This is a genomic window from Secundilactobacillus silagei JCM 19001, assembly GCF_002217945.1.
Taxonomy (GTDB): Bacteria; Bacillota; Bacilli; order Lactobacillales; family Lactobacillaceae; genus Secundilactobacillus; species Secundilactobacillus silagei.
The window spans coordinates 57,672-115,342 of record NZ_BCMG01000002.1 but is presented as its reverse complement, the minus strand read 5'-3'; the positions used below and the strand labels follow the sequence as shown (position 1 = coordinate 115,342).

43 protein-coding genes, 1 tRNA gene and 1 pseudogene (1 of these 45 only partly in view) are annotated in these 57,671 nt (G+C 45.4%); 8 read left to right on the top strand and 37 right to left on the bottom strand.

All coding sequences use genetic code 11. The annotated features are described in order from the left end of the window. Positions 1–327: 327 nt before the first annotated feature. The 19 genes from CES79_RS02220 to CES79_RS02130 form a co-directional block, all read right to left on the bottom strand. Positions 328–1,626: a D-alanyl-D-alanine carboxypeptidase family protein gene (locus CES79_RS02220; RefSeq protein WP_089136182.1), complete on the bottom strand. Its 1,299-nt coding sequence runs from the start codon at positions 1,624–1,626 to the stop codon at positions 328–330. 150 nt (positions 1,627–1,776) lie between these two features. Beyond that, positions 1,777–2,955 carry an RNA-guided endonuclease InsQ/TnpB family protein gene (locus CES79_RS02215; protein ID WP_054654907.1) on the bottom strand — a complete coding sequence of 393 codons (1,179 nt, stop codon included), beginning with the start codon at positions 2,953–2,955 and terminating at the stop codon, positions 1,777–1,779. 229 nt (positions 2,956–3,184) lie between these two features. After that, a complete protein-coding gene (locus CES79_RS02210; RefSeq protein WP_089136278.1) occupies positions 3,185–4,339 on the bottom strand; it encodes a sensor histidine kinase in 1,155 nt (384 codons plus the stop codon). Positions 4,340–4,368: 29 nt separating this feature from the next. Beyond that, the gene (gene croR / locus CES79_RS02205; RefSeq protein WP_054654905.1) at positions 4,369–5,058 is read right to left on the bottom strand and encodes a response regulator transcription factor CroR; all 690 of its coding nucleotides are present in this window, start codon (positions 5,056–5,058) and stop codon (positions 4,369–4,371) included. Between the two features lie 285 nt (positions 5,059–5,343). Further along, complete coding sequence (gene guaB / locus CES79_RS02200) at positions 5,344–6,483, bottom strand: IMP dehydrogenase (RefSeq protein WP_089136181.1); 1,140 nt, start codon at positions 6,481–6,483, stop codon at positions 5,344–5,346. A gap of 276 nt (positions 6,484–6,759) precedes the next feature. Beyond that, positions 6,760–7,530 (bottom strand): DUF1129 family protein, encoded by a 771-nt coding sequence (locus CES79_RS02195; protein WP_089136180.1) that lies wholly within the window; start codon positions 7,528–7,530, stop codon positions 6,760–6,762. Between the two features lie 304 nt (positions 7,531–7,834). Next, on the bottom strand, positions 7,835–8,935 hold the full coding sequence (gene ychF / locus CES79_RS02190; protein WP_089136179.1) for a redox-regulated ATPase YchF: 1,101 nt from the start codon (positions 8,933–8,935) through the stop codon (positions 7,835–7,837). A gap of 24 nt (positions 8,936–8,959) precedes the next feature. Beyond that, complete coding sequence (locus CES79_RS02185) at positions 8,960–9,151, bottom strand: DUF951 domain-containing protein (RefSeq protein WP_054654901.1); 192 nt, start codon at positions 9,149–9,151, stop codon at positions 8,960–8,962. 10 nt (positions 9,152–9,161) lie between these two features. Beyond that, complete coding sequence (locus CES79_RS02180) at positions 9,162–10,043, bottom strand: ParB/RepB/Spo0J family partition protein (RefSeq protein ID WP_089136178.1); 882 nt, start codon at positions 10,041–10,043, stop codon at positions 9,162–9,164. Next, entirely contained in the window at positions 10,027–10,800 is a 774-nt protein-coding gene (locus CES79_RS02175) for a ParA family protein (RefSeq protein WP_054654899.1), read from the bottom strand. The genes CES79_RS02180 and CES79_RS02175 overlap by 17 nt, the downstream gene beginning before the upstream one ends. Before the next feature lie 17 nt (positions 10,801–10,817). Beyond that, positions 10,818–11,642 (bottom strand): nucleoid occlusion protein, encoded by an 825-nt coding sequence (gene noc, locus CES79_RS02170; RefSeq protein WP_089136177.1) that lies wholly within the window; start codon positions 11,640–11,642, stop codon positions 10,818–10,820. A 21-nt stretch (positions 11,643–11,663) separates the two neighbouring features. Further along, the gene (gene rsmG / locus CES79_RS02165; RefSeq protein ID WP_054654895.1) at positions 11,664–12,392 is read right to left on the bottom strand and encodes a 16S rRNA (guanine(527)-N(7))-methyltransferase RsmG; all 729 of its coding nucleotides are present in this window, start codon (positions 12,390–12,392) and stop codon (positions 11,664–11,666) included. 760 nt (positions 12,393–13,152) lie between these two features. Continuing rightward, entirely contained in the window at positions 13,153–14,064 is a 912-nt protein-coding gene (gene rihC / locus CES79_RS02160) for a ribonucleoside hydrolase RihC (protein ID WP_054654894.1), read from the bottom strand. 28 nt (positions 14,065–14,092) lie between these two features. Next, on the bottom strand, positions 14,093–15,403 hold the full coding sequence (locus CES79_RS02155; RefSeq protein ID WP_089136176.1) for an NCS2 family permease: 1,311 nt from the start codon (positions 15,401–15,403) through the stop codon (positions 14,093–14,095). 192 nt (positions 15,404–15,595) lie between these two features. Continuing rightward, the gene (locus tag CES79_RS02150) at positions 15,596–16,849 is read right to left on the bottom strand and encodes a NupC/NupG family nucleoside CNT transporter (RefSeq protein WP_054654929.1); all 1,254 of its coding nucleotides are present in this window, start codon (positions 16,847–16,849) and stop codon (positions 15,596–15,598) included. A gap of 1,360 nt (positions 16,850–18,209) precedes the next feature. After that, a complete protein-coding gene (gene rpiA / locus CES79_RS02145) occupies positions 18,210–18,890 on the bottom strand; it encodes a ribose-5-phosphate isomerase RpiA (RefSeq protein WP_089136175.1) in 681 nt (226 codons plus the stop codon). Positions 18,891–19,113: 223 nt separating this feature from the next. Next, positions 19,114–28,347, bottom strand: coding sequence for a DUF7601 domain-containing protein (locus CES79_RS02140; protein ID WP_089136174.1), 9,234 nt, complete (start codon positions 28,345–28,347; stop codon positions 19,114–19,116). Positions 28,348–28,488: 141 nt separating this feature from the next. Beyond that, positions 28,489–29,001 (bottom strand): sigma-70 family RNA polymerase sigma factor, encoded by a 513-nt coding sequence (locus CES79_RS02135; RefSeq protein WP_054654884.1) that lies wholly within the window; start codon positions 28,999–29,001, stop codon positions 28,489–28,491. A 260-nt stretch (positions 29,002–29,261) separates the two neighbouring features. After that, complete coding sequence (locus CES79_RS02130; RefSeq protein WP_054654882.1) at positions 29,262–29,951, bottom strand: hypothetical protein; 690 nt, start codon at positions 29,949–29,951, stop codon at positions 29,262–29,264. A gap of 213 nt (positions 29,952–30,164) precedes the next feature. Here CES79_RS02130 and CES79_RS02125 point away from each other — a divergent pair, with 213 nt between their 5' ends. Beyond that, positions 30,165–30,620 (top strand): hypothetical protein, encoded by a 456-nt coding sequence (locus CES79_RS02125; RefSeq protein WP_143456341.1) that lies wholly within the window; start codon positions 30,165–30,167, stop codon positions 30,618–30,620. 118 nt (positions 30,621–30,738) lie between these two features. Here CES79_RS02125 and CES79_RS02120 read toward each other — a convergent pair whose 3' ends face one another. The 8 genes and pseudogenes from CES79_RS02120 to CES79_RS02085 form a co-directional block, all read right to left on the bottom strand. Continuing rightward, positions 30,739–31,014 (bottom strand): hypothetical protein, encoded by a 276-nt coding sequence (locus CES79_RS02120; protein ID WP_054654878.1) that lies wholly within the window; start codon positions 31,012–31,014, stop codon positions 30,739–30,741. A gap of 167 nt (positions 31,015–31,181) precedes the next feature. Then, positions 31,182–32,339, bottom strand: a complete 1,158-nt coding sequence (locus CES79_RS02115; RefSeq protein ID WP_089136173.1) for a matrixin family metalloprotease — start codon at positions 32,337–32,339, stop codon at positions 31,182–31,184. A 113-nt stretch (positions 32,340–32,452) separates the two neighbouring features. After that, positions 32,453–32,713, bottom strand: coding sequence for a helix-turn-helix domain-containing protein (locus CES79_RS02110; RefSeq protein ID WP_054654874.1), 261 nt, complete (start codon positions 32,711–32,713; stop codon positions 32,453–32,455). 573 nt (positions 32,714–33,286) lie between these two features. Continuing rightward, a pseudogene (locus CES79_RS02105) lies at positions 33,287–34,036 on the bottom strand (NlpC/P60 family protein); the annotation flags it as partial. A 103-nt stretch (positions 34,037–34,139) separates the two neighbouring features. Next, positions 34,140–34,994, bottom strand: coding sequence for a C39 family peptidase (locus CES79_RS02100; protein ID WP_328590706.1), 855 nt, complete (start codon positions 34,992–34,994; stop codon positions 34,140–34,142). A gap of 269 nt (positions 34,995–35,263) precedes the next feature. Next, positions 35,264–35,323, bottom strand: a complete 60-nt coding sequence (locus CES79_RS13175; RefSeq protein WP_369403944.1) for a putative holin-like toxin — start codon at positions 35,321–35,323, stop codon at positions 35,264–35,266. A gap of 246 nt (positions 35,324–35,569) precedes the next feature. Next, on the bottom strand, positions 35,570–36,793 hold the full coding sequence (locus CES79_RS02090) for a hypothetical protein (RefSeq protein ID WP_054654872.1): 1,224 nt from the start codon (positions 36,791–36,793) through the stop codon (positions 35,570–35,572). Between the two features lie 189 nt (positions 36,794–36,982). Further along, positions 36,983–38,872 (bottom strand): coiled-coil domain-containing protein, encoded by a 1,890-nt coding sequence (locus CES79_RS02085; RefSeq protein WP_089136171.1) that lies wholly within the window; start codon positions 38,870–38,872, stop codon positions 36,983–36,985. A 220-nt stretch (positions 38,873–39,092) separates the two neighbouring features. On the opposite strand from CES79_RS02085, the gene CES79_RS02080 reads away from it, so the two are divergent. Then, positions 39,093–39,500, top strand: coding sequence for a hypothetical protein (locus tag CES79_RS02080; protein ID WP_054654866.1), 408 nt, complete (start codon positions 39,093–39,095; stop codon positions 39,498–39,500). A 190-nt stretch (positions 39,501–39,690) separates the two neighbouring features. Here CES79_RS02080 and CES79_RS02075 read toward each other — a convergent pair whose 3' ends face one another. From CES79_RS02075 to CES79_RS02065, 3 genes are all read right to left on the bottom strand, one after another. After that, positions 39,691–41,142 carry an S-layer protein gene (locus CES79_RS02075; RefSeq protein WP_089136170.1) on the bottom strand — a complete coding sequence of 484 codons (1,452 nt, stop codon included), beginning with the start codon at positions 41,140–41,142 and terminating at the stop codon, positions 39,691–39,693. A 721-nt stretch (positions 41,143–41,863) separates the two neighbouring features. Then, positions 41,864–43,273, bottom strand: coding sequence for a hypothetical protein (locus CES79_RS02070; protein WP_054654862.1), 1,410 nt, complete (start codon positions 43,271–43,273; stop codon positions 41,864–41,866). Positions 43,274–43,733: 460 nt separating this feature from the next. Continuing rightward, on the bottom strand, positions 43,734–44,939 hold the full coding sequence (locus CES79_RS02065; RefSeq protein WP_191983064.1) for an aminotransferase-like domain-containing protein: 1,206 nt from the start codon (positions 44,937–44,939) through the stop codon (positions 43,734–43,736). Positions 44,940–45,110: 171 nt separating this feature from the next. On the opposite strand from CES79_RS02065, the gene CES79_RS02060 reads away from it, so the two are divergent. Both CES79_RS02060 and CES79_RS02055 read left to right on the top strand, forming a co-directional pair. Continuing rightward, the gene (locus CES79_RS02060; protein ID WP_089136169.1) at positions 45,111–46,010 is read left to right on the top strand and encodes a LysR family transcriptional regulator; all 900 of its coding nucleotides are present in this window, start codon (positions 45,111–45,113) and stop codon (positions 46,008–46,010) included. Between the two features lie 213 nt (positions 46,011–46,223). Continuing rightward, complete coding sequence (locus CES79_RS02055; protein ID WP_089136168.1) at positions 46,224–47,930, top strand: DUF5776 domain-containing protein; 1,707 nt, start codon at positions 46,224–46,226, stop codon at positions 47,928–47,930. Positions 47,931–48,814: 884 nt separating this feature from the next. Here CES79_RS02055 and CES79_RS02045 read toward each other — a convergent pair. From CES79_RS02045 to CES79_RS02030, 4 genes are all read right to left on the bottom strand, one after another. After that, the gene (locus CES79_RS02045) at positions 48,815–49,333 is read right to left on the bottom strand and encodes a hypothetical protein (protein ID WP_089136166.1); all 519 of its coding nucleotides are present in this window, start codon (positions 49,331–49,333) and stop codon (positions 48,815–48,817) included. Between the two features lie 64 nt (positions 49,334–49,397). Continuing rightward, positions 49,398–49,745, bottom strand: a complete 348-nt coding sequence (locus CES79_RS02040) for a hypothetical protein (protein ID WP_089136165.1) — start codon at positions 49,743–49,745, stop codon at positions 49,398–49,400. Between the two features lie 718 nt (positions 49,746–50,463). Further along, positions 50,464–50,697 carry a DUF2922 domain-containing protein gene (locus CES79_RS02035; RefSeq protein ID WP_054654848.1) on the bottom strand — a complete coding sequence of 78 codons (234 nt, stop codon included), beginning with the start codon at positions 50,695–50,697 and terminating at the stop codon, positions 50,464–50,466. 39 nt (positions 50,698–50,736) lie between these two features. After that, positions 50,737–50,943 (bottom strand): DUF1659 domain-containing protein, encoded by a 207-nt coding sequence (locus CES79_RS02030; RefSeq protein ID WP_054654846.1) that lies wholly within the window; start codon positions 50,941–50,943, stop codon positions 50,737–50,739. 176 nt (positions 50,944–51,119) lie between these two features. On the opposite strand from CES79_RS02030, the gene CES79_RS02025 reads away from it, so the two are divergent. After that, positions 51,120–51,383, top strand: a complete 264-nt coding sequence (locus tag CES79_RS02025; RefSeq protein ID WP_054654844.1) for a type II toxin-antitoxin system HicB family antitoxin — start codon at positions 51,120–51,122, stop codon at positions 51,381–51,383. A gap of 211 nt (positions 51,384–51,594) precedes the next feature. On the opposite strand, the gene guaD is transcribed toward CES79_RS02025, so the two are convergent. Together guaD and CES79_RS12805 are read right to left on the bottom strand one after the other, a co-directional pair. Continuing rightward, positions 51,595–52,932: a guanine deaminase gene (gene guaD / locus CES79_RS02020; RefSeq protein WP_089136164.1), complete on the bottom strand. Its 1,338-nt coding sequence runs from the start codon at positions 52,930–52,932 to the stop codon at positions 51,595–51,597. Positions 52,933–53,091: 159 nt separating this feature from the next. Next, positions 53,092–53,268, bottom strand: coding sequence for a hypothetical protein (locus CES79_RS12805; protein ID WP_159459443.1), 177 nt, complete (start codon positions 53,266–53,268; stop codon positions 53,092–53,094). 446 nt (positions 53,269–53,714) lie between these two features. Between CES79_RS12805 and CES79_RS02015 the strand changes: the two genes are divergently transcribed. From CES79_RS02015 to CES79_RS02005, 3 genes are all read left to right on the top strand, one after another. After that, positions 53,715–53,984 carry an AbrB/MazE/SpoVT family DNA-binding domain-containing protein gene (locus tag CES79_RS02015; protein ID WP_089136163.1) on the top strand — a complete coding sequence of 90 codons (270 nt, stop codon included), beginning with the start codon at positions 53,715–53,717 and terminating at the stop codon, positions 53,982–53,984. Positions 53,985–54,041: 57 nt separating this feature from the next. After that, positions 54,042–54,116: transfer RNA gene (locus CES79_RS02010), tRNA-His, on the top strand. Between the two features lie 218 nt (positions 54,117–54,334). Beyond that, positions 54,335–55,270 (top strand): L-lactate dehydrogenase, encoded by a 936-nt coding sequence (locus CES79_RS02005; protein ID WP_089136162.1) that lies wholly within the window; start codon positions 54,335–54,337, stop codon positions 55,268–55,270. 337 nt (positions 55,271–55,607) lie between these two features. Here CES79_RS02005 and CES79_RS02000 read toward each other — a convergent pair whose 3' ends face one another. Then, a protein-coding gene (locus CES79_RS02000; protein ID WP_159459442.1) for a YhgE/Pip domain-containing protein crosses the window boundary here: on the bottom strand, positions 55,608–57,671 show its 3' portion. 102 nt of this gene lie beyond the right edge of the window; only the last 2,064 of its 2,166 coding nucleotides appear in the window; its start codon lies beyond the right edge, outside the window; it ends in the stop codon at positions 55,608–55,610.

Here is a 57,671-nt window from a genome sequence, read left to right as displayed (position 1 = left end):
AAAAGGTAGAGTGGCGGAACAGACGATTAGGAGTCAGTCGCTAAGCGGTGACCCCCTGCCTGTTGGCACACGTTTTGGTCAGGAAAATGAGGCCACACTAAATGGCCCTCCTAATCGCAATCATGCATCCGCTCCATAAATCGACATTACACAATACAAGGTCATTTTAACATGTTTTATTCTGTTTTCCTACGTTGTTTTCACAAGTTAACGCGTCAAGAAAGCGGTATCTTTTAATTTAGTGATTACCCTGAGCAATGAATCACGAACACTATTTATCGTGTGTTTTTAGATAATTCGTAGTTTATATATTATTCACGATTTTGTTTAAAATAACGACCAGAAATATCGCCAAGTACGAACTAACCAATTTGCTTGATTTATATCATTTATCGTCTTAATTGGCAGTTTTAAAGTCCCGGTCTGGTCAATTTGTGAAATTGGTTTTCCAGCCAGCGACAATTGCACTTGACCCACTGTGGTGTTCGCAGCGACTGGCGCTTTTAAGCCGTTTTCTTCCCGGTGGTTTTTGGCAATCAGGACTTTTGACCGGAACTGATTGCGGTTTTGATGCCGGCCGATCCAGACCGTGGTTGGTTTCGCCACCGTGGTTTCGGCTGTTAGGCTCTTCCCCATTGGCACTTTAATATTACTCAACTGGAAAGTCTGCGCCGTTAATCTCACCGGCTGATAGCTGGCATAGACCCAGTTCATTAAATGCCGCGTCTGGATGAACCGGGCTGGGTCACCGGTCTTTTTATTGCGCGCGTGCATCACAACGGTAATGATTCGATCACCATTATTGCGCTTAACGGTACCGACGAAGTTACCACCGGCTGCGGTAGACGTCCCGGTTTTCAGGCCATCCACCGGTAAGGCTGGATCGTACTGACTTTCGCCTTTAAGCATCATATTCCAACTATTCATCAGCGTCTGGTCGTGGCCGCCCTTATCAAACCAGGCTTTAGACTGACTGGTGGTCTGCAGGATTTCTGGATACTGCTTTAATAGCAGCTGGGATAATCGCGCAACGTCAGTAGCTGACATCGTGTTTTCGTCATTTTTAGCCACGGATGAATAGCCAAGCTTGCCGGCCTGACCGTTCGTGATGCCCGAAGCCGTCACGATGTGAGCGCTGTTTAAATGCAGCTGCCGGGCAGTTGACCGCATCTTGTTGATAAATTGATGTGGACTGCCAGAAACCGCGTTCCCCAGTGCCGAAACGGCCGCGTTAGCTGAAGTGATCAACGCCGCTTGGTAGAGTTCCCGCACGGTATAGGTGCGGTTAGCGCTCAACGGCACGTTCGTCAGTTTAGGGTTCCGGCTCATTTTCGCGATTTCTGGACTAATTGCAACTTGTTGATTCCAATGCAGCCGCCCTGACTTAATGTTCTCTAGCACGATATAAATTGACAGTAATTTAGTCATGGACGCAATCGGCAGTTTTTGCTGGTCATTTTTTTGATACAGGATCTGACCAGATTGCGCGTCAATCGCAATTGCTGACTTAACTTGTAACGCTGGTGCAGCCGCCTTAGCTGACAGCCCGCCAGCCATTAACGCAATAATAAACAGACAAAAAAATAACCCCGTTTTCAGGCTATTTTTAAGTGTTTTAACTAACATAGTTCCCTGCTACTGATAACTTATAAAAAGTTAACGATTATTCTTGCTTCATCCTATCCTGTCTCGCGTAATGCTCGCTACTGCAGTTTATATGATAGTCCACAAGCGTCAATTTCCGGCTAGCCACCGGTACATGCTTTGCGCCTTGGTTTAGTAGGCTAAGGCAAAGTTTTTAGTATCCCTAATATTCAGGGCAGCATTCAAATCACGATCATTGGTGTAATTGCAATTAGGACAGTGATAAGTGCGCTCACTCAGTTTCAAGCTAACTTTCTTAGTTCCGCAGTTATGGCAGAGTTTAGAAGTTGGTTCAAAACGCCAAATTAAATGTACTGGAATCCCTAACTGCTGACACTTAGCAATCAGCTTCACTCTAAAATTGTAAAAACCTTGTTGAGCGATAGCTTTAGCCAAATGGCGATTCTTTAACATACCACCAACATTCAAATCTTCTAAAGCGACCCACTGTGGCTTGGCTCTCACCACAGTGGCAACAATCTTATTTTGATAATCGATTTGAATATTAGTTAACCGTTGATAGAGCCGTTGCACTTTCAGCTGAGTTTTGGCTAGGTTTAAATCAGTAGCAGATCTGCCTTCCTTCTGTTTTCTAGCTTTCAGTGCACGATACTGGCGTGATAATTTTCTTTGCAGCCGTCGGAGCCGTTTTCTAATTCGTTGCAGGCGACTACTTTTGTTCTGATTACTATAGGATGAACCATTACTTAAGATGGCAAAATTTTTCAAACCCAAGTCAATACCGATAGGGTTACCATCTAATATAGGTTGAATCGAACCAGCTTGTTCCACAACACAGGTCAGATAATACCGACCAGCTTTAACTTTCACCCGCCCGTGTTTAATGACAAAGTGTTCAGCATCTGTAGGAATATAGCTGAATTCTTTCAACCGTATCCAGCCCAGTTTAGGTAATTTAATCCGGTGCCGTTCACAAGCAATAATTCGTTTCTGACCGTTTTTAACGAAGTAGTAACTGCCTTGACCGCGTTTAAACGAGCGCCAATGCGGATAACCATTTAGCTTCTTAAAGAACCGTTTCATAGCTGTATCCGCATCAATAAACGCTTGTTTAATAGACTTGGCAGATAATTCTTTGATCCACTGATCATCTGGATTAGTCTCCAAATAATCATGATTAAACCACTTAGAAAACTCATAGGCACTCATATAGTGATAACCACACTCATAACGTTGACGATTAATATCTAAAAAGAGGTTGTAGGCCCAGCGACTACCGGATATTTGCTGATTGATCCGCCAAGCCTGCTGGTTAGTTGGCTTAAGCTCAACTTTGTAGGTAATTAACATCTCGTTTTTCCCGTCTACTTAAATTTAGTAACCCACTTTATCCGCTGGGTTCGTGATTATTATACCGGATAAAGACATTTAAAAGTTATTTTAAGGGAATTATGAGGGAAACTATTTTCAAAATCAGTCAGTTCATTTAAGACTAAAAGAACAGCACGATGTTGTTTCCCTTTAATAAGTTTTTAGAGACTTTTATAACAAAATAATAACTACTCATTCTTCCACGAGATTATTTTTCATGCGTATCTTTTAATTGAATCCCATTTTTAATCGGTAAGTGAATCACGAACCGGGTCCAGTCATCAGTTGAGGTCACGTAAATGTACCCACCGTGGCGCTTAACGATACTTTGAGCAATGGCCAACCCAAGTCCAGTACCGCCCGTCGCCTTAGAACGGGAGCCTTCGACCCGGTAAAAACGTTCGAACACTTGTGATAACGAGGCTTCCGGAATTTTCTTACCGTCATTTTCAACGCTGATGACCACTTCTTTATCGTCCGGCTGTTTGGCGCGCAGATTAATATGCTTGCCGCCTTCACCGTACTTTAACGCGTTGGTGATCAAATTATTGAAGACCCGACCCAGCTTTTCACCATCCGCCTCAATGCGCATGGGTTTATCAGGCATATCAATGTTAATGGCCATGCCCTTTTCCCCAGCCTCCAGTTCAAAACTGGCAGCCAGCTGTTCCAGCATTTGCCCGATATCTAAGGTCGCTAACGACAAGGGGGTATCAGTCTGGCGCATCTTGGTGTAGACGAACAGATCATCTACCAAGGACTTCATCTGCTTAGCCTTATTGAACGCCGTATTGGTGTATTTTAACAGTTCATCTTCTGAATGATACTGCCGGTCTTCCACCAGCCCGAGATAGCCAATGATCGAGGTCAATGGTGTCCGTAGATCGTGGCTGACGTTGGTGATCAGTTCATCCTTTGATTTTTCGATCTTACGTTCCTCATCCATTGAAGCGATGACGGAATCGACTAGCGCGTTCACCGATGTGATGACCCGCTGCGTGTCCCCCTTGATCGTAAAGGGGATTCGGTGGTCAAAATGACCGTTAGCAATGTAGTGCAGTTCACCGATAATGTGGCGTAACTGCATCTGCCGGTACCGGCGGATCAGCCGCCAGTAAACCACGCCAGCATCAAAGACGAGCATCAGGACAATAAAAATATTCTCCCAGCTCCAAAGCTGATAGTGGTCGGGACCGATAAAGACGGACCGTTTAATGATGAAGATCCCATCTTGCAGCCCCGGATTGGTCTGAATCATTTCATTTAAAAGCACGATCACCGAAAGATTAAGCAACAGCAAAAGCACGACAGTCACGATACCTTCCATGATTAGCGCGCTTTTTTCTCTTGCTGTCAGTTTCATACTAGTACTATCTGTATTCATACTTACCCCTAGTGTGTTTCAATCTTGTAACCGACACCCCAAACAGTCTGAATAACCTTCTCGCCGCCAGTCGCGTCTTCGATCTTGTCACGTAAATGAGAAACGTGAACCATCACCGTTTTGGCTGAAACGATGGATTCCTGCCGCCAGACCCGTTCGAAAATCTCATCAGCTGAAAAGACCCGGTTCGGATGACTGGCCAAGAGGTAGAGAATGCCGAATTCCAGCGCGGTCAGGTTCACCAACTTGCCAGACAGCGTCTTGACTTCGTGAGAATCCTTGTTGATCGTTAATGAGCCAATGTCTAAAACGTCTGGCTTTTCGTCGGTCACGTGATCGGATGCCCGCCGTAACAGTGATTTGACCCGGGCCATGACTTCCAGTGGGTTAAACGGCTTAGTGACATAGTCATCACCGCCGCTGACCAGGCCTTGAATCTTATCCATATCATCCGTTTTGGCTGATAAGATCAAGATCGGCAGCTCAGAATCTTTCCGAACTTCCTTGATCACTTCGATACCGCTCATTTCCGGCATCATAATATCGAGGATCATCAAACCGATATCGGGTGTGGTATGGAGCTTCGTCAGGGCTTCTTTCCCATTATAAGCTGAAATGGGTTCGTAACCTTCATTTTTAATGTAGATTTCCAGTAATTGCGCAATTTCTTTGTCGTCATCAACAACTAAAATTTTCATGGTTTTAAGTTCTCCTTATAGTCACTCGTTAAGCGTGTGCAATAGCCTATATGCTATTGTTTCGTGAGCGATCCGTGGGCATCAATTCCACACCCCCGTTCGCTTAGGTCTATCTTACCAAAAGATGTGCCATCATTCATTATTAATCAATTAACTTAAGGTTCTCATTAAATATTACCGCAAACCGCCAACAAAAAACAAAAGAAGCCTCAGAGCAGTCTTGGTGATGACCTCTCTTAGGCTTCTGAAGGCTTTAAAACTGATTAAAAATCAGTCTGCCGTTACTTATTTGTAGTTAGGTGCTGCCTTAGTTAACTGAACATCGTGGGGATGTGATTCAACTAAACCGGCGTTAGAGATGCGGACAAACTGGGCATCGTTGATCAAATCTTGAACGGTGGCACAGCCCGTATAGCCCATGCCGGAACGCAGACCGCCGACCATTTGGAAAATGATGTCATCGACGCTGCCCTTGTATTCAACGCGAGCTTCGATTCCTTCTGGCACCAGCTTGTTGGCTTCGTTCACGCCACCTTGGAAGTAACGGTCAGCTGAACCGTGTTCCATGGCTGCTAAGGAACCCATGCCACGGTATGACTTGAACTTCTTGCCGTTATCTTCAAAGACTTCGCCAGGGGCTTCATCAGTTCCTGAAAGCATTGAGCCAAGCATGACGGCGTTGCCACCAGCGGCCAAGGCTTTCACGATATCGCCTGAGTACTTGATCCCGCCATCAGCAATGATTGGCTTGTGGAATTCTTGGGCCACTTCTGCGGCATCGTAAATGGCTGTCAATTGTGGAACACCAACACCGGCAACGACCCGAGTGGTGCAGATAGAACCGGGACCGATACCCACTTTAACAACGTCTACGCCGGCTTCGAACAGTGCCCGGGTACCTGAACCTGTGGCAACGTTACCTGCAATCAGAGTGGCATCTGGGAAGTGATCACGAATCTGAGCGACTTTCCGCAAAACACCGGCTGAATGACCGTGCGCAGTGTCGATAATAATTGCATCGGCACCGGCAGCCAATAAGCCTTCAGCCCGTTCAAAGGTATCTGAGGTAACCCCAACAGCGGCAGCAACTAATAGCCGACCTTGATCATCAACGGCGGCGTGCTTGCCGAACTGATCGCTGGTAACGGCCTTAACCTTAGCCACTTCACCGGCTTGAGCTTCTTTAGACATATTCTTGTGGATGACACCCAGGCCACCATTGTTGGCCATGGCAATTGCCATCTTCGATTCTGTAACAGTGTCCATGCTGGCACTGAGGAACGGTACGTTTAATTTCAAATTATCAGCTAACTGGACCCTTAAATCTACGTCATTTGGCAGCACGTGACTTGCTGCGGGTATGAGTAACACGTCATCAAAAGTAATCCCTTGTTTTGCAAACTTTGTATCCCAATTAGTAGTCATTGAAATGAACGCTCCCTTGATTATTTTTTTAGTATTGTTTGGTAATATACCAGCGACTTTCACAAAATGCAAGGATTCTCATCAACTTGTAAGCTTTTAGTTCGAATTCTCATCAAAGTAGCCTTAAAAAGCCCATTTTATCCTTGTTTTTCAAACAAATTGGGAACGATTTATTTACTTGTCACGGGTTTGTTCGGGACGTTCAATACAATCAAAAATGGTCTGATGTTCAGTCATCACTGGCTGAATATCAGACCATTTTAATTTATTAACGCATTAACGTCTGCGACGATTTTGCGGGGTACTCCCGAAGAATCCCTGTGTCAGCTTATATTGACGTTTAACCCAAATTGAAGCTAACGCGCCTAGAACACCAAGCACGATCATGACCCATGCGTTTAAAGCTGGGTTCAAATAGCCTGGTAAGGCTGACGTAAGGGTGAACAATAATAGCCAAAAAATCAGGAAGACTACCGCACCGATAATTCGAATCCAAAGCGCGTAACGGTGTTCGCGTTTCGAATCGAATATCCGTGGTACCAGCGGCAACGCAAATCCAGCAATAACCGATGACACAATAATTGAAATTAAGCCAACGGTTTGACCAGACTTTTGCGAAGCTGGTGAAATGAGAAACATGATCCCAAACATAATACTAAAAATCGTGAAGAAGTTCAGTCCGTTATACAGTACACTGGGCCAGTATGGATCCATGGCACCGGCTGGTCGGACTGGTCCTTCAACAATTTCCTTAACGTGGGCATCCACGTCATTACCGTACAAATTACGGGCCGTTTTACCCGTCTTCTGTCCTGCTAAAAGTTCAGCCGTAATTTTTTTAACCGTTTCGGCCTTTTTATCAGGATTGAGCTTAGTTGCTTGTAAGGCCTGATTAAAACGAAACATATAATCCGCGTTCCGCTTGGTCAAACCAATATTATCAAACACAGCGTGCTCATTTTTGACTGTATTATTGCGATCCTGGTGAACGGCAGCGTTACGATTATGCTGCTGGGCACCGGCATTGCGCTTTTCATTTTCGGTCAATTTTGGGTCTCCTTTTTTACTGTTTTATTGGGGGATTTTTTCCGTCGATTCGGCAGGTAGGAAGTTGTGTAAACGCCTTTTCCCTGCCACATTGCCGAAACGTGCTCCAGCAAGCAAGGAGCTATGTGTAAGGTAACTTTGCCATAAATCCAAACCCAGGATTTCTCCTTCTCCCTACTACATAGCTGAAACCTGCTCCACAAGGCAGAGAGTTGCATATAAGTCACTAAGACCATAAACCCAAGTTCGGGGTTTTTGGCCTTAGCGCCTTATACTCCACTCTCTTAACGTCTCGTTCCGCACTCTAGACATTGAACCTAAACTCCACAATATCCCCATCCTGCATCACATAATCTTTACCTTCAACCCGCAGCTTACCAGCATCCTTAACGGCGTTTTCAGTCTTTAACTTATCCAGATCATCAAATGCCATTACTTCTGCTCGAATAAAGCCACGCTCGAAGTCTGAGTGAATGATTCCGGCCGCTTGTGGTGCCTTTGTGCCCTTTCTGAAGGTCCAAGCCTTAGTTTCCTTACCACCAGCCGTGAAGAAAGTTTCTAGTCCTAACAGCTTGTATGAGGCCCGGATCAACCGGTTCAAACCGGGTTCCTTAACCCCTTCAGCTTCCAGGAAGTCTGCCTTTTCGTCATCGTCTAATTCGGCGATCTCTTCTTCTGGTTCAGCAGCGACGGCAATCGCTTCAGCGCCTTCCTTAGCAGCGTAATCCTGAATTGACTTGAAGTACTTCGAGTTTTCAGGATCCGCCATATCATCTTCAGCAATGTTAGCCACATAAAGGACTGGCTTGCTGGTCAGCAGGAATAAACCCTTCACGATTGGCGTTTCATCTTCATCGAAGTCCATCGTCCGGACACTCTTGCCGGCTTCCAGCACTGGTTTGATGCGGTTCAAAACAGCCAGTTCAGCCTTAGCTACCTTGTCACTGCCCTTAGCAGCCCGTTGAACCTTACCCAAACGCTTATCAACAGCTTCCAGATCGGACAGGCCTAATTCCAAATTAATGGTTTCGATATCATCGATTGGGTCGATCTTACCCGCAACGTGGGTAATGTTATCGTCGTCAAATGCCCGTACAACGTGCACGATGGCATCCACCTGACGGATGTTTTCCAAGAACTTGTTACCTAATCCTTCACCTTTGCTGGCACCCTTAACGATGCCGGCAATATCGGTAAATTCAAAGGTGGTTGGGACAACTTTTTTGGCTGGAATCAATTCCTGGATCCGGTCTAGCCGTGAATCAGGGACTTCAACCATGCCAACATTGGGGTCGATAGTGGCAAATGGATAGTTGGCCATCTCGGCGCCTGCTTTGGTAATCGCGTTAAATAAGGTTGACTTACCAACGTTTGGTAAGCCGACAATTCCTGCTGTTAATGACATAGTAAAGTTTCACTCTTCCTTTTTTTAGTCAGTTTGTGATTTCTTTTCTAAAACCTTTTTCAACTTCTTTTCAAACTCGCGACGGCTCAGCATCACGATGTGGCCGCAGCCGGTACACTTGATCTTAATATCAGCGCCCATCCGAATGATCTCCCAGCGGTTAACGCCACATGGGTGCGGCTTTTTCATTTCAACTAAATCACCTAAATCGTACATCAAATCACTCCTAGTCTAAATGCACGTCGAGAATGTCCAGAATCCGACTGAGGTCATCATCTGATAAATACTCGATTTCAATTTTACCCTGACCGGCATCTTTAGCTTCATTGATAGTTACCTGCGTGCCAAATTTCTCCTGGAGGACGTTTTCGCCCGCCCGCAAGTACGGTGACTTTTGCTTCAGCCGTTTCTTCGGCTTAGCGGCCGCCTGACCGTTCATCTTGTTAACGACGCCTTCCAAAGCACGTACCGTCATTTTACCATCAGCGGCACGGTTAGCCAAACTGACCATTTGCGTGCGGTCCTTCAATGACAGCAACGTTCTGGCCTGGCCCATAGAAAGCCGCTTTTTTTGCAGCAGTTCTTTGACCTGTTTAGGTAAACCAAGTAACCGTAAATAGTTGGCGATGTATGGCCGACTCTTGCCTAAACGACTGGAAACTTGCGCCTGCGTCAGATTTAAGTTGCTCATCAGCATTTCGTAGGCTTCCGCTTCTTCTAGCGGTGTCAGATCTTCACGCTGTAAATTTTCCATCACGGCAATCTCCATCATCTGAGGCTCGGTGACTTCCCGGACGATTGCTGGGATCGTGTCGTTACCAGCTAATTTAGAAGCCCGTACCCGCCGTTCACCAGCCAGGATCTCGTAACGGGAAACCTCCGGATCAGGCTGCCGAACGATAATCGGTTGGAAAACCCCCGATTTTTTAATCGATCGCGCCAGATCTTTCAACGCTGCCTGGTCGAATTTTTGCCGCGGCTGATACGGGTTCGGCCGAATCGAGTCGAGCTTAATATCAATCACTGTTTCTACATCTGGGTCAACGCTATTATCCGCAAACAATGCTTCAATGCCGCGTCCGAGCCCCTTATTATTTTTGCTTGCCATGAGCAGCTGCCACTTCCTTTGCGAGTTGCGAATAAACTTTTGCGCCAGTTGACTTGGGATCATAATCCATAATTGGTAAGCCGTGGCTTGGTGCCTCGGACAGCCGAACGTTACGTGGAATGATCGTCTTATAGACGTTATCTTTAAAGTACTTTTTGACTTCTTCATTGACTTGCTTGCCTAAATTGGTACGGGCATCGTACATAGTCAGCAAAACGCCTTCGATCTTCAAATTAGGATTAAAGTGTTTGCGAACCAGCTGAATCGTGTTCAGCAATTGGCTGAGCCCTTCCAGCGCGTAGTACTCGGATTGAACCGGGATCAAGATGGAGTTGCTGGCAGTAAAGGCATTGATCGTCAGCAATCCAAGTGACGGCGGACAGTCCACTAAAATGAAATCGTACTGATCTTGAATGGTTTTAATGGCATCCAATAAACGAGTCTCCCGGGCAATTTGAGCCGTTAACTCAATTTCAGCGCCTGACAGTTGAATGGTTGCCGGCGCGATGTCTAGCTTTTTATGACTCGTATGTAAGATCACATCGGCAATCGGCTCTTCATTGACCAGCACGTCGTAAATGTCTTTTGAGATGGAGGACTTGGCAATCCCAACCCCACTGGTTGCGTTGCCTTGTGCATCAATATCAACCAGCAGCACACGGTTGCCTAGGTTGGCCAGTCCGGCGCCTAGGTTCACTGCGGTCGTGGTTTTACCGACACCACCCTTTTGGTTTGCAAGCGCAATTATATCTGCCATCGAATTTCATTCCTCCCTTATGATTTTTTCATGATGTCGATAGTAATGCGGTAGCTATCGGCGTGATCTTCTTCTGTGGTTTTCACTTTCAGGCCAGCATTGCTGACCATCTTGAGCGACCGTTTAATGGTATTCACCGCAACCCGCGTATCTGCCGAAACCGCGCGAATCGTTGGCTTTGACTTGGCTTTGGCACGGTGTCTTTGAATCAGCCGTTCCGCATCCCGAACGGTCAAATGATCCGCAATGATCCGCTTCAGCAGTTTTTCTTGCTGCTTTTCCGTGACCGCCAATAACGCGCGGCCATGCCGTTCACTGATCTCTTCATTCATGATCGCCGTTTGGACGGGTTCGCTCAGCTTCAATAACCGCAATTTATTCGCGATAAAGGATTGGCTCTTCCCAACATCCTTAGCTAATTGACTTTGCGTCAGCTTATTTAACTTCATCAATGAGCGATAGGCTTGGGCTTCCTCAATGGGGGTCAGCCCTTCTCGCTGCAAGTTTTCAATCAGTGCCAGCGAAGCCGTTTCATCGTCAGACAGCGATTGAATGATGGCGGGAACTTCGCGCCATTTTAGTGACTTCACTGCCCGGTAGCGGCGTTCCCCAGCAATGATTTCATACTTATGCGTCTCATACTCCCGTAAAACGATTGGCTGCAGTAAGCCATGGTCAGCGATGGTTTGCGCCAGTTCGTCAATGCTGCGCTGGTTAAAAACGTGCCGCGGCTGAAACCGGTTGGGCACAATTGCGTCGACTGGTACCATCACTACTTTTTGTTTGATACTTTCATTATTTTGCTGGTTGCTTTTATCGCGACCAAATAACGAAAACGCCATCCTATCGTCCCCCCTTTCTAACTAATCGCCAAGTGGCTCCTTGTTAGGCGTGCCAGCCTTTCGTGGGTAACGCTTGGGCGTTGGTTTGACCTTATCGATCACCACGATGTGCCGTTCGTCCCCAGATTCAGGCAGGGTAAATGACTGGTCGAACTGCAGCTTACCGCCTAAAGTGGCAATGGCTGACTGCGAATGCGCCAGTTCCGTTTCGGTCTGCAGTGCTTTCAAAGCGATAAATTGACCGTGCAGCTTCACTAATGGCAGGCACAGCTCGCTTAAAACGCTCATCCGGGCCACCGCACGAGCAGTGACTACATCGTAGGCTTCCCGGTGTTCAGAACGTTTGCCGCCAAATTCCTCGGCCCGTGCATGGTACACACTAACACCTTCGAGGCCTAAATCAGCAATCAAATCCTTCAAGAAATTGATCCGCTTGTTGAGTGAATCAACGATGGTCACCTGCAGCTTGGGAAACAAAATCTTCAGTGGCAGTGACGGGAAACCGGCACCGGCACCAACGTCACAAAGCGTCAGTGTCTCAGTGCGTAATTCAGGCACATAAAAAGCGGGCGTCACTGAATCATAAAAATGCTTCAGATAAACGTCGTTGCGCTCGGTAATGGTTGTTAAATTAAGATGCTGATTGGTGTCGACCAGAATCTTAAAGTACTGGTCGAACTGTTGCATTTGCGCTTCGGAAACCGTGATTCCCTGGGCTTTTAACGCAGCTATAAATTGGTTATTATTCATTGAAATCTCCTAAAGTATCCTGTGAAACACTTTGTTTCACGCTCTAGTATACTTTACATTAATTATGGTATGTACGCAAGCTCTTGAAGTAGGTTATTGCTTGCTGGTTTGGGGCATCATTCAAAATGACTAAAGTGTTCATTCCGTTCCGTGGGCGGGGCAACTCGAAGTGCAGGTGCTCCGGAGCTAAGTTTGGCCATGCCAAACTGGATCTCCTCCGTCACCTGGAGCTGTAAGCGAGCAAACTACGCTCGCTAACACCTCCGACACCACGATTTGCCCCGCCCACTCCACTGCATTTACTAACTGGATTTTAAGCAACTTCCGGTATAGTTGCTGACGCAAATGCCGTTATCTAGTGAAGTAGTTTGCGCAGAATGTCAGCGAAACGGAAGGCGCTGGGGCTCAGCGGTGTCGGTGAAACTTAGGAGTTGGCGGTAGCGAAGCGCCGGCTACTCCTTAGTTTCACGCGAGACGGAGGAGATCCAGTTGGGGCGAATAGCCGCAACTTAGCTCCGGAGCGTGCCACCGCGTTCCAGCCCCAAAGCGCCTGGAGTGAAGCGGAAAGAGAGCGCTAAGCTCCAACAGCGATCTGAATATTTCACACTCCATAATTATACTCGACATCTCACCTCTTTGGAAACTACCAGCAAAAATTTATGGTACTAATTTCTGCCCAAATAAATAAACCGCACCAAGCCCCTTACAGCTTAGTGCGGTCTATTTGTATAGTGGTATAAACAGCGTGTTAACTAATTAATTACTTTGAAATGTGTGACACTTCTTCAATGAACCATTTGTTGAATGCGTCAGCATCAATGTCGACACAAACAGCCGTGTTGGTCTTGCCATTGTGGTAAGCACCGCGAATGTCCCCAACGGTTTCACCCATTGCTGGACCTTCAGTCTGAACGTCAACCCACATCTTTTCAGTGGTGATAGCTTCTGGATGAAGCAGATAGAAGATGGTGTTCACATCATGCATGGCGATACCGCGGTCTGAGTTATCACCATCATGGATGATGATGTCATGCAGCATCTTACCAGTTTCATTCAACGTTGGCAGCTTTGCAAGACTTTCAGGCGTTAGTAAAGCCTTCATGGTAATGTCCAGACCAACCATCACGATTGGAATACCTGAGTTATAAACGATCCGAGCAGCGTGTGGGTCGGTGAAGACGTTAAATTCAGCAGCACTAGTCATGTTACCGTAACCTAACGTTCCGCCCATAGCGACGATGCGTTCGATGTGAGACTTAACTTCTGGATATTCTGAGAACAGTAAGGCGATGTTGGTGTATGAGCCAGTTGGTACTAAGGTAATCTGGTCGTTAGCCATAATTTCATCGCGAAGGGCTTCAACGGCCGTCTTGTCCATTGGCTTTGGGAGATCGTCTGGGAAAACGTATCCCGGCATCCCTGATTCACCGTGAATCCGAGCAGCGTCTTCAAAAGGCTTGATCAGTGGCTGCTTAGCACCAGCTGCCACTGGAATGTCAGAATTAAAGAACCGAACTAATTTAAGCGCGTTCTTTGTGGTCTTATCCACCGTTACGTTTCCGGCAACAGTGGTGATCAACTTCAAATCGATGTTGTCATCGTTGATGGCCATGGTAATTGCAGCTGCATCGTCGATACCTGGGTCAGTGTCCATGATAATTTTGATTGTCATAATGAAATATCCTCCATACTAAACTTTTTTATAGTAGAGCACTTAAAACCAAATCAATTAAAAACAAACCGCCCAACACGTACATGGTTGGACTGACGTTGCGGCCGTCGCCACTTGCCAATCGTAAAATTGGGTAGAAAACAAAGCCGAATGCCAGGCCAGTTGAAATACTGTTGGTCAGCGGAATCAACACAATAATCAGAAACGCCGGAAACCAGGCGGCAAAATCATGCATATCAATTGAGCCAATGGCCTCCATCATGATGGCACCGGTAATGATGATCACCGGCGCAATGGCTGCCTGTGGGACGTACGCCAACAGGGGAACAAAGAACGTGGAAATGGCGAATAAGATGCCAGCCGTGATGGCCATCACCCCAGTCCGGCCACCGGATTCGATCCCCGAAGCACTCTCGGCAGCAGCCACGGTTGGGCTGGTACCAAGCATGCCGGAGATAAAGGCGGTGACGGAACTGGCCTGAAACGCCCGTTTGAATTTCCGGTTATCAGGCAGGATTCCCTGCAAGAGCCCCATGGATTCAAACACGAGGATCATGGTCATGGAGAAGGCTGCCAGAATAAACGGAATCGTTAACGCCTGGGAGAAGTCACCGTGCAGCACGATTTGGTGATAGTCGGCCAACCGTGATAAATGAACGCTAATGCTCTGTTCATCACGGATACCCAAGGTCACACCCAAAATGCTGGTCACCACGATGCCAATCAAGAAACTGGCCGGTACCTGCCGCAGGTATAACACCACGCTCAGCAGGATGCCGAAGATGGCCAGCAACGTGGCCGGTGCCGTCAAATTACCTAAAACGATCAGCGAGTTCTTTCCAGCAGTGATCAGACCGGCTTTTTCCAAACCAATTTCAACCAGAAATAACCCGATTCCGGCGGTGATGCCGCTCTTTAACGAGCTGGGAATCGCCTTGGCCAGCACGGAACTGAGGCTGGTAAAGGCCACCACCGCGTAGATGGCACTGGCCACCATTGAAATGGCCACCGCGACCTGCCAGGACATGCCCATAGTGGCACAGATCGTATAGGTAAAGAAGGCGTTGACTCCCATACCGGGCGTCAAGATGACCGGTGCGTTGGCGAAGAAACCCATGATCAGACAGCCAATGACCGAACTGATGATGGTGGCAAACACACTGAGATCGGTGGGAATTCCGGCGTCCTTTAGGATCACCGGATTCACAATAATAATGTACGAGATGGCGAAGAACCCAGTCAAGCCCGCGATGATCTCCTGTTTCAGCAGGGTCTTATTCTGCCATACCTGTCGTATGGACATCTTGTTCTTTGCTTCAAGTTGTTGCGCTTGTTTCATGTAAATAATCCCTATCCTTTCGTCGTTGAGACGGTTGTGATCGGGGTTGCATCGTCTTTAGGCGATGGGTTTCAGCTGACTATCAGCCAGTTTCGACACCCTAGGCCACAACAGCCCAGACCGAATGTGTTCCTCGATCTGGGCTGTCGTGGTTATTAATACTAAATCAATTGACTTATACGTAAATGGTGATTACCAAACAAATAAGCCCACGATACCAGCTGATAAGAGTGATACCAAGATACCTGATAACAGCATGTAACCAACGTTCTTAGAAACCAAATTGTTAGTTTCTTTGTCAGCCAGGCCCTTGAAGGCACCGATAATCATACCAGTGGTACTGAAGTTAGCGAAAGAAGTTAAGAAGACGGTCAATTGTGCTTGATAATGGGCACCGTACATTGACACGTTGTGAATCGTTGGGGCAATCTTACCCATAACAACGAATTCGTTAGTCACTAACTTCGTCCCCATGTATTGTGCGAACTGGAACGCATCGTGTACGTCCAGACCCATCAACCATGCAAATGGGAACATGACGATTCCTAAAAGATGTTCCAGTGATAGCCATGGGTTGATCAAGCCTAACAGCTTATCGATCAAGGCAGCTAAGGCCACGAAAGCGATAACGTTAGCGGCAATGATCAAGATCAAACGACCGGCACCTAAGATAGAATCACCCAAGAATGAGAAGAATGGTTCTCTCTTGCCATTTTCCATTTCAGCTTCTTCAGCAGCGGATGAACCACCAACTTTAGCGATGGTATCTTCTTCTGGAGTAACTTTGACAGGGTTCAAAATGTTAGTGACGATAATCGCGTTCAAAATGTTCAACGGGATCGCGGTCAAAACGTAGTTACCAGGAACCATTTGGGTATAAGCCCCAACAATGGAAGCAGTAATACATGACATCGACATCATCGCTAAGGTGACGTTACGTTCTGCACGCATAGTTTTAATCTGCAGATTTGAAACGGCTAAGGCTTCGGTGTTACCAAGGAACATCATTTCAACTGAGAAGAATGATTCGAACTTTGGTTGACCAGTGATCTTAGATAGTCCACGACCGATCCACTTGATGACCCAAGGAAGGACCCCAATGTAAGTTAAAATATCGAACATTGGAACGATCAATAGGATTGGCAGTAATGAACTGGTAACGAAGTTCATTGACTTAGCAGTCCCACCGTATTGTGGTGTGACCCAGTTAGGTAAGGCGAATACGATACCTTTGTAAGCCACTTGAACTAACCAGTTGAATCCTGCAGCGGCACCGGAAACGATGTCTCGGCCCCAAGAAAAACTCGTTAGGATCCAAGCAATAACCAAGTTAAGCACTAAGACGATTGCAGTTGATTTCCAGTTGATCGTCTTCTTACTCTTCGAGAATAGAAATGCAATCCCGAGATAAACAATGACCCCAATAATGTTGACGATTAAGTACATCGACATTAAAATAAACCTTCTTTCTGATTTTTGCTGTGAGCGCTGAACTGGCTCACCTCAGAAAGTGCCTTGGCCAATAACGGTCGCTTGCTGACTTGAATTGAAAATAATGGCACGAAGCGCGTACCAAACGATCAGAATTGTTGAGCGCTTTCAAAAATGAACCGGTTCAGAAACACAGCGTTAGTAGTAACCACCACTCACTCCTTAAGAAAAACATAAGTAAGCAAATATTATTCTACCCTGTTTTGGGAGTTCCGTAAACACACATTCGACAAATCCAATGAGTGAACCGGTTTAAATACCACCGAAATCACCGAAGTTAATCGCAATAACTTCCCAGAAACAGCAATCTAACACTAAAAAAGGCAATAAAAAAAGAATTTACTATTTAATGGATAACTAGTAAATCCTTTACGTTGCCCCTGCCAAGGAATTACATTATACCATTACTGGTGGATAGTATCGAAATGAGTCCATAAAAGTAGACTCAAGGCTGAATATGTTGCGATGCATTCATCCTTGAGCCCCTATGAAACTTTGTTGGAAGAGACGAAGCCGTTTAACCAGTTTACCCGCTTCGTAAACATAAATTTAATAATCTATCGCCTCAAATACATATTTCTGATCAACTGCCGTAAAAGTCTTGTCATCTACATGTCAGTTTCAATTACCGTTTAATCAGATTAGATGAAACTGTGAATCTTTTGAATCTCATGACCTCGACTCACTACACTCAAGAGGTTATTACATAACCATCGCATAGACCCAGCCTACATCACATTCGAACCCTTTTTAACCCCTAAGAAGATATCACTACATCTAAGATATTCGTACGTTTTAGCCGAAACGCTAAGCATGTGACTCATATTCAATTTGTGGTGGAACAAAACCCTTAGGTGGCTAGTGTTCGTTAGAAATCCGCGCTTTAAAACTTGTTGCTTTAAAACTCTGAATCTTAGAAACTTTAGAAACTGAATCTCAGAAACTAAATTTTAAAACTTGAATCTTAAAACTTGAACCTTAAATCTTAAACCTTTAAATCGGAAACTCTGAACAGTTGGAACCAAACGTTGTTGCTGCTTGCTGCCAATCATTAGTTTCGATCTACAAAACGGGATCAACCTTTAATCGGTAAAACTCTACAACTTGGAAACGTCCTGGTACCGGCTTCCTTATCTCTTCCACGCTTTTATAATATCATGGAATGTAACCGGTTTCAACCAAAAAGTACTATTTTTTAAGAGAAATTTTTACCGGCACATTTTAGCCCAAATGACACGCTGGTATCCCTGCTATAACGGCAAAGCGGCCCAGCCAGCAATCAGTATCTGATCGCTGGCTGGGCCGCTTAATTGATCTATTTCGTTTTAACTACCGCACCGTCCTGCGTCCCGATAACCACCGTCTTGGTCATGTCGAGAAACAGGCCGTGTTCAACCACGCCGGTCATGTTGCTTAACTCGTCAGCGAGGTCGTAAGGCGCAGCAATCTTACCTAAATGCAGGTCAACAATGATGTTACCTTCATCCGTGTGGAAGACCTTGCCATCCTTTTGACGGACTTCTGGCTTGTAGCCCAGGTCAGCTAACCGCTTCACCAATTGATGGTGGCCGTATGCCAGGACTTCAACGGGCAACGGGAACTTGCCTAATTGGTCAACGACTTTGCTTTCGTCCACGATCCAGGCACATTGCTTGGAGTTAGTGGCAACCAGCTTTTCCCAAGTCTGGGCACCACCGCCACCTTTGATGCCGTTGATCTGCGGGTCGACTTCATCGGCACCGTCAATCGTGATGTCGATCGTGTCAACGTCGTCTAGCGACTTGATCTCCATGCCTAATTTACGGCCATATTCAGCCGTCCGGTTAGAAGTGGGTACACCGGTAAAGTGCACGCCGTCTTTTTTGATGCGTTCGCCTAATGCGTCGAGTAAGTAACGCACCGTGCTCCCAGTTCCAAGGCCAACGGTCATGCCGTCTTCAACCAGTTCAGCGGCTTTGTAGCCAGCAATTTTTTTAAGTTCATCTTGCGTCTTCATAGAAAATCCTCCTGAGTTAGTAAAACGATTTTATTAACTTGAATTCCAGCTGTAATTTTATGCGTTTATTAACGGGTGGTCAAGAACGAAGTATTCCAGCAAGGCCAACTCGCAGTCAACAAACAACCCCAGCACCATTTCCCACGTCTGGGAAATGGTGCTGGGGTCTTGTCTGCTGCGTACACCTGAAACTTAATTTACCCGTGTACAATCAGCAATTTCATCAGCCGTTCTTACGCTTCTTCTTGACGATTAAGCCAACTGTGCTCAACAGGATCACAAGGCCTAACAGGAGTAACCAATTCTGTTTCATCCACTCACCAGTCTGAGGCAGGAAGCCCTTGGCACCAGTGTCACCAGCACTGGTATGCGCTTGCGGTGATTGACTGCTAGTACCAGTTGTTCCGGTCGTCCCTTGCGTACTTGAACCGGTTGTCGTCCCTGGTGTCATGCCACTTGTGGTACCGCTAGTGTGGGCATCTTCAGGAGCCGGCGGAACGAAGTCTGGGGTGGTTGGAACTGTATCATCGTCACCATCATGCGGTTCGTCTTCAGGAGTCGGATCCGCACGGTTGTAGTAAACAACTTTCGCATTGGCCGGGTCATTGGTCATGACCACACCAGTGGCGGTTAAGCCTTCACGTTCTGGTGCTTGGCCTTGACTGATACTTGTCTGGTAGCCGTCTGCGGAGTAGTCACTTTCAGTGATCTGATAGTGCGTCCCGTTTGGTACGTTCCAGCGAATGGTCTCGCCATCCATTAATGTGAGCGTCCCGTTACCATCGGCATCAAGCATCATTTGACCAGGTGTGTAGCCACCAACTTGAGAAGTCTTGACGAAATCAACGGTACCGGTCACCGGATTCATTTCATCATCGAGGAATCGAACGTTGAATTCGAAACCGCGATCACGTTCGCCGTTTTCACCCAGCACTGACTTAGTTAACGCTAACCAAGCCGTCTGTGGCTGAGCCGGTCGATCGTTGATGAAGGATACCGCCACATCAGAGCCATTTGAAATGGTGATCTGATCAGTGGTCGTGCCCGGAGTTACGTTGCCATGGTCGATCTGATGACTCGTTTCGTAGTCGCCATCTGGTGTTTCACTCACCACCATGCGCGTATTTGCCGGTAAGTTATGAATCTGCAGCCGTTCACCGCCCTTTAGAGAAACATTGAGCTGACCCTTGGTGAAGGTCACGTTGCTCGTGGTCTGTCGCCCATCAGCGGTGGTCTTGGTTGCCGTGTAGATACCAGCAAAGGTTTCATCCGTCTGCCATGCGCCCGGTACAGCGGCGTTTGCAATTTGTGCAGCTACCGTAAAGTTAAACGTCTTGTTCCGGTCAGCGTCAGTCAGTTCACCCGAGAGCTTCTTGTCGAGCACGAGGCTGCCAGTTTCGAGACTGTTGGTGAAGGTTACCCGTGGCAATTTGGTTGCATCTAATGTCACAGGGCCCGCTACTAAGCCACCTTTGGCTGTCCCGTTATCAATAGCCCAAGTAGTTGACATATTCGCAATGTTAGGTTTGTCTTCGCTAACCACGAATCGTTCCTCTTCACTTAGCGGTAAACCGTCGATTACAGCGTACTGATCTGCTTTCAGTTCAAGAGTTGCATGACCTTTGGTAAATTCTACCTCAGTCTTTTCCTGCAGTTCATTGTCGCTGCGGTTATAAATTTTCACGCTATACTTACCACTAAATTCTGCGTGAGGAATCCATTCAACTGGTTTAGTTCCGTCTTCAGTGTCCGTACCTTCAGTATCAGTGTCTGCTGGTTTAACTTTCTCAACGTCCACATTAAACTCAAACTTGCGGTTGTCATCAGTGTAGACACCCTTCACGACCTTGTCCACTCGTAGGCTACCGACTGGATCACGTTCGTTTCGGTATGTCACAACATTAGTCTTATCTTCAGTAATCGTCACTTCTGGATAGTTTTCATCCGTCAGTTCTTGATAACCATTAAGATGGTTCACATTCCAAGTTTCTTTTAATTCTTCTGTATCAGGTTCAGTGACTTTAAATTTAACGTCTGCTGGTAAACCAGAGATAGTCACTGTCTGACCATCTGTCAACGTAATCTTAGCTAAGCCAGCTTCATCAAATTCAATTTGCTTAGTTTCTTTGTGGCCAGAAACATCGTAAGATTTCGTTGCTACCTTAGCAATGTCTTGTTCGTCACCGATTGCCTGAATTTCAAACGTGTATTCTTTGCTCTTGTCTGCATCATCATGTGAAGCAACTACCTTATTCAGTTCCAGATTACCATTAGTAATCTTATTAACGAACTGCACATGAGTCGTGTGGCCTTCTTTAACCGTGGCTTTAGTAACTGTTGCTTTTTCACCTTCGCCTGGGCCTCGTACACCATCAACGTCCCAAGTAGTCGTCACATTATTATCTTGCTTCTGTTCTTTGACTTTATAACTGCCAAGAGGCAAGTTACTAATCAGCAGTGTTTCACCTGGTTCAATAAATACCGTTGCTTTACCATCTTCGAAATTCACTTTTTGTTGAACTGTGTCGTTAATCGTCTTCAACGTTCCATCAAATTCACCGTTAACATCTTTATTAGTAATTGTGAATTTAATTGGTTTGTCTGTTGGATATGATCCTTCTGCACGTTTTTCTAACAGTAATTGACCATATTCACGCTTGTTCGTGTAACTGACCTCCGTGTTCTTGTCATCTTTAATCGTCACGGTCGGTCCGGCTCCATCTTCATCTTGTTCTTCTGCGTCACCCTCTCCAACCGTGTAACTGGTTTGGAAATCAGGATGTGTGTCTTCTGAAATCTTCAGGTTAACGCCAACCGGTAAGCCAACGATCTTCATGTTTTGCTTATCGCGTAAACGAACATTAGTCTTACCCGTTTCATCAAACTCAACGTCTTCTCGAGAGAAGTTAGAGTTAACTTTGTAAGTCTGATTTTTCACCTTATCAACTGAATCACCCACAGCCTGAATCGTAAAATTAAAGGCTGTTAATTCATCACCAGATAACGGGTTAACGACTTCCTTGTTCAGTTCCAAGCTACCGGCAGGAATGTTGTTAACGAAAGTTACATGAGCCGTATCGTTTTCTTTAACTTCTACTGGATCAGCAGTTATTCCTTTGTCATTTGCGCTGCCAATATTCCAAGTAGTGATCACATTTTTATCCTGTTCATCTTCAGAAACTTGGTACTGTCCAGTAGGTAAGTTCTTAACCAGCAGTTTTTCACCTGGCTTAATGGCTACGTCAGCTTTGCCATTTTCGAACTTAACATTTTTCTGAACAGGCGTGCCACCAACTTGTGTCAAGGTTGCACTAAAGTCACCCTTTAAATCTTTGTTCTTGTCTAAAGCAGTAATGGTAAAACCGATGTCTTTACCAGTTGGATACTTACCTTTAGCCTGCTTTTCTAACATCAAGTCGCCATCATCAATCTTGTTAGTGAACTCGACATGTGTAGTGCCACCCTTCTTAACAGCCGCATTGGCTACTAAACCAGAGTCACTATCATTGCCAACTTTCCAAGTAGTCGTCACTGATTTATCTTGATTTTCTTCAGTAACTTTGTAGTCACCGTTAGGCAAGTTTTTAACTTCTAACCGTTCACCTGGTTTAATTGAAACGCTGACTTTTCCACCATCAAAGTTCTCTTTCCGTGGCGTAGTTGAGCCATTAGTGTGGGTCAAGATTGCATCAAATTCACCAGTTAAATCTGTTGTGTTGCCATCTTTGTCTAAAGCATCAATGGTAAATTTGATATCCTTGTTCGTTGGATATGAACCGTCTGCGTGTTTCTCTAACAGTAGATTACCAGTAGACCGGTCATTCGTGTAGTTCACGGAAACGTTCTTACTATCCGGAACCGTCACTGTCGGACCGTCGCTGTCCTCATCATCTGCATCTTCATCGCCAACAACTTTATAGCTCATGTCGAAGTCAGAATGCTTTTCTTCTGAAATCTTCAGGTGGATACCTGCAGGCAAGCCAAGTACCTTCACTGACTGATCATGACGTAGTTGAAGTGTGGCCTGTCCGTCATCATTAAACTTAACGTCTTCTTGTTGGTTACGGTTATCTTCAACTGTGAAAATTTTGCCCGCTACTTTATCAACATCATCTTTATCAGCTTGAATGGTGAAATCAAATCGAATACTTTGATCACCTGGAAGTCGGTTTAAAACTTCCTTGTTCAAGGTTAATGAACCGTTAGGCAACTTGTTGGTAAATCTCACGTTAACGAGTTCATCCGCATTTTTCAGCGTGATTGGATCCGCTTGACGGTCATCACCAGTTGAGCTACCAATCTGCCAAGTCGTTTGAATATCCTTGTCATCAGGGTCAATTTCTCTCACGGCAAATTTTTCACCAAGTGGTAAGTTATTGATTCTGACATACTCGCCACCCTTTAAAGGTAATGTCGCGGTACCATTTTCGAACTTAACTCTGCCAGCAGTATCAGGTTGCTGTTCTGAACCGGCATAAGTCGCATATGGGTATTCGCCATCAACTTTTGGATCTGCCTTAATTTCAAACTTAAACTCAGCGTTTGCCGGAATGTTACCTTCAATTTGCTTAGTGATTCTCAGTTGGCCTGTCTTTGTACTACTGTTCTTGAAATCCATGTTTTGTACTTTGTCAGAATTAATGATCACTGAATTTTTATCAGTATCATTGGTGTAGTTGCCGCCATTGATCGACCAAGTGGTTACCATGCCAGTTGCTTCTTCAGTAACTGTAAAGGTCACACCTTCTGGTAAACCACTTATCTTCACCTGTTGAGTATCCTTCAATTCAAAGGTTGTTTTGCCGTCGTTGTCGAACGTTACATCTTCAAGTCCGGCGCCGTCAGCCTTATAAGTTTTGCCACGGACCTTATCCTTGTCGTCAGCTTCAACCGTGAACTTGTAATCTGCGTCCAGTTCATCTTCATCTTCACTGCTAACTGTCTTACTAACAACTAATTCTCCTTTAGCAGGCGTGTTAGTAAAGAATATCGTCACCGGAGTAGCTGTACTGGTACTTAGTCTAAACGGTTGTGTCTGTTTACCCCAAATTGGATCGTCGTTGTTGACCGCAATCTGTGTGGTGTACTCATCGCTAGTACTTGTTTCACGGACATCGTAATACTGAGTAGTCTTGTTTTCCTTGTCATCAATTTTTTCAGTTGGCAAGCCAAGAATTGTCCGTTCTTTGTTAGCAGGCACCGAGATTTCTTCACTCACACCATTGTGGAAGGTCACTTCGCCACCTTCTTGAAGCTTGTAAGTGCCTTGAAGCTGAGTATTCACATTACCGTCTTCATCAACTGCACGAACCTCAAAGTTAAAGCTATTTTCTTTGAGATTTTCAGAAGCTTTGCTAATCGTTAAATTACCGGGTTGTGTCGTGTAGTTCTTAATTTCGTGCGCTTCTTTATGCCAACCTGCTTCTTCAGCAGACTTTTTGTCAAACTCTAACGGACCCATTTGACCGGAATAGTTCGCCGGTGGTGAGATTTCAACGATCCGATATTTCGCCCGTGTTCCCATCAGGTAATATTCAATATAACCTTCTGAATTAGACACGACTGGTTCATAAGGTTGATCGTTGTCCATCCGTTTTGCAGTTTCCCAATCACCATGACCAACTTTCTGTTGTAACTGGAAGGTTGCACCAGAAAGTGCTTTTCCAGTATCGCCATCAACCTTACGGAACCGTAGTCCCCAGCTATTCATGAATGCAGAGCCTTCAAGTGTATGATGACCCGTGTACTCAGAAGAATGGCTTCCGGCTGATATCTTGGCAGTGTTCGAATATGCTGCGTACTGTTCTAACATGATTGACTTATATCTGATAACCAATGGTCGGTCAACCCGAGTAGTCAGCTTAATAGTCATCTGTCTGTTGCTATCATGATGGACTTCATAGTCTTCGCCCTTGACCAGCTTAATTTCCCGACTGTTAGGATCGACTTCTACATTGAAGTTATTCCCATTGGCTGTAAACTTAGGCGTTACAAAGGCTAGTTCAATGTCGTCAACCGAATGCATCTGACCAGGTGACAATTCATCGGTGATTTCTGGATAGCCAATGTCGTCACTGTATGCATTCATGAGGACTTCCCATGCAATCATGTTCGTGCCGTCAGATTTGCCGGTTTTCTGGCCGTAAATTCCTCTAGAATTTAGTGATAAGTGAGCGCCAACTTCATTGAGCTTAATACCGTCATAACTAACTTGAGCTTTGTTCCAGAAAGTGTAACTTCCTGGAATTGACGATGCTTCCTCATCACTCTTCTGCCATGCATTAATATCAATTGGCGTATTGAGTTCTAAGCGGAAATTGGTGTATTTTTTCGTATTAGACTCACCCTTAAATTCAATTGTGAATACCCGTTGATTGTCATTAACTGTATCCCATGTTAATTCGTATTCCTCTTCAGGTACCAAAGCTGGATTTCGGTTACTACCGTCATTATTCAACGCGTATAACTTGTAGCCTGAATCAATGAACTTCAGATACTGAATATCATCCGCATTTAGTGTATCGGTAATAGTAACCTTGTTAGTCTGATCCTTACCGTTACCAAAGTAATGGTTTAAGCGACGACCGAAATTAACTTTCCAAGTCACGTAATTGTTACCTTTGGCACCATTTTGTTTGTCAAGATGCAGCGCACCTGATTTGGCGGAACCATCACGAATTGGTTTGTCAATTGTCACTGTTTTGTGATGATATTGATAGCGCCCGTCTGATGTTGCAGCGCCAACATAGTTAGTGTGGGTTGTATAGTTGACGTTGTCCTTATCGCTCCAGTTATGAACAGTTTCGAAAGTAATTACGATTTCCTGTTTTGAGAAACTGGAGTCAAAAGCAAATTGGAGCGCTTTTCGATCAGTATCCTTTCCATCTGTACTAAAGTTGTAAGGTACACTACCTGCTACGTGATTAAGGTTTGGGACAGTACCTTTAGTCATTGTTACAGTTCCATCAACTGGCATATCGGCACCGTTAACTTTAATGTTTTTGACATCTTCATAATCAATGCCTTCTGGTAATACATCAACTACGTTCAGTGTGGTAAAAGCACGTTTACCTTCATTGGCAGTAATTGTCCAGTTGATGTGCGCTTTACCATCTTCATGCACGGTTCGTGACAGTTTACCATCTTTTACAACCAGTCCTCTGCTATTACCCGGAGCTTCAACATGAGAAGTCTCGCCTTCAAGTTCAAGCGCAATATTGTTCTTCACAGAGCCCACTTGACCGGCATTTTCTTGAGTGTCGTAAGTCAAGGTAATTGGTTTGTCTTTATTATCTTTCAACAAAGTATGCAAGTTTTCGGCCGCATCCTCTATTGGTTTGATAACTAACTTAGTTTTGCTACTAGCTTCACCATCAATAGCAAAGCTATCAGTAACATCTTTATCACCAATCATCACTTTAAGATTAGGATCAGTAGCAAATTCATGTGACCCGCTCAGCGTATCCGTGATAACCATTTTTTGGATAGCTTCAATGGCTTGTTCTTCATTACCAAATTGACTCAAATTAAAATCAATATTGGCACGCCAGGAGTACACACCCGTCTCAGGATTATAGTTAGTTGCGGTTTTAGATAGTTTTGTGTTTTCCACATGAGCATTAACCTTTTCGATATTAATGTTCTCACCAATCTGTCCGCCCGCTTCATTCCAAAATGAACCGTTTGAAGATCTATCGTAAGAAGTGATAATGGTAAATTTAATGTTTTTTCCTACTTTTGAATCATCTTTACCCTTAAGAGTCAATTGGTTGTTACTGTTACTATAACTTTCTTCAAACTTCTTAGTTACATCTTCATTTTTGTCAGTATCGACAGCTTTCCAACTGTCTTTTACAAAACTGTGGTTCGTCCCTTGAGTGTTAATGAAATCTTCCAACACAAGTTCGTTGAACTTCATGTCATCAGAATCATTGGTGAAATCAATTGTCCACTCGATCTGCTGATTTCCAATAAACTTACCGCTCTTTTTTAGCATTGATTTAGTTTCGGTAGGATCAACAGTCCAAGTTGTTTCACCGTTGTATTCAAAATCAATTGGGCCACTGCCGCTATACTCTTGTTTAAGCGATAGCGCATACCTAACGTTTGTGGCATTCATCTTTTCATTAGTGAATTCAATTCTGATTTCTTGATAGTCGCCTTTACTATCTTTACCCGGGGTGAGCTTCCAGGTAGCAAACTCGTCACCTTCATAGCCTAAAGAACCTTCATTGGTACCCTTGAATTCCTTCAGACCATATATTCTAAAGGTATAGAAATCGCCATCTTTCACATCGTAATCACCTAACTTATCCAGCAATGTGTCAGAATCCCAGTTGTAGTGCACGGTAAAATCAGTTAGGTTACTTACATCTAATGGTTCATTCGGTGAAATTCCGGTTGTTACACCATTACGTTCAATGGAAACACTATTGAACAGACTAGCAGCGGTACCATGTTTATCTTCTAACATTTTACCCAAGTCTGTCCCAGCCCGGGTTTCCTTCTCATCATTACCTTCCCGTTCCACACCATCCGTCTTACCTTCCGCGGTTGCGGTTGGCGCGTTCTTCTTCAGTGTGTCACGGTCATCAGCATCTTTCTGTTTCTTATCCTCAGCGTCTTGTTCAACTTTCTTTTCAGCTTGACGCTTCTCAGTCGCTTCCTGTTTAGCTGCTTCTCGCTTAAGCTTGTTTTCTGCCCTAGCAGCCTTTCGATCTTCCTTTACAGTATTTTTATCTTCTTTAACCTTATCCTGATCGTCATTATCATCCTTTACCGGTGCCTCAGTTTCAGGCTTCTGCTCAGCCTGCTTCTCAGCTTCTTGTTGCTGCGCCGCTTGTTGTGCCTGCTGCGCTTGCTGAGCCTTCTGGGCCTCGATAAATGATGCTAGTGACTGTGTCATGTCTGCTGGTAAGCCAGTGGCTGCACCGGCCTGTGCCAGGTCTTCATCCTTCGTGTCCGCGCCCACCACTGTCAATGGCTGCAGATAAGCTTGGTGCGTATCCACCGCAATTGGCAGTTCCGTACTGGTCATGGTCGCCGTGAATTGAACCGGCAATTTCAATTTGAAAGTTGCGCTGGTATCCACGTGCCGCCATGTTAAATGTGGTTGCTGATTGCGCCGCTTTTCAAAAATCAGCGTTGACTTGGTATCTGGTACTGCAGACTCGGCTTTTACTTTCTTCTGCAATACTTTTAATTGGCTTTCGGGCAGCCACATATCGACTGTGCCCTTCTCATTATCACCATCCTTATTATTGATTGTGATCGTCATTTCCAATTCATTCTTCTCATTGACCTTCACTTGGTTGGGCTTGTTACCTTGAGAATCGCTGAGCTGCACGCCAGATAGTTCGGTTCTTTGCCGATCATCCGCCAGTGCCAGCACGCTTTGGTAACAAGTTCCAAATACCAGCGTGATCACTGAGACAACTTGGATCAGTACCTTCTTCATAAGAATGCCTCCGTTCTCATACCATAAGCGCTGACCTATTCAATATATTCAACATATCAAATATATGTGTTCACTTCTTGGCATTTTTGTAACCTTATTATGAAGAGCATATTTCTTGAAATGACGGTCACTTTGTGGATGCTAGTCCATGAGCTTGCTACGGATGCGTTTTTGCCACTTATACACCGTCTGGCGGGAGACGCCCCACTTCTTGCCAATCTCAGTTGGTGTTAACTGATAATAGATCCGGTCGATCAAAAACCGCCGTTCAGCTTCGTTGCACTTCCCCAGCCAGCCCTTCAATAAATCCGCGTCCACTATGTCAGCATGCACATCCAGTGGCTGCGGTACACCGGACAGATCAACGTCACTTTTCTCTAAATACTTCGCTTCTCGCCGCTTCGCCTGCAGCTGATTCAAGAAACTGCGGTACAGCGCTTGGTGCGCGTAGGCGAGAAACTGTTTTGGCGCTTCAGTTGGTTCCTGGGGATATTTTTGATAAATTGCCACAAATAATAACCAGCCTTCCTGTACCAGATCTTCAAAGTTAGTCTCGTTTTGTCGGATACCAAGCTTCTTTAACGCACTGTAGATGATCAGTTGGTGGTCGCCTGCTGCTAAGAATTCAAACGTTGCTTGTGCTGTTCTTTCCATGATATGAACCCCTTTTATAAGTGATCCATAGCGCTATGGTCGAAAACAGCATAACAGGGTTGCCCAACACAAAAGGCAGTGCAAATCGCACTGCCTTTTAGTGAAACAAATGAGAGAATTTGATCTCGGTATTTTAAGTGTCTGCATAAACCAGTCATCAGTAAAACTTTATATCATAAATGACCTAGACCAATTTATAACCAAAAATTCACGTTTCACCATTAAAACCTGACTTCTCATAGTTTCGTAATAGGCCACGATCACTCCAGCAGTTCCCGGAGAATCCCCTCTCGAAAGTGGTCATCTTTGCCCTGTGAGATTTTTCTAAGCTTCTTCACCGATATTTCCCCTAGATCGAGCTCAATCGTGGTTAAGATAGCCAGTGCAACATAAAAATAGTACGCCAAGATTTGGAAGCATTTACTCCGGCGGCCAGCAATCGCACCTTTTCCATGCGGGATCCGTAGCACCCCAGTGGTTGGATAGTTCACTAATGACTTCTTACCATCATGTTCCCACAGCTCGCCACCAGTTGATAGCCGCACCCAGCTGTTATTGCTGGCTGCTTTGCTGCCCACCGGTACCAGTAAGAAATCCCCGCAGCAGTAAGGCACATGCCGCGTGATGCCAATGCTTTTCGCCACGTTGCCGACATCGTTTTTCGGGTGGAGCAAAAACTGCCTGTCTAACCGCTTGACCAGTTGATTTGGCGACAGCCGGCACTTCACCAGTCGCTGGTTAGCCATTAATAGGATAGAATCGTAATCGCTTTGCGTTCCCGTAATGTTAATGATCGCGAAAACCTGCGTAAAGTCTGGCAGCCACTGACGATCATCCTCAACGTCAACGACATCTTTCGGCCGTATTTTCTGAATGTCGATATAGCCCTTCTTCAGCACCTTGTTTCTGTACTCCTGGGTCGTCCCAAATACGTCGGGGAATTTTGTCATTCTGTAAACTCCTTATCGGTTATTTTGGTTCCCCGAAATAATACCATATATGCTATACAATGCCGTATACAGAACACTCGAGAATATGCATTTCTCATCTAATTTTCACCAACCACGCTGTTCACGAATTCTTCATAAATAAATCGCAGTTTAGCTATATTTATATGGCATACTTACAAATCATAAGAGAGCTAGAAGCAAAGGGGGTGCGCCGTGTCACCGCGAATGACCAGAAGACACACTGCTGTTATCCTGATTTGTTTTTGTTTGTCCCTCGTATTTGGCCTATCGCTGCTCACTCGAGGACGCAATCTGCAATCCAGGGAGCTCATGCCCCGTACCCATCAGATGCTCAGCAATCACGTTGCCGTTAACTTCGTCACGCAACGGGGACGGAAGCTGAAAACTTATTACTGGTCGACCAGCCATTCTACTGGCCGGGGTGCCGACGTCACGGATATCTTCAACAGCGATATCATTGAATCCGGCAGCGGCATCAATGACCATATCCCGCTGGACTACACGTTTGATCAGACTGACCTGCGAAACGTCCGCACACTGAAAAACGTCCGGCTGGGTGAAACCGTTAATTTGATTGTCACCAAGCTCAGTCCAGCTGACCGGCCAGCCGGCTTACAGCGACTCTATAAATGGCTGATTGACGGTTAAGCCAACTCGTCTGACTTCGGTCAGGAAACGCTAAAACAAGTCCTCAAGCATATTAAAATAACCCACTATGAGCAGTGTGCATGTGCACTAGCTCATAGTGGGTCTTCTTTCGTTAATATTAATAGAATCGCCGGCGCGCCCACGTTGCCGTGAGCCCAATCATGACCAAAATCGTGAGGCCACCAATCGTGACCTGCCGTTCATGCGTATTATTCGTCCGCCAAAACTTGATCTGACTTTCCTGGTTACCAACTTGAATCTGCGCGTTCATCTTAGGTTGAAGCTGCGAAATCGTCGGTTCATCCGTCTGACTGGTCGTTCTTGCTGCTCCAGTGACCGGCCGGCTAAACACAACAAACAATAGTAGCACAACGAGTATCTTCAATAATCTCATGACTGGATCACCTCCACTAGCCGAGCCAACTTCACTTTCTAGTTTAGGTATACACCCGTAATATATTGATTGTGTTTAGGTCACGTAAAGGTTGCGTAAAGAAATCAAAAAGGCCTGATCACCAGTCAACCGACTGATCATCAGACCATCAAAATGCAGTTTAAAGTTTACCAGTACCCGAGTTTCATTCCTAATTTAGCACGGTTTACATCACGTTGTGACAAGGTTGGCGTTTCCCGGCGTGTATCGTTAGGATCCTTCGGTGCATCCCAGTTATACTTGCCATCCACGCTGGAACTGAAGCCATCATCGCTGGTTTCAGCATACATGATGTCCGTCAGATACGGCGTGTGATCCAGGCCAAGGGAGTGACCCAGTTCATGAACGAGAACGCCTTCCCAATAGTTGGTATATGACGGTGCCGCCGCTTTTTGAGCAGCAATCAACTGATCATACAACGTGTGTCCCTGAGAGAGGTAAGTCTTTTGAGCAGCTGAACCGTTAGCCGCATCCTTGTAGGCGTCCGCGATATCTTCATACTGATTATACAGCGACCGAATCTCTGGGGTATCGGCCACACTATCCATATAAGTCTTATCCTTCAGCGCCGTTGAACTCAAGTAGAGGTGTGTCCCATCGTTCAGACCATCCCACTCCTTAGCGGGTTTAGTATCTATCACTAACTGATGGTTGGAAGCCGTCCCGGAGACAAAGACGGTGCGGCCAAGGGCTTGGTTCCAGACGCCCATTGCTTTTTGAGCGTAAGGCTTAATAGCTGGATCAGCAACGTAGACCCGTGCTTGATTATTTTTAAAGGTCGTCAGCTTGCCCGTCATGTTGAACTGTTTGCGCAAATAGAGATTGTAAGTCCCGTAAAAGGCTTCTGGCTGTTTGAGCAGTGCTGCCGATGGATTCAGATCTTCACCGGAAGCCACTAACTTAGTGACCGCTGACTTGGACAGCAGTGGCGTCTTCAGGTAGCCATGCCAGACCCAGCCAGCCAACTTATGGTTAGAAGTTGATTTGACGTAGTAGTAGACCCGCGTCTTCTTGCCGACTTTGACTGACTCTTGCGCAGTCGCGTTAAAAGTCTGGTTATGACCCTTTGAAAGTTTGAACTCCTTTTTCTTTAAGGTGCCAGAATAGGCATACGCTTTTTTGGCCTTCGACTGGTCGATCTGGTACTTCTGCGCACTCATCGACTTCTTTTTAACGACTGAAACCTTTGTCTTAGCCTGGACAGTAGGCGTCGTTGCAGCCGGAATAGCCGCAAATGAAGCCATGAACGACAGTGTTGCAACAACTATAATACCAAACTTCTTCATACCCAGAATGGCCCCCTTAAAACTCTGTACTGCATTTATGCAATACTCCTCAACCTATACATAGGGTCATTCTACCATAGATGGCAATTTATTTGGCTGGATATGCGTTAAGATTATAGAAAATCAATTTTTAGCTCTTTATTCATTGCCGTGGCGATCTTTTCCAGCGTTTCAATGGTGATGTTCGTCCCGCCATTTTCCCAGCGCGCAATTGACGATTGCGGCACGTTCATCAGCTCTCCCAGCTGGCTTTGGGTCAGCCCCGCTTTCGCCCGCAAGGTCTGAATCTCAACGGCGTACTTGTAGCGAATACTGCTTTGGTGAAATTTCTTAGCAAATGCCGGTCTATCAAAAATGTTTTTGGTTTGTTTCAAGCTAAACCCTCCTGTGGGTAAATACCTTAGTAGCAAGATCAACGACAGAAAGTTGCCAACCGTTTTCGTTGGACAAAAATTATTCTATCGTGATATAACCCCGGTTAAAATCGAACAGGTGTTCTTGATTTTTAAAATCAACTATGATAACCTATGGATATTCGGTTGTTGAATTCCAATCGAAAAGTCTTGTTTCATCCCTTTTAATATCCTTAAAGTGACTGCAATGCCTGCAGTCACAATCAAAAAAGACCAGCAAAAGTCCCTTTGCTGGTCTTTTTTGTGCGTTTAATATTGGGATATACCATTTATTAAATCCAGTCATAACATTTTTGAAATTAATTCAGAATTGGCGTTGCGTTTTATTTTTGAAATGGCAACTCAATTTTAACGTAAAAGCCATTACACCGGCGTTATAAGGGTATACCAACTCGTTCACTGCCACCTAGCTCAAACGCGCTCAACAACCCTGACTCCGGCCGTGTAACGCAAAAAAGTAAGGTTCCCAAGTTCAGGAACCTCACTTTTTCACGTTACACTCTGGAGTCAACCCGGGTTGTTTCACGCTCTGCTCTACACAAACGGCCTCTTAACCCCCGCAATATCAGAGCGCTGCCCATTACGGATCGGCTGCACCATGACTTTCGGTGGCCACGCTTCGATCACCTTATCATGACCCAGATAAATCGCCACGTGCCAGACCACCCGCGTGCCTGGTTGATAGTAGAAGATCAGGTCCCCACGTTCACGGTGCTTATAAGCGACCTGCTTCAACTGCTTGGATGCCCACAGATTACGAGAATTCCACTCGTTGCCTGGATGCGCGTGGTTAATGGCACTGATCGGTGCTGGATCAATGCCGCCAGCGTACAGCGCCTGCATCGCTAGTCCGGAACAGTCCACCCCATAATTAGGACTAGATGATGCCCCAACGAGATAGGGCCGGCCCAGGTACTTATAAGCCTGCTTGATCATCGCTTCAATGTGCGCCTGCCGCCCATTTTTAGTCGTGACCGTCATTGGCGCCACGTAGCTGTCAATGCTGGTCCACGACGCCTTCGAGAAACCCATCTTTTCCCAGGTCTGCTCGTCAACATCGCCAGTCGCTTTCAAACGATGTTTCTGCTGAAAGGCTTTGACCCGGTCAACCGTGGCAGTATTGTACTTGTCGTAACCACCAAAAGTCCCCATCTTCTTCATGATCTTCCAGGTCTTGATGCCTTCATAGCCCTTTTTAACCGTGTAGCCGACCTTGCCGTAAGGCTTGATCTGCGTGTCTTGAACCTGATAGTAGGCCTTGGGATTCTGATAAGCTGAGGCCTGCGTCGTCGCGCCTGCCATCCCCATGACAGCCCCGATACTTAACGCAATGATCCACTTCAAACGCATTACAATTCTCCCCTTCTAACCTATGTCTTTACTCATCTTAATAGCTCAGCGCGCGGTTAGCATCCGCCTTACGATGCGTCGTCATCGCACTGTTCGTCATACTGGTACGCTGCTTCGTCCACGGGTCATTGTAGTAGATCCGCGACTTCGAGTAGCCGGTCACCGTCAGCGCGTGGTTGCTGAAACCGTCCACGTTAGCGACCCACACCACGACCAAATGATTGCGGCGCACCTGACTCTTAATGCTGGTCAAACTAGCACCGGTCATGTTCTTAGCGGTCCCCATGTGGGCTTTGACCACGCCCATGAGGCCACCGGGGAAGACGTACCAGCCACTGGCACTGTACGGACTGCCAACAAACCCCTTATTGGGATTGCTAGACCGTGGCATTTCTTTAGCCAAACTCATCTTGTCAACTTTCGCCCCGCCAAACTGCAGCATCATCGCCGTAGCGGTAATTTCACAGCCAGTGGGCAGTTGCGGACGCTGGCCGATCATCGGCGCGTAAAGCCTGTACGTGGAAGTCACGGTGGCCTTTTGCTCGATCCAGCCGGTCTGTTTGTGGTTATAAGTGAACTTCAGCCAAGTCACCCCGTTCACCACTTCTTCACGGGTGATGTGAATCGTCTTATTGGCAAATGAACGCCCGGTGCTAATGGTCTTTTCGTTATTAGCCGAAGTCTGGTAAGCCCCAGTGGCATAGACGCCATAATTATGCGTGCTGTTGGCACCCATCGTGGTATAGTAATTCACCTTAGTCAGTCTGGTAATTGGTGCGTAAGCTCGGCTACTGGTACTGGTTGCGGCACTAGCAACACTCGTATTAACTGACACAGCACTCACACCAATTGTCAGGCCCAATAATAGTGCTGTGATTCCTTTTTTCATCATAATATGTATGTCCCCTCGTTTAAATTATCTGAATTATAGCATATTTAGCTCTAAACTGACCCGTTCACCTCACCTCATACTTTGAACCTACCATTGACGGACACAGTCGTATTGTGGAATTGATGAATCCAATATGTTACAATATGGACGTAAAAGAGGCCGGTGCTTGAACACCGACCTCCAGCAGCCGCTTTAAAGGCGGTGGCATTGACAGAACTATAAACTACGAGTCGTCCTGTAACCTACCAAAGTTATGCAGGGCGGCTTTTTTAATGCTGGTTGTTGATGTAGGTCAGCAGCGCTAGTAAAAACGTGCCAAACAATAACATCAACGAGAGTGCCTGAAACACACTCATTGGCTGTGAAACCCTTTCTCAGATTGCTTCCGGTTTCCCATACGCATCACCTCAAGGGGAAAAGACAGCCACCGCCCATAAAACCCTGCTGATTAAGTATAGCATACGTATTTAGATACCTGTGAGGGTGTCTTTTTTTGAATCTAATTTGGTCATCCCTGTAGATAGCGCAAAAAAACGCCGCTCACAGGCGACGTTTTTAAAAATCAATAATTTAAATTACTTGAACACTGCGGTAACAGTCGTTTGAACGTTAGCACCAGTGTCGGTCTTTACAGAGGCAGCACTGTCAAAGGTGTAAGTCTTTGAACCTACAACAATAGTATACAGTTTTGCATCTTTAAGGATGTTGGCAACATTATCTGAAGTGATCGTTGAGCCTGGTGTTACTTGGAACTGACTCTTTTGACCAGATGCAGCTAATGCATTACGTTGGTCATTGCTCAATGGAATCTGGTTACCATTAGCATCATGAACGTTAACAGTGATGCTTTGAGTCAAGTTAGTGTTAGCAGCATTACCGCTCTTAACATAGAAGACAACGGTGTCGTTGTTCTTAGCACTAGCAGCACTCGTTAAGCTTGCAAATGAAGCTGAACTGTTGCTGGTAGTGTCATAAGCAGCGTAGCCTGATGGGATACCCTTCAAAACAGCGCTGTAGTTAGTCCCTGAAGTTAAGTTAGTTGAGGCATCGGATTGGTTAAATGGCACTGAAACATTGCCGACTTCCTTACCAGTATCCTTATCAACGTAGCTAACTTTTACAGCGTTGCCTTGTGGTGCCTGAACACCCAAGTTGTATACCCAGCCAGTAACTGATGGGTTCTGATCATCCTTAACTTGGTAGTATACCCAGCCTTCGCGGGTCTTAGCCGTGGCACCAGTAACGGTGAAGGTATCAGTATTCTTGAAGCCAGTGATCTTCTTAGCCTTGTACTGAGTGTACTTAGGGTTGTTCCAAAGAGTCCACTTAGATGGGTTAGTTAAGGTGTAGCCAGTTGTGGTAGCTGGTACGTCAGCTGACTTAGTTGTTTGTGCAGGAGCAATCCCACCGCCGAACTGAGTCGCATCTTTACCACCGTAGATCCAGCCACGGTATGCGCCATCAAATGAAACAACCTTGTAGTAAACAGAACCACGGTTAGTTGTCACAATTGAATAGGCACGGAAGAACTTGCCTGAGTTAGTTGAGTTGGCTAAGTTACCCATAGTCGTCTTTGAAGCAACTACACGAGTACCACGAGAAGTACCAACTTTAGTATACAGAGCATGGCTACCATTCGGAACTACATTACGGGTTTCTGGTGCAGTGGTGAAGTAGTCTGCCTTAGTGACGTAAGCGTATGATTTGGCACTAGCATTAGTTGCAGCAAAGCCAGAAGCGGCAAGTACTGAAACAGCAGCTAAACCAAGGTACAATGATTTCTTTAAACTTGATTTCATTAGAATACACTCCTTTTTTTTTGGGGGGGTCAAACCCTCTCTGTCAGTCCCCCGACTGACTGACTTCAGTATAACACTTTACCCCCTAATCTAGTTCTAATTTGCGTAAAGTGTAACAATGACACCAGATTGACACCAATTCGTAACAAATCAAAAAGACGCACAGCATCTGCACGTCTTAATAGAACGCTATTTAACATCACCTAAAGGCGTCCCCAATGAGACTGGTAAGTTGCGTGGATCCAGTAGACTAATGGTCAATGGTTGATTTAATAATTTGATGATTTTCATCTCAGTCTCATAATTATCGACTAGGTATTGTTGCTTCGATAATCCCGTTGCCCAGGTCTTAAAGTCGTCACTATCTGCAACCGCACCAGTGGTCAGCGCAATCGGTTCACCCTGCGTGACCTGCAAAAGCTGCCGGTACTGTTCGTTCTCAATTGACCCGACCAATAGGCCGTTCTTACTAAAGTCATTCTTGAGCCACCATTGGGTAAAGCCATCAATATTGTCAAAAGCCTGTACCTGCATGCCTACCGGGTTCAACAGCTCAACTTGTTTGACCTCATCTTGCTCATAACGTACGTTCAGCACGCCCAGACCAGATTGACTGTAATACTCGTCGCGATTCTTAGTGCCATCGTCATTGTAGAACAGGTTGGAAGTCAGCTGTCCAGCCATGGTCAGAGTGCTGGATTCAGCTAGGTGATCTTTTTTATACGAATCAACGGTCGAAATCTGCTCACCATTATTGTAATAGTGAACTTTCAACGTCCAGCCATTCGGCAAGACCAGTGTCCGTTCCGTGTGGCCGTCATTCCAGTCATCACTGACCGCGTTGTCCGGCAACTGATACTTAGCCCCAATCTTACCTTGATGCTGCAGATTATATAGCGGGTTGTAGACGGACACGATGCCGTCTTTGACTTCTAAATTACTCGTCCAGCGCGCGATTTGATCCGTCAGATTCAACGTGAACTGACTGGTATAGAGACCGACGTGTTCAATGCCGCGATCAATAAACCGCTTAACGACCCGCTTCATCAACTCAAATTGATCATTAGTCAGGCCATCCATATCCAAGATGATCTCAGAATCACTGTCTAATACGAGACCGTTGACCGGCACCGGAATGCCTAGCCAATCGTCAATATCCTGATTGACCGCCGTTAATTCCGCGTGCTTCTGATCACTATCGCTCTGCAGCTGGGTCAGGTCCTTTTGCGCTTTGGTCAACTCTTCCGTTAAGGCTTCGAGGTGCTTGGAACGCCCTTCATCATCGGAGGCCAGCTTGATCTGAGCTTTTTCCAGTTGGTCGTTAATGTCACTTAACTGTTTTTGATCCGCAGTCAGCTTATCACGCACAGCCTGCAGTTGCTGCTTTAAACCTTCCCGCTTATCATCAACCGCCTTAATTGCCGTTGCATTCTTGTCACGCTCGCCCTTATTGTCCTCAATATCACTGCGATACTGATCAGCCAGCGTCACGATTACTGCCGGATCCTTTTCACTCTTAAACTTCGCTGAAATATCCGCTTCGGCTTGAACTAATTCCTGCTGCTTATTGTTCAATCCGCTAAGCTCTGAATTGATTGCCTTCACTTGGTCAATCAGGTTACCGGCTTTATCCTGATTCTCCTTGATGCGACCGTTTAACACCGTCTGCTTTTCAACGTAAGGCGCAGAAGCCTTCTGACTAGCTTCTTCCATCTCATTTTGAATCTGGGTCACCTGACTGCCAGTGTCATCAACCGTCTTCTGGGCATCAGTAATTTTGGTATTCAGCTGATCCGCAGCCGTTTGGATTTCTTTTTGTTGACCAAATAACAGGTCCTGCAGCGTTTCTCGATGGTCATTATACTGCTGCGTAAAGTCAGCTAGTTTCTGCTTAGCAGTCAATACAGAAGTAGCTACTGAAGCGTTACTATCAGTAGCTTGAGTGTCATCCTTCTGCTCATCATTAGTTGTTTCCTGATTTTCTTTATTGTCGGTCTGATTGTCTTTTTCCGTTTCAGATGTCTTTTTATTATCTGGTTCTTGATCTGATTTTCCTCTGAATAAATCTCGTAAGCCCATAAAGTTGTACCTCCCGATAAATCTAGTTAAACTGATTACTCACATTTTACCATTTATAACTAAGGAGTAGCGCTTCCCTTCACAAATCACTACCGTCTAATCGAAGTTGGTAACCAACGTAGCTACTTAAAATATTAATATCCCTATTATTCGCCTACTTATATCTGTATAATTTAAAGCATCGATTATTCGATAATTCAACTTCACAGGAGGGACTTCATTGAAAGTTCGTAGCTATCATCTTATTCTAAGTGCCACACTTGCTTTAGGCACAGCATTTACAATCATTCCATTAACCACCGTTACTTCTCAAGCTGCTACCCATATTATCAAGTGGCACGGTCACCAGTACAAATCAAATTACTCTCTCACTCAGATGCGACATAAGCATCATCTCAAGTTCAAAAAATCAAAAATTGATGGTTTTACCTATGAGAAAAATTACTTTTACGGTGTAACCACTCACGGCGCATACGTCCATCGTGCTAATGATACACACGCCTTCCCATCAATTCACCATAAAGGTACATATGCAATGTTTAGAACCAAAATATTCGATGGTGGCAATGCATACGGTTTGGAATATGTTAATCTCAAAACTGGGAAACACTATCATGATCAGGCTTAACTTCATATGAATTAACAGCAAATCACTTAGCACTACAAAATAAATTATCTTCCACCCGCATAGCAGGTGGTTTTTTGTTCTGTACCTAGAAAACCACTAGGTGTAAAACCAGATCTAAAGACGTAAAAAAAGAAGATCAATTCGTAAATGAATTGATCTTCTCAAAATACTTTATAACACAAATTTTAAACTAATTATTAGTTAAAAAATCTGAATTACTAGTGTCTGGATTGCTTAGATTACCGAAATCAGTAGAGTTGATAGTACCATTTTCGTCAAAGACAATCTTGAAGGTATCACCATAATTCGTGTTTTGGTTAGCAGCCTTAGTAGCACTAACGTTTACAGTGTATGCTTGGTGATCTGAGTTAGAACTTGAGATAGGAGCCTTTGCATAGTACTTGATCAAGTTACCTTGATTACCTGTAGTATCCGTACCCCAAGCCAAGTTATTAACTAACTTGTCTAAGTTACCTGCGTTTTGACTTTGACCAAAGGTTTGATCCTTAGGGCCAGTTAAAAGTTGTGCAGTAGTTGAAGTAAGCTTTGGTGTGTTGAACAAATCACCTTTGCTAAGACCATTCTCTACAGTTGAACCATTAACAGTAGTTTGAACAGCTAGGCTTGCCTTTGAAGTAGCTCCTTGAGCAACAGTTACATAAAGGGTACCACCATATTGTGGATTTTGACCTTGTAGGTAACCACTAAATACGTAGCCAGTAGGAACATTTGCTTGGGCATAAGGCATCAACTGAGTGCCTGCACCATTTGTTTCATTACCGTAGGCTGTACCAGCAGTAGTGTTGCTCTTTGAGGCGTTAACAAATGTCTTGTCAGCACCGGCAACTGTGTTACCATCGGCTGTTCGGTAAACAATCTTAATACTGTTGTCATTAGTAGCGGCAGGATCAGCATTAGGGTTCTTGACGTTAGAAGCCTTAATCCAAGCACCATTAAGTTCACTAGTAGTAGTCCCATTGCTTAACTTAGTAGAAGCAATTTCGTACCAAGTGTCGCCTTCACGTGAGGTAGTAACAGCCTTGTCAAAGGTAAATGAAGCACCCTTGTAAGCATCACTAGAAGCTAAGATATTGCCATTAACTCGTGCACGACCAACCTTGTATTGAGTATATGATGGTGCCTTGAAGAACAAGGTGTTAGCAGTAGAACTAGTATCAGCATTTAAGTTGAATGAAGTAGTTGATGAAGGAGCAGTGGCATCTTTAGTGGTATCGTATGAAACTAAGCCATTAGCAAAAGCTGTTTTACTCTTACCACCGTAAACGTAGCCACGGTATGTGCCATCAAATGAAACAACTTTGTAATAAACTGAGCCACGGTTAGTAGTCTTAACACCGTAAGCACGGAAGTTAGCTTGACCACGATTTGAAGCATTCAGCTTTTTAGCAGTAGTTGTTGTTAGAACCGTCTTAGCACCCTTAACAGTACCTGGCTTTGTGTACACAGCGTTAGCACCAGTTAAGTTAACGTTACGTGAAGTAGAAGGTGCAGTTAATGTACTGTATGCACTAGCAGTAGCATATGACTTGGCAGAAGCATTAGCACTTGTTGTACCAGCAACGGCAACAAATGAAACAGCAGCTAAGCCTAAATATAGAGATTTCTTTAAACTAGATTTCATATAGACATATCTCCTTTATAAATTTCATAGGGCATCAATGCATTTCCTTGACACTGTATATAGTTTATCATCTTAGCCGATTGAATTACAGTTTGAAGCTCAATCGTAACTCAATTGTCAACCACGTGTATTAAAAATAGGTATTATTGACATTTATTAGTAATATCATCATTACTGAGGTGATTGAAGTTCAACTGGCCTATCCACTAGATTACTGTCCTAACTGTGATTTCACCACCCTGATTAAAAATAATAATAATCAAGTAAATACCTGTATAGCAGCTATTATCAATGGTAAATGGATTATACATCTTCATATTTTGTAAATTGTAAACATTGTCAGACTACTTGTGGAACTAAAACACCTAGTATACTCTTCAACCATGACCCTATCACTTCATCGGATTGTGATTCATATTTTTAAACATTAATCAGTTGTTTATAGAAAATATGATTCAAGCTGCTACTTCTCTAATAGGCCTATTAAATACGTTAATCGAAAGATTAAGCAAATTAAACGAACCGCATTTGATTTACTCCCTTTCGAGACCAGAATCCGAATTAAATTTACTAACAAGATACGAAAAGAAGACCAATTCGTAAATGAATTGATCTTCTCAAAATACTTCATTAGCCCTTGTTAACAAAGGGTCTAAAAAAGAAGACGATAATTATCGTCTTCCCCTTAACACAAGCTAAACTTCAAATCTTATAAATAAGATTACTTAGTATAGCTGATATTGTTAGTTGCATCCTGAGCATTAGCTGCACCGTGTGTTAATTGAGCAGCGTAACGAGCAGTTAAGTCATTACCATACTTTGCTGCACCGTTAGAAGCATTCTTCAATGAACCACCTACGTAAGTAAATACGTAATGATATGCTTCATTGCCAGCGTAATAAGTGGTCTTACCATAGAAGGTATTCAAAGGCTTATTAGCATCAAATAAATTACCTTCAAGGCCTGCAAAATCAACCGTATCACTGGCCTTACCAGTAAATAACTTCAATTCAGCATTAGTTAATTCATTCTTAGCAACTTGACTAGTAATGTCAGTATTAGGAGTAAGTGGGTTTTCAACATTTACATCTTTTCCATCAACTGTGTTAATAACATTGCTTGACTGGAATGAAACCTTAGAAGTAGCACCTTGAGTAACATTTACATTAAATGTACCGCCAAATAATGCATCTTCCTGCTTTGCAGGTGAAGTACCTGGTACAGCTACATAACCCTTTGGAAGGTTGTTCAAGGCAAATGCATAAAGGTTGTCATTATTAGCATCCACGTTAGTGCCTACTTTGTAACCCTTAGAAGTGTTAGGAGCAGTAGTAACGAATGTAGCAGTGCCTACAGTATGGTTACTTGCATCAACATAGTTAACAGTAATACTGTTGTTGTCATCGGCCTTAACAGCTTTAGCAGTAACATCTGAAGCCTTTACCCATGCACCAACTAAACCATTAGTGGTTGAACCATTAACAGAAGCGATTTGGTACCAAGTTTGGCCTTCACGAGAAGTAGTTGCAGCCTTGTTAAAGGTAAACTTAGCATCCTTGTAAGCATCAGTAGTGGTTAATACCTTGCCATCAACTTTAGCACGACCAACCTTGTAGTTAGTCCATGCTGGTTCCTTGAAGAACAATGTGTTAGCAGTAGTGCTAGTAGCAGCATTCAAACTGTACACGTCGCTAGCTGCAGGAGCAGTAGCGTCTTTAGTAGTTGGGTAAGCAACTAAGCCACCAGCAAAGGCACTGTCACTCTTACCACCGTAAATGTATCCACGGTAATGGCCGTCGAATGAAACAACCTTGTAGTAAACTGATCCACGATCAGTCTTAGCAACACGGTAAGCACGGAAGTTGTTAGTACCGCTCTTTGAATCCTTGATCTTTGATGCAGTAGTTGTTGTTGCAACAACTTGTGCACCCTTAGTAGTACCTGGCTTGCTGTAAATAGCGTTGGTACCAGTTAAATTAACGTTACGGCTTGCAGCAGGTGTAGTCATAGTAACGTTTGAAACAGTCTTGGCAGCTTTTGCAGATGCGTTGGCACTAGTAGTACCAGCAACAGCTACAAATGAAACTGCAGCTAAGCCCAAATAAAGAGACTTCTTTAAACTAGATTGCATGTGAAATTCCTCCAAACATATATTATGTAACTCATCAAGCATTAACAGTATACACAATATCCAACCGAATGTTAAGTAAAACATTACTTAACCGGACATTTAAATATCGCATAGTATTGCTAGACTCCATAAATGAGTCTACCGCTTACGCCACTAACCTTCAAGAAAAGTGCTCCATTTGTAGCTCACTTGTAATCTTTTCACATGTATGAAAAGATAAGAAAATGTTACAAAAGCCTATCACGACTTGCTTTTGACGATAATTTGAATTCATTATAACGTCCGCATGTGTGACATTTACATGACAATGTTTTCAAGGAATGGCTTGTATTTTATGCAGCATAAAACGCATTTAGTGTGCAAAATACTCGAAATTTATTTAAAAAAATAAATTCCGAGTATTTAAAGTTTATTTTGATTAACCACAACTTACGGTTTATATGTCATAACAAGTTTCCTACTATATTAGTTGCTCTGCTTGTGTCAATAAAGTACCCAACCGTTTCATGCCCGCATCGATTTTGGCTGGTGTCAGGCCCGTGAAGTTCAGGCGCATGCCGTTGGTGTGATCCTTGTAGGCGTAAAAGTTCTTGGAAGGCACGTAGGCGATGTGCTGGTTAGGCGTGGCTTCGTTATAGAGCAGGTCAGTCGTGTTGATGGCTTCGTTAACGGTGACCCAGGTGAAGAAGCCGCCTTCTGGCTGAGTGGCTGACACGCCCTCCGGCAGATATTTATGACAGGCAATGATCATTGCTTTCATCCGTATCAGATATTCTTCCTTTAATTTAGCGATATGCTCATCCAGACTGTTATCAGCCAGATAGTGGTTGATTGCTTGTGCGGTAATGTTGGGTACTTCCAGATCAGCGGCTTCCTTTAACTTATAGAGCTGCTGAATAATCGCCTTGTCCGCGACTAACCAGCCCGTCCGCAACGTTGGCATCAGCACTTTAGAGAAACTCGACAGGAAGATCACCCGGCCTTCAGTATCGAAGTGCTTGATGCTTGGCAGTGGTATCCCCGTGTAACGCAGTTCGCGGTATGGGGTATCTTCCAGCACGATGAAATTGTATTGGTTCGCCAGCTCGACGACTTTTTCACGTTTAGCCAACGACATGGTGACGCCACCGGGGTTATGGAAGTCTGACACCGTGTAAAGCAATTTAATTTCAGGGTGTTGTTTCAACGTGGCTTCCAGCTGATCCGTGTTTAGACCATCGTTCTCCAGTTCCACCTCATAATAGGTAGGTTCGTACATATCGAATGCCGAGAGTGCGCCCACATACGTTGGTGCTTCAACCACCATGGCGTCCCCCTTGTTCAACAACGCTTTAGCTACCAGGTCGATACCCTGCTGGCCGCCAGCCGTAAGCATGACGTTGTCGGCGGTGACGTGATCGATCTGCATCTTGTCCATCGCCCGTTGCGCGAGCCGTTCCCGCAGTTCAACGGGGCCTTGAACCGTGTGGTATTGAAACGTGTGGTTGCCTTCCGCGGCCATCGCATCCGCGTAAGCCTGCGCCATGGCGTCAGCTGGAAATAAACTCTCCGCTGGCGCCCCAGCAGTGAACTTAATGGCATCTGGGTAATTCATGACGGGGAACAATCCGGCTAACCGTGACGGCACTTCTGGCTGGACACGGGTGGCAAACAGTTTATTTTCCATAATGAAACCTCAACTTTCGATTTGAATTGACTTCGTTTACTGAATTAACTTTATGGTATACTCATTTATAGTGGCCGTATAGTTCAAGCTACTCACATTTAGGTGAAAATAGTTCACCTAAATAGTTCATGAATGAGCAATCTTTATCCCGTTAATTGGAGGCTGTGTTGCATGATACCCTTTGCTTACCAAGTATTCAGTACCGTCATTCAAGAAGGTACCTTTCAAAAAGCCGCGCTGAAGCTCAACGTCACCCCCAGCGCGGTCAGTCACTCGATTACCCAACTGGAAACGGAACTGGGCTTTCCCGTCTTCATCCGTTCCCGTTCCGGCGCTGAACTGACTGCCAATGGCCGCACCATTTTACCGATTATCCAAGAAATTCTGAATTCGCAGGCCCGATTGGAACAGGAAGCTGCTGATATCAACGGGTTAAACGCTGGTTCCATTCGCATCGGCGCGTTCTCATCCGTTTGTATCAACTGGCTGCCGCCAATCATTCAGTCATTTAAAAAACAGTACCCCCATATCGATATCTCGGTGAGTCAAAACGGCTTCAACGAGATCGTGCAGGACGTCAAAAACGGCACGCTGGACGTGGGCTTCGTGGTGATGCCCGTCAGCGAGAACCTGCTGGTGGACTCGTTGATCAAAGATGAGATCTACTGTGTGGCACCGAAAGGCTTCGTGCCCAAGAACAAGAAGTCCGTCACCCACGAGGATTTGGAAGACCGCGACTTTATCCTGCAGTCCGGTGACTACGACCGCGATACCAAAGCGGCGCTGGATTACTACGGCATTCAGCCTAATTTGATTCACTTCTCCATTGATGACCAGTCGATCGTCGCCATGGTGGAAGCGGGGCTCGGTTTAGGCATTTTACCGGAACTGGCGCTGCAGAAGATTCCCGGTAATGTCGCCGTTTATCCATTTGAGCATTCATTTTATCGGTCAATTGGGCTGGCAACGTCTGCGGTGCAGGCGAAGGCACCGTCGACACAGCGGATGATCGGACAGATCAAGGCGTACGTGGCGAAGAAGTATCCGGAAGCGGTGCTGGTGAGAGCATAAACAGATAAGAACTAAATTTTAGACATTAAATAGCACCAGTAATGAGACAAGTCATCTCGTTGCTGGTGTTTTATTTGTGACCAAAGTTTGTGCAAACCCGCAAGCTTCTGTGAAGTCTTGAAATTTTGCTAGCTTATTGTTGCTATTAATTGTTATATTCGATTTATAGAGAAATTGTTGTTACTCACCACAGATTCCACAGGAGGCTTCATAATGAAAAGATCTAAATCATTTGGCAGCGCGTTAGCAATCGGTATGTTATTTAGTACAGGTGTTGGCTCCTTATCATTAGTGGTACAACATATCCCGGGCATAACGGTGACCGCGAAAGCAGAGACGGGAACAGAAACGCCTGAGCCAGAAAAACAAACTGGTCAGACGGTTATTCTAAAATCTGAGCAGATTACGCTTGATGAATTTGGCCGCATTCAGAGCGTTGAGTGGGGTAACCAAGAAAAAAAAGAATTGTTAGCCGGTGGTATTTTAAAAATTCCTGAAACAGGAAGTGATGGAACACCCATCATGGGAATTAACAATAGCGGCGTATTTTCGACTACTAGATTAGGCGATTACTCGAATGACAATAAAGGAATTACAAATGTCATTTTTGAAAAACCAGAAAATATTGAATATATTGGAAAATCTGCCTTTAAAGGTAATCAGTTGACTAGTATTACTCTGCCTAACGTTAAAACAATCAGAAATAGCGCCTTTAAAGATAATCAATTAACCAGCGTTACTCTGCCTAACGTTGAAACAATCGAAGATTCTGCCTTTTATGGTAATCAATTAAACAATGTTACGCTACCCAATGTTAAAACAATCGGATATTCTGCCTTTTATGGCAATCAATTAACTAGCATTACTCTACCTAATGTTAAAAGAATTGAAAATTATGCCTTTAAACTCAACAAAATTAAAACAGTTACAGTTAATAACGGAACCCCTTATAATAGCAATGAACCCGAAGGAAGCCTTCAAAATCCTCACATTGGGAATGAGACATTCTCTCGGCAAAATTGGAAGACTTTAATACTCCCTTATCGATCATCAATTACGTATCAACAACTTGCTAGAGAACTTGGATTAGCCTTTCAGGTAAATAATCGTAATTATTTGGATGAAGCTTATTTTAAAGGAACGGCAGCTAGTTCCGTTGATTTTGATGATAATATCAGTTACTTTAACGATAAAGAAATGTTAACCGTAGATTCAAAAGAAGGTGGAAGTACAGTTCCCTCTTTCACCCTCTCAGATAAGAATTTGAAAAAAGACTCAGCTCCTCTCTTAAATGGGTATTTCAGTTTAGCTGTTAACTCAGAAGATGGTTCGAACGTTATTCCTCCTGTAGTTCCACCGGTAAAACCAGATAATGGTAATGGTAATGGCAACGGCAGCGGAAACAATAACAATGGCAATAGCAATGAAACTAAACCAGAACCACAGCCAACACCCCAACCACAACCTCAGCCAGATAAACAGGCTACCTACCCTCACTCCGTTTACGCTAAACGTAGCATGAGATTACACAAAAACGTTAGCCTGACGAACCCGATAAAATCATACAAGAAACAAGCACGGGCTAAAGCCGCTAGCTTTAAGATTCAAGGTGTGGCTTATGACAAGAATGGCAATAAACGTTACAAGGTTAAGGGTGGCTATATCACTGCTAACTCTAAATATGTAGCTGACAGTCATTTCCGTAGCAACAAGGTAAAACGCGTCCGGGTTATCGGTAATAAGGTGAACAGCTATAAAGACGTTAATCTTTCCTCGAATAAGAAAGTCCGCTCTTACAAGAAGGGAACTAAGCTGAACGTTAAACGGATTGTAAAGCAAGGTCGTATGACACGTTTTGAATTGAACAATGGGCGTTATATTACCGGGAACAAGCAACTGTTGATTATGGATCAAAAATGATCCAAAAACACCACGTCTCATGATATAATCAAACCGTGGTAGAAGCCGAACGGCGACTGTCATACAAGTAACTTACAACTTAAAGATCACTAAAAGCCGTTATTACTTTCGACAGTGTGGGCGGCTTTTTAGTGTTTTCAGAAACGTTTTGCTGGCCTTCACCACCTATATTCCACTAAACAACTCGTTAAAATACAAAAATACCACGCCTCATGTTATAATCAAGACGTGGTAGAGGTAGAACAATGACTATCCTACAAGTAACTTACAACCTAAAAAACACTAAAGGCCGCCATCACTTTGGAGAGTTCGGGCGGTTTTTTAGTGCTCTCAGAAATGTCTTGCTGGCTTTTACCAACTTGGTTGCCTGTTTCACCAATAACGTTGCACAGGCACATACCCATGCAGCGCGTGCAGGAAAAACAGGCCCATCTCTATCAAACACCGAACCTCGTTTCCGGTCAGTCATCGTCATGATTACCATGGCATCACCTCGCTTCTACTTGTTCGTCACCGTCCTATATTCTACAAAACTCATTATATCATAGTGATTTTGTTACTTCTATTTCGCCAAACCAGTGTTTTAGCGAAATAGAAATTGAATCTTGAACTCATATTTTACAAAAAAGGCCATATCAGAAAATAGGCCGATGTACATTAATTCCAATAATGACAATAGGCGGATTCCCAATTTTAGGAAACCCGCCCTTTTTCTATTATTATCTATGTTCGAGTCTTTCTTCATACCCCACTACTTTTACATTGCCGAAACGTGTTCGGACAAGCAGAGAGTTATGTGTAAGCCGACTCCGGCATAAATCCAAGTTCGGGATTTTTGCCTGAGTGCCCTTACGCGTCGCTCTCTAACCGCTTGTCCTCACACTCTATTCTTCTTCCAGCGCATCCTCAATATCCTGCTTATCCAGCATCATGCCAATGGCGTTCTGAAACATATCATAATCGCGCACCGTGACCACCACGTAGCGACCAATGCCATCTTCCGTGATGAAGACCGGCTGGAAGTCATACACCTGCGATAAGATCCGCTTGGGCTGTTTTAACGCATTGATGGGCCGGATCACGCTTTCTTTGGGCGCAATCAAGTGCTTAAAGCGGTCCAGTTCCACGTTGATGAAGGTCGGCATCTCATCCGCATCACCCTGTGGCAAAGTTGCCTCGGATTCTGGGATGTCCTCCCCGTCCATGACCTTCTCCATCAATAAGGCACCGATCATCTCACGCCCCCGCGTCACAACATCATAGACTGACTGACCAGCCACGGTGTGATCAATTACTGGGATATACATCTGGTAAGGCAGCTCTTCGCGTTCATCGTGGCGGATCAGGCCGGAATAAGTTAAGTACATAGGTGCTAGTGAATTTGCGGTATCAAAAAAGTCCATCGTGGTTACCTCGTTTTCATTTTGTCGTTACAAGGTTAACTATGCGATGGACTTATTTTTAGTTTTATTTAAATTTAAACCAGCTGGCATTATTCCAGCCACGACGAACAATATACGTATAATGCGAGTTGGAATTGAAGCGGCCAGAATTTAACACCCAAGAATAATTGGTATCGTAATGGCCTAACTTGTAGTGAGCACCACGATGCAGCTTATAAGATCTAACCGCCCGACTGCTAGCGATTGGGTCCGCAATCTTGATTTTTTGAACAGTCACCGTTTTCTTGGTGGTGACCCAGTGATTATGATGCCAGTAGCTTGCCAGCGCATGAGCAGTTGTTTGGTGAAATGCCATTCCCGTTCCCAATGAAACGACCGCAACTAACAGCGTCGCAATTTTCTTTTGATTCATATATGTAATCCCCTATCTGAAGTAATTTTCAACCAGATTCAGTGTAGCACTTCACCGCACAAAAAAAGGCCTTCCCCTAGAAATAAGAGAAAAGGTCTCTTAGGTGGGTACAACCCCACGCTACCGCGGTAGCCTGAGACTCACCAGATTAAAAAGTGTGTCATCGTTTTGATGTCCACGCGATCTGTTCTATACAGCCTGTTTGGTAGTTTACCAGTGGCAAGACCCATTGTCTATATTTCCCGGCTTGGAAACACCCATAAGTCGGCACGGTCTATCGCCAGCTGCATAGGCGTCTGCTTTTTAATCTCGCGCCCAGTGCTTGATGTATATATTGTTGGGGATTTTAGCTAAGTCCGAAACGCCCTTTATGGGTAGAACATCCCAGAGCAGATTAATGATGGTCTAACGACGCATCGTTAAAACCTATTCCATTGTAGCGTGAAAATTCAATTAAAGCTATTAATGTCCACTAATTTTGTGAAACTTTCTCGAATTCACCAAAAAAAGCTGCCTGAGTCACCATTAAATAACAACGGTGGCTCAGGCAGCTTTACTTAGCGAATCGACCAGATGCTTAAGGCAATCATGATCAGGTCGGTATTTTGCAGGTGCAGCGCCGCGTAGAAGACCAGCGCTGCGAGAATTACGTGTTGCTTCATCAATATCGCCCCCTGACCGTTCATTTATTTAGAGAATAAATTGGGGGCGGTACTGGTTAGACCGTGTAGAGTTCTTGCGTCGTTGTCTTCACGTAGGCACCGCTGACAGCTGAGACGTAAAGGGTCACGCCCTTACGATCAAAGAGGCCCAGGGTGGCAATCGCGTTCATCGCGTCGGCAATGATTTCAGTGGTTAAGCCAGCAGCCGCCTTTGGAAAGCTGAAGGTGTGGACCTTGTCGTCCGTTCCTTTAAAACGTAACTGCAAAACTGTCTTTTCTTCGTTTTTCATGTTCGATCTCCTTTGAGTAAATGGCTGAGTTGGGTTAGCTTAGGCAACTTGAGTCTTGTTGTCAGTAGTGGCGATGGCAGCAGAGAGGAAAGTTAAGTTGGTCAACTTTTCCAAGACGGCGGCGAACTTCGTAATTTGGTCGTCAGAGGGCTTTTCGACGATGTTGCTGTAGGAGAAGCGCACCTTTTGGTCGTTCGCGTCCATCATGATCAAAGTCAGGTTAGTTTTGTTCCAAGTGGTATTCATATTAGTCACTCCGTTTAAGTTAGTTTAGTAAGTGTTGGCCAACGCCTTACACTTATACAAACAAAATTGCGGGGCAAAGTGTCAACCCGAATCGGAAAAATTTTGAAATTAGGCGCAATCTTAGGTAGAATAGAGGAGTTGATTTAAAATGAGATTTAAATTCAGGAGGCTACAAAATGGCTCAACGGCTTGTATATCCAGCAATCTTCGACCCGACAGTGATGATTAACCGCATCCAGGTCACGGTCCCAGACGTCCCTGGCGTAAAGGTAATGGGCACAACAAACGACGACGCGGCGCAAAAAGCGGCGGTGGCAGTGGGAACCAAACTGGCAAAGGTAAAGGATGAATTACCAGTTCCAAGTACCCCGGGCGAACTAAAAGCAAAGCCGGGACAGACTGTTAGTTTTATTGTGTTGGATTTGGATGAATATAAGTAGAGTGCGAAAGCAGGCGGTTAGAGAGCGGAGTGTAAGCTAAGGTTGGCAAAAATCCCGGGTTTGGATTTATGCCGACATTGGCTTACATGCAGCTCTCTGCCTGCTTGAACACGTTTCGGCTAGAGAACAGTAAAAAGCTTTAAATACAAATACACCTCATAACAGTTAGCCTAAACTAACTACTATGAGGTGTTTTTTATATAATTAACTATTATTTAACCCGTTCTCCCCGCACATAAACCTGTTCAATCTCAGCCTGACTAGTCTGATACATCAGTTTCTCAAAGATATTATCAGCATCATCCGCTTGAAACGCATTTTTCAGTGAAACCACCTGTAGATCCGCCAAATACCCCGCTGCAATTTTCCCGGTCTGCAGATGCAGGCTCTTTGCCCCACCAAGCGTAGCCAGGTAGAAGGCCGTCTTAACGCTGATGGCACTGTCACTGACACCACGCTGATTGGTCGGTAGCTGATTATCCACGCCGTCTTGGAGCAGCCGTGATGACATGACCGCTTGGCGAATATTTTGGTACAGGCTGGGTGAATACCCGCCGGAAATGTCGGTGCCCAGTCCCGTCTTCACGTGATGCGCTAACACCCGTTTAACGGGCAATACAGCATTACCGAAGTACACGTTTGAAATCGGACAGTGCGCAATAGCGACGCCCTGCTTCGCAAACAGCTCATAATCGTGGTCATTGAGCTGGGTGCCGTGCGCCATGACCGCTTTGTTCGTCAGTAGGCCGTAGTGGTCTAAAACGTCAGCGTCGCGCATCTGGTAGTGCTCCAGCGCATAGCCATTTTCCCAGTCGCTTTCACTGCAATGTGACTGCACCGGCAGATCGTATTTGCGCGCCAGATCACCCAGCCCTTGCAGACTGGCCGGCGTACAGCTAGGCACGAACCGCGGTGTGATCACGGGGGTCTGTTTCAAATCAGTGGTCTGATTCAACTCCCCCACCTGCTGAATAAACTGTTCAGTCTGGTCTACGGCGACCTGGGCCGAGGCGTCCTGATAATAATCGGGGGTCTGTTCCGGATTATCCATGGCAACTTTGCCGATGAAACCGCGCTGGCCATGTTTGATGCAGGCCTTAGCCAGTTCTAGGTTCGCAGCGTTGTGGATGGTGCCAAAGTACAGCGCGGTAGTCGTGCCGTTAGCCAGCAGTTCTTGAACTAAATCATTGTAGACTAATTTGGCAAAATCCAAGTCTTGATACTTCGCTTCTAGTGGAAAGGTGTACGTATCCAGCCATTCATTTAACGGCCGGTCTAACGCCAGCCCGGCATTGGGCCACTGCGGCGCGTGGATATGCAGGTCAATGAAACCGGGCAGCACGTACTGATCTGGTCGCAACGTGGTTAAAGTCGCGTTAGCCTGCGCAGCCTGCCGAACCGCTGCGTAGTCCGCATCCGTCTGGTTGATCACCCGGGCGATGTAGCCGCTAGTGTCCAAGCAGATCAACTGCTGTGGCTGGTAAGTAATTGCCGTTTGCGTTCGGGGCGAAAAGCTGGCCCCTTCGATAACCTTTGAAAATGAACTCATTATGCACCTCGCTTAGAATAGGAACTGGTTAATAGCGAACAATGTTTTGAACTGGCTAATGAATTGTTCGCCTAATTGTCTTAATCGTTATTATAGGCATCGCTGACTATATTTTCAAACGAAAAACAACCGCCAGCAAACTGCTGACGGTTGTTTCTCTTAACTTGCCGCTCGATTTTGATCGACTATTTTCCAGCCATCAAGCAACTTGTCACTATTTACATACTGTTCCACGACCCATTTAGGACGCTTAGTAATTTGGGTAACCGTTTGTAGGCTATCCGTCCGGTGTACAATGTGCTCGTCTGGCTTGGTAATTACGTAGCGTTTAGCCACGACCATTGCCCCCTTCTTAACTCAAGGAAGTTCCACAACTCGATTTCGTACTCGATCACTTTCAGGATAGTCGTAGTGTAACACTTTAGAGAGTGTGAGGACAAGCGGTTAGAGAGCGACGCGTAAGAGCCTTAAGCGGAAATTCCCGAACTTGGAATTTTGGCTTAAGGCTCTTACGCACAGCTCTCTGCTTGTCCGAACACGTTTAGGCCATGTAAATAGAGTGTGGAGGTGGGCGGTTAGAGACTGACGCATAAGTTACTTTTGGTGGAAATCCCGATTTTGGATTTGTACCAAAAGTAACTTATGCACAAGTCTCTGCCCACCGGAGCACGTTTCAGCCATATAACCTCCCCACTCAAAACAATTTAAATCAACTAATACCCACCACCCCCATTTTGCCGTATAATGAATTTAAAATCTGTGATGAGAAAGGGGCTGGCATAATGGACGCGCAATCAAATCAGATTCAACGAAATGAAAATGGTGAGCTGTTTTTGAAACTACCGGATGAATTTGTGAAACAGCTGGAACTCAAAGAAGGCGATGAGGTCGATTGGGTCCCAACGGCAATGGGAGTTGAGCTACGCAAAGCCGGCACCGTCACCCCGCAATTCTGGGAACCATTTACCCAGTCGTTGAACGAATATCAGCGGGCACTGCGGATGATTCAAAACGGCGATGATGAAAAAACTGACGATGAATCTGCAAAATAATTAAATTTAGCTTTTCAACTCCACTCAATCTATGGTATGATGTTTATTGTTGTGATGGCGGTATTGGTGAAGCTTGGTTAACACACCGGATCGTGGTTCCGGCACGCGTGGGTTCGAACCCCACATACCGCCCTAATATGTAAGCCGTATGATCTTTATGATCATGCGGTTTTTTTGTGCACTCAAATATAGTTTCAAAATTAATTTGGCCGGCTAATCCCTTGCCGTCTCTAAATAATGGCACAGTTAATATCCAATATTCATGAATGCCATGTTGACAACGCAACGACTGACTGGTATCTTTATGCCATCAACACATATTAAAATTTAATTAGAAGAAGGCAATACATATGAGAAAATACGCAATTATCGGGGTTGGCCACGTTGGTGCTACTGTCGCTTATACACTGGTTTGTCAAGGAATCGCTGATGAATTAACCCTGATCGATAAAAATGAGAAAAAGGCCCGTGCTGAACAGTTGGACCTCCAAGATTCACAGGCTCGTTTGGATTCACATACTACGATCCGGATCAACGACTATTCACAGTTAGCAGATACGGACATCTTATTCGTGACCTCCGGCAACATCCACGCCTTAGACCATGCCAGTGGTAACCGCTGGGCAGAATTTGAATACACCAGAGAGATCGTGCAAGATATCGCGCCAAAAATCAAGGCGTCCGGCTTCAATGGTGTCTTAATCGACGTCATGAACCCTTGTGACTGCATCACTTACTACTTGCAGCAAGCCACTGGCCTACCCGAAAACCGCGTACTTGGTACTGGTACCTTCCTGGATACCGCCAGAATGCAAAAGGTGGTTGGCGAGAACTTCAATGTTGATGCCAAAAACGTCACCGGCTACACCTTAGGCGAACACGGTGAATCACAATTCGTTGCTTGGTCCACCGTTTCAGTTAACGGTCTCCCCATCGAACAGTTAGCCGAAGAGCAAAACCTCGACCTAGAAGACTTGGAATCTCAAGCCCGTGGTGGCGGCTGGGCCGTCCATTCCGGCAAAGGTTATACCAGCTATGCGATTGCTACCTGCGCGGTAAAATTAAGCCGCGCCGTCCTAGACGATGCCAACTTAGCTTGCCCATGCTCGTGCTACAGCGACAAGTACAACACCTACGTCGGCCACCCAGCCATCATCGGCAAGGACGGGGTCGTAGAAGCCCTCCGCCTGCCAATCACCGATGAAGAAGAACAAAAGTTAGCCCAATCAGCCGGCTTCATCCGAGAAAAGTTTGAAACGCTACCTGCTGTGAAACAAGAAGTTTAACCGCTCAATTTAATCGTAAAAGTCAAAATGGTCCTCGAGAAGCGCATCAACGCGCCACTCGAGGACCATTTTGCAATCTATTTTTGATGACGCATGACACAACAATGTAGCCGGAGGTCGCCGGCTGGTTGGGCAACTGTGAGGGTGCTGTTAGGGCTTTAGCCCTTACAGCACGGGGCGACAGGCAAGACGCGCGAATTTGGCGTGGCTTGGCTGCGAGGTGAAAGACCGCTTCTCAGGCTTTCACCGGCCCCCACAGTAGTCCAACCAGCGGGCGGCCGGAGGCGGCAAAAAATGAGTCTCAGGGAAAAATCACCCTGAGACTCATTTAAGATAGTTACTGCCCAATCCCAGTCCGACTAAAGTCTGACAGGATACGGCGAGTAAAGTTCTGTGCTTTAATTTTCAGGAAGAAGCCTAGCAGGAAGGCGCCGATAAACATCATAATCAGGACGATGGCGTCGATAAAGACCGACTGCATATTCGGCCCGCCGACTGCTTCACGGAAGCCGCCAACGCTATAGGCAAATGGCGCAATGTGGTAGGCCATGCGGTAGAACGCTGGATCGAGCTGAACGGGATACAGCGCCCCGGAACCCGCCAGTTGCAGTGCCACCAGGAAGATGACGACGGCTTTCCCAAGGTTGCCAAAGGTCGCGGCGAGGCCGTAGATGATAGCCGTGAAGAGCATCGAAGACAGCACCCCGAAAAGCAGCATGATAAAGACGCTTTCCACCTGGACGCGCAGGAATATGATTGAACTGAAAATGATGATCATCGTCTGGATCAACGAGAGCGTCCCAAAGGTCAGCATTTTACCGCAGAATTCTTCGTGAACGGTCATGTTGTGGAACCGGCGCTGCTCGCGCGGAATCGTGGTGTGCAAGATCATGACCAGCATGGTGCAGCCGATCCAGATCGACAGCGTGATGTAGGTTGGCAGGAAGGCTGCCCCAAAGGTGCCCACTTTGTAGATGCTTTCGTCCTTGACGTTAAAGAGTGACACTAACGTCTGCCCCATGGTCTTGGGATTGTTCTGCAGGACCGTGATGATGCTGACAATGTCACTATCGCTGGTCAGTTTCAGTTGATTGGAGATGTTTTTAACATCATCTTGATAGCTGGTCAACTTAGATTCCAGATTAGAACTGGATTGCGAGATCAGCTGGTTGCCCTTAATGGCGTTATCCAGATAATCTTCATTAATGCCCTTAGCCTGCTTCAGTTCACCGATGATCGACCGTGATTTCGACACCGCTGAAAGCAAGTTGCCGCTGATACCGTCCAAATGGGTCTTCACGGAGCGGTCATACTGGCTCAAAGCGGAGTTCATGTTCACGGTAATGCGGTGCGCGTTATTGGCCGCGCTGGCAATTTCACCCGACGTCAGCCGGCCGTTGGTGTTCAACGATGATTTAAGCGACCGGAGCTGCGCCTTTTCAGCGTTCAGCAGTGACACCGCGTTGCCCAAGGTATCGTTTAACCCGCTAATGGCTGATAAATGGGATTGCCCATTAACGCTCTTTAAGAAGGACTGCAGCGGTGTGATCTGCCCCTTCAACAAGTTCACCTGCGAAATGGCCTGGTTCAGCATGTCGTTAACGGCACTGCGGTTCGTGGAACTGGCCGAACTGTTGAGTCGTTTGACGATACTGTTCAGGCGGTTAGCGCTGGCGGTCGCGCTGTTCAAATTGGTTTCAAGGCTACTGAAGGCCTTATTGACCGAACCCTGAACGCTGTGCAAAGAATCCACCGTCGCGGCATTGCTCTGCTGCAGCACGTCCACGTTTTGCGACGCGGACATGACTGGTTTTAGCCCCGTCAAGATCGCCTGCATGTTCGTCGACGTGTGGTTGATTTCACCCAGCGCCCCGGTGGCAAGATCCATGGAGTCGCTGAGACCGATGATCCAGTCCTTGAGTTCTAGAATCTGCCCCTGCTGGCTCTTGGCCTTATTGCCCAACACGTTGAGCTGAGAAAACAGCGTCGTGTTGACGGTCTCCAAAAAGTTGGTCTGGACCTGATTGACCAGCGTTTTCGCCGCGGTTTCAGTGATCTTGCCGCCCATGGGACTGTCCCGGGAATTGGCCTTATAGATGATTCGCGCCTTATGCGGATTATCACCGGCAATACTGGACAGTGACTTGGAAAAGTTGCTGGGGATCACAATTTCCGCGTAGTAGCTGCCCTCTTTTAACTTGGTGTCCGCCTTATCCGCCGAGGCAAACTGCCAGTTGAGCTGGTGGTCCTTCTTTAACGTCTGCACCACGGTATCGCCCACGTTAAGCTGCTTGCCCGCCAGCTTAGCGCCAGTGTCGTGGTTCACGACCGCCACCGGAATATTTTTAATTTCAGACACGTCATACGGGTTCCAGAGCGCCCGGACGTTGATCAGCGTGTA

Coding starts and splice junctions, on each gene's coding strand:
- CES79_RS02220 (WP_089136182.1), bottom strand. CDS start 1,626: ATGTTAGTTAAAACACTTAAAAATAGCCTGAAAACGGGGTTATTTTTT.
- CES79_RS02215 (WP_054654907.1), bottom strand. CDS start 2,955: ATGTTAATTACCTACAAAGTTGAGCTTAAGCCAACTAACCAGCAGGCT.
- CES79_RS02210 (WP_089136278.1), bottom strand. CDS start 4,339: ATGAAACTGACAGCAAGAGAAAAAAGCGCGCTAATCATGGAAGGTATC.
- croR (WP_054654905.1), bottom strand. CDS start 5,058: ATGAAAATTTTAGTTGTTGATGACGACAAAGAAATTGCGCAATTACTG.
- guaB (WP_089136181.1), bottom strand. CDS start 6,483: ATGACTACTAATTGGGATACAAAGTTTGCAAAACAAGGGATTACTTTT.
- ychF (WP_089136179.1), bottom strand. CDS start 8,935: ATGTCATTAACAGCAGGAATTGTCGGCTTACCAAACGTTGGTAAGTCA.
- CES79_RS02185 (WP_054654901.1), bottom strand. CDS start 9,151: ATGTACGATTTAGGTGATTTAGTTGAAATGAAAAAGCCGCACCCATGT.
- CES79_RS02180 (WP_089136178.1), bottom strand. CDS start 10,043: ATGGCAAGCAAAAATAATAAGGGGCTCGGACGCGGCATTGAAGCATTG.
- CES79_RS02175 (WP_054654899.1), bottom strand. CDS start 10,800: ATGGCAGATATAATTGCGCTTGCAAACCAAAAGGGTGGTGTCGGTAAA.
- noc (WP_089136177.1), bottom strand. CDS start 11,642: ATGGCGTTTTCGTTATTTGGTCGCGATAAAAGCAACCAGCAAAATAAT.
- rsmG (WP_054654895.1), bottom strand. CDS start 12,392: ATGAATAATAACCAATTTATAGCTGCGTTAAAAGCCCAGGGAATCACG.
- rihC (WP_054654894.1), bottom strand. CDS start 14,064: ATGACAATCAAAATTATCATGGACACTGACCCAGGTATCGACGATGCA.
- CES79_RS02155 (WP_089136176.1), bottom strand. CDS start 15,403: ATGAAACAAGCGCAACAACTTGAAGCAAAGAACAAGATGTCCATACGA.
- CES79_RS02150 (WP_054654929.1), bottom strand. CDS start 16,849: ATGTACTTAATCGTCAACATTATTGGGGTCATTGTTTATCTCGGGATT.
- rpiA (WP_089136175.1), bottom strand. CDS start 18,890: ATGAAGACGCAAGATGAACTTAAAAAAATTGCTGGCTACAAAGCCGCT.
- CES79_RS02140 (WP_089136174.1), bottom strand. CDS start 28,347: ATGAAGAAGGTACTGATCCAAGTTGTCTCAGTGATCACGCTGGTATTT.
- CES79_RS02135 (WP_054654884.1), bottom strand. CDS start 29,001: ATGGAAAGAACAGCACAAGCAACGTTTGAATTCTTAGCAGCAGGCGAC.
- CES79_RS02130 (WP_054654882.1), bottom strand. CDS start 29,951: ATGACAAAATTCCCCGACGTATTTGGGACGACCCAGGAGTACAGAAAC.
- CES79_RS02120 (WP_054654878.1), bottom strand. CDS start 31,014: ATGAGATTATTGAAGATACTCGTTGTGCTACTATTGTTTGTTGTGTTT.
- CES79_RS02115 (WP_089136173.1), bottom strand. CDS start 32,339: ATGAAGAAGTTTGGTATTATAGTTGTTGCAACACTGTCGTTCATGGCT.
- CES79_RS02100 (WP_328590706.1), bottom strand. CDS start 34,994: ATGATGAAAAAAGGAATCACAGCACTATTATTGGGCCTGACAATTGGT.
- CES79_RS02090 (WP_054654872.1), bottom strand. CDS start 36,793: ATGAAATCAAGTTTAAAGAAATCATTGTACCTTGGTTTAGCTGCTGTT.
- CES79_RS02085 (WP_089136171.1), bottom strand. CDS start 38,872: ATGGGCTTACGAGATTTATTCAGAGGAAAATCAGATCAAGAACCAGAT.
- CES79_RS02075 (WP_089136170.1), bottom strand. CDS start 41,142: ATGAAATCTAGTTTAAAGAAATCTCTATATTTAGGCTTAGCTGCTGTT.
- CES79_RS02070 (WP_054654862.1), bottom strand. CDS start 43,273: ATGCAATCTAGTTTAAAGAAGTCTCTTTATTTGGGCTTAGCTGCAGTT.
- CES79_RS02065 (WP_191983064.1), bottom strand. CDS start 44,939: ATGGAAAATAAACTGTTTGCCACCCGTGTCCAGCCAGAAGTGCCGTCA.
- CES79_RS02060 (WP_089136169.1), top strand. CDS start 45,111: ATGATACCCTTTGCTTACCAAGTATTCAGTACCGTCATTCAAGAAGGT.
- CES79_RS02055 (WP_089136168.1), top strand. CDS start 46,224: ATGAAAAGATCTAAATCATTTGGCAGCGCGTTAGCAATCGGTATGTTA.
- CES79_RS02045 (WP_089136166.1), bottom strand. CDS start 49,333: ATGGACTTTTTTGATACCGCAAATTCACTAGCACCTATGTACTTAACT.
- CES79_RS02040 (WP_089136165.1), bottom strand. CDS start 49,745: ATGAATCAAAAGAAAATTGCGACGCTGTTAGTTGCGGTCGTTTCATTG.
- CES79_RS02035 (WP_054654848.1), bottom strand. CDS start 50,697: ATGAAAAACGAAGAAAAGACAGTTTTGCAGTTACGTTTTAAAGGAACG.
- CES79_RS02030 (WP_054654846.1), bottom strand. CDS start 50,943: ATGAATACCACTTGGAACAAAACTAACCTGACTTTGATCATGATGGAC.
- CES79_RS02025 (WP_054654844.1), top strand. CDS start 51,120: ATGGCTCAACGGCTTGTATATCCAGCAATCTTCGACCCGACAGTGATG.
- guaD (WP_089136164.1), bottom strand. CDS start 52,932: ATGAGTTCATTTTCAAAGGTTATCGAAGGGGCCAGCTTTTCGCCCCGA.
- CES79_RS02015 (WP_089136163.1), top strand. CDS start 53,715: ATGGACGCGCAATCAAATCAGATTCAACGAAATGAAAATGGTGAGCTG.
- CES79_RS02005 (WP_089136162.1), top strand. CDS start 54,335: ATGAGAAAATACGCAATTATCGGGGTTGGCCACGTTGGTGCTACTGTC.